Source organism: Enterococcus sp. 3G1_DIV0629, from assembly GCF_002141285.1.
Taxonomy (GTDB): domain Bacteria; phylum Bacillota; class Bacilli; order Lactobacillales; family Enterococcaceae; genus Enterococcus_B; species Enterococcus_B lactis.
Genome location: NZ_NGLI01000002.1, coordinates 404,624 through 462,294 on the forward strand (window position 1 = coordinate 404,624; position 57,671 = coordinate 462,294).

Consider the following 57,671-nt stretch of genomic DNA (forward strand, 5'->3'; position numbering starts at 1 on the left):
GAAACAAAAAATAAACCGCTTTTTCGACATTTGTGAATCGTTAGATTTAAATCACTTTTCCAAAAAGTATAAAGATTATTTTGAGCGCCTTACCAATAAGAAATGATTGGCTTACAAATATACAATAGTAGGCGAATTCTTTATATTTTTTTACATTTTATTTCCTCATTGCTAAAAAGTAACGTAATTTTTACATCTCTATTTAAAAAGTTTAAACACTTTTTAAGTGCTAAAATTTCAAATTCTGCTATTTTCTGGGCACTCAGTAAATCCAAAGCAATATACCTGATTCTAAGCTCACTTTTACCTTATTTCTGTTTGAATTACTGTAATTCTTTTTATCTTTTTTCATCGAAAAAGCCCTCTAAAAATATCGTCGCCATCATCTTGAATACTAAGCTTATGAGCGCTAACTCAAAGCGCAAAAAAATGAAACAAAACACTAAACATACAGTTAAAAATTCCAACAAATCAGTGTTAAATTTTTTAACTTCCTAATAGGCCTATCGAGTGGGAATAATCAAAAATAGCCAACAAATTTTGATATGTCAATGTTTGTTGGCTGTTTGTTTTTTCATTATCACACTTTTATCACAGTTACAAAGTTTTTAAAAGATTTCATCAATTACTTTATACGTAATTTTAATTGATTTACTTTTGACAAAACATGTAAATTCCTTCAATAGTACTTCATAAGCGTTTTTTATATGTCCGCTCCTTTAGTATTCTTTGTTTCTTACCAAATATTTCTTGCTAAATATTTAACAGTTCTGGACATGATTCAATATGTGTTCTCAAATAATAAAAAACGAAACTTTTATAGTTAATACTAAATAACAATAATAATTTTAAACAAGGTAAACCATAATAAAAATATATTCGATAACTCTAGTATTATTACCTTAATCAATACAAACATTTTCCGATAGAAAAAATATTCTGAGCTAATTGCTTGACATTTTATTTTTACTATTGACAACTACTTTTGTAAGCGCTATCTTTAATTGAGATAGCTTTATACTAAAAGGAGAAATAAATGAAAAAAATAATTATTAGTACTTTATTAATTTCCGGAACAGCCATTGGAATAGTAGTACCTATTGCTAATGCTACACAGGACTCTTTATACTCTGGTGGGCAAGAAAATGTAGATGCATATACTACTGTAATTGAAACAAAAGATAATAAAAACGATAGTTCATCAAGATATGCTTCAAGTGCCGTTGGTGGTGGCTGGTGGCGTAGAGGTCAGAATGGCAACCGTAATATTTCTGAATACCAACACTATACAAAAGAGGGCCATGCCTCATGCGAGAACGGAAACGGAACGTTTAATAGTGGTGGTTGGAAAGCGCCATATCAATGGAGTAACGCAAGTGTTGGCTGGACTCTTTTTGGTGGAAATAAAGCATATTATAACTTTCGTTAATTAAAACACAAAAAATCACAGTATGAAGCTATCTGTTTAAGTAATTATCAAAGGAGATATTATGAAAAAATATGTTTACATAGGAATAATTGCCCAATTAATATTAACTGTTTTTATTTTCCTTTCAGTTATTGACCAATTAGAGTTAAATAAATTACTTTATAAAGATAAAGAAAAGATTACTATTCTAGTCGAATCTAATTCAATGTTAAGAGAACCTCAGCAACAAGCTGATTTTATTATTGAAACAGCAAACAACAATCAAATTGAAATCTTTAAATATATATTTTCTAGTGACTCCGATTTAAAAATATATACAAATCAAACAATGAAGAATGGATTTACTACTCTAGGGAATCCAAATGAAAGCAGTACAGATACTTTAAAATCTAGAAAAGATTTCGTTTGGACAAATTCAAAAATTGACCTAGAGCTAAAAAAGTTCGCCGACATTCCTGAAACAGGGATTTCAGGCGTCTATTATATTCAGGGAAACACTCAAAAACAGATCCACGCGTTTCTCAGAGATATCAATAAACTAGGAACTATACAAACCGATAACAATGATAGTTACAACCTAAATGTCCGCAAAGAGTTTTTCGACAAATATTTATTGATTTTAGTATGGTTTCTATTATTGGTGGTTAATTTAGCAATATTGATCCAATTTCTTATTAAACAAACTAAAAAAATCACTCTATTTAAACTATTTGGCTGGAGTATCCAAGATACTTTAAGTTCTTTTACAATTCCTATCATACGTGTACTTTTATTGAGTTTATCTACCGTCAGCCTTATTGTTGTCCCATACTTTTTTATCCGTTATAAAGGAATGCCATTTATAATTTCCTTTTTCTCTTTATCATTATTGACCACTCTTTTACTAATTACGCTGTATTCTATCTGTATTTATCTATCTATTAAACTCATTTATCGCTCGAATCATCCCAATAATTTAAAAGGCAACAATTACAGCAGTTTTGGGATAGCCTTTAATCTATTCTGTAAATTAGCAGTTGCAACAACCATTATTATTTTAGGTACTTCATTATTAAAAGAGCAACAGGTATTGGTTCAGCACCAAAATCAAAATGTCTATTGGGAGAAAACAAAGAATATCTATGCCACACAATTAAGATTTATCACGAATGATCCAGATGAATATCGTCCTTACGAGAAAAATTTGAAAAAATTTTTTAACGAGGCAACAAATAAAAAAGGATTATTCCTAATAAACTCATCCAATTATGAAAAACTATCAAATGGAAAACCGCTCTATGAAATGAATACTCATAGTGATATTGAACAATTGACTTCTCCTGCTGGAAAATCGATCATTATCAATAAAAACTATTTCGCGCACAACCCGATCATAGATACTCAAGGAAAATCTCCTATAGATAAAATAATCTATTCACCTAACCATTTGAATCTATTAGTGCCTGACTTCTTGAATAAATTTGAAAAAGAAATTGAATCGCAATATCTGGAATATTTTTCTTTTTTGAGGCGAGCTACGAGCGCGTCTTCAGAACCGATAAATGCAAAAATAAACATCATATATGTGAAAAGTCATCAAAAATATTTTACGTATAATCCTCACATTGATAAAAAAGACTTTACTATAGTTGACCCAATCTCTATAGTAGATACAGGAAATCTAGATGCTAGTTTTTACGCAGCCTGGTTGACGACATCTTCTTTTGTTCAAACAGAAAAAAAGGATGGATTTAATTATTTATTACCGACCATTATCAAAACAAATACTTTACCAAGCATCCAGAATACTATTTCAATTTACAATTTCCGAGCTGAAGAATTGAATACAAAGAAAACATTGATTTACACTATAAGCATTCTATTGATTTGTTTAACTGTAATCCAAATTTTTAATGTTTTTTCATCCTACCAATTAATCGTAGAAAAATATAGATATAGCTTGCATATTAAGAGACTTTTTGGATACTCTTTTATAAAACTCTTTACTCCAATAGTCATGCCAATTATCTTATTAGATATCATTCTTGTATCAGTATTATTCATCCTTTATAGAAACCAATATATTATTTTTATAATTACTTGCTGGAGCATTTTAGAATTACTTATCACTTTATTAACCATGTATTACTTAAGCACTTCTATTAACAAGCCAAGCATAGAAAAAAAAGGAGTTTAGAGATGATAGAGATAAAAAACATTGGTATTTCATATGGAAAAAATAAAATTTTTGAACAATTTTCCTTAACGATTAAAGATGGTGACTTTTTATGTATTTATGGAAAAAGCGGGAGTGGCAAAACAACTTTATTAAACTTGTTAGGCTTGCTGGAAAAACCTGATAGTGGAAAAATCATATTTGAAGGTATAGAAAATCCTAGTGCTAAAGAAGTTCATTTACTACAAAAAGATAAGATTGGCTATATCTTTCAAAATTTCGGTTTAATAAACGATGAAAGTGTCGAAAGTAATCTACTTATAGCATTAAAAAACCAAAAAATGAATAAAAAAGTGAAAAGAGAAATGATGTTAAACAGTTTATTCGAAGTAGGTCTATCCAATGTTTTAGAGAAAAAGATTTATGAATTAAGCGGCGGAGAACAGCAGCGTATTGCGTTAGCTAGATTAATTTTAAAAAAACCTTTTTATATTTTTGCAGATGAACCTACAGGTAATCTTGATGAAAAAAATGCTGAATTAGTCTTTCGCATCATAAAAAAATTTAATGTCGAACATCATGCTACCGTTGTTTTTGTGACTCATGACAAAAAGTTTATAAACTTTACTAAAGATACGTTAGATTTAACTGTCCTAGATAAGCAAGAAAAAATTTTAACACATTAATACGTAGAAATAAGTAAATAAAATGATAATACTCTATAAAATCCATCGTATTCTAAACATATTATAATATGTTGCAAACCTTTAGATTAGCGAAATAATTCTATACGCTATCTTTTTATTTTCGAGTGGGAATAAACAAAAATAATTGAAAATAGAACTGTGACAAAAATCGTGTCGCAGTTCCTTTTTCCGAATAAACGGTGTTCCAGAAGTAGCTTCTTCGGAAATAAGCCGAAATTACACAAAAATTTGAGAAGCAATTTTCGTCAATTCCTTCTTATTTCTTGAAGCTGACCACTTCTGTCACAACCTCATTTTTTTATTAAGTTTCCTTCTTCTTACCTTTTTCCACTATTTCGTTTCACATCTTTGATGATTTTCAACGCACGTTTTCGTGTTTTGATATTTGGGCTTTTCAAACGACGATATGCACTTGAGATATCTGTTTTTTCCATATAGACGACCCACTTTCTTCTTTGATTATAGTCATGTTCAAAATACAAATCGAAATAATTACGATTTGTATTTTGAATGGTATCAAATGTTAAAAAGAAAGTCAACCTGCTAAAACGAGGCTATGGCAAAAGTCGTGTCACAATCCCTTTTTCCGAATGAATAGTGTTCCAAAATGTGCTTCTTCGGAAATAAGTTTTATTATTACATATGATCTACCAATTATTCTTCCCACATTCACATCTGTTCGTTTCCGATTGTCTTAAACAATTCAGCAACTTCTTTTTGCGAACAGTCGTAAAAACGAAAAATTTTTTGTAACATCTCGTAACTGGGACGCGATAGACCTGTTTCCCATTTGGAAAGCGTTTGTCTTGTGATACCTAATTGTCGTGCAACGAAATCTTGTGTATAACTTCGGTCTTTTCTTTTTTTTGTCAGCCATCGAGCAAATACCATCCAAGCATCCTCCTCGTTGTTAACCCGCATCCATTTCCTTCAATATCAACTATATTAGAAACATTTGTAATTGAAAAGAGTCTATAATGATTGGGATCTTAAAAAAGAAATGGTGTATCCTAGTTCTTTGTTTCTCTTTCTCTTGTAAACAGTTCTGAAATCTCTTTAGCTGAGCATCCATACAAACAAATCAATTTATAGAGCATCTCATAACTTGGATATGACCGGCCATTTTCCCAATTGGACAAACCTTGTCTTGTAATATGTAACTGAAGTGACACCCATTTTTGAGTATACCCTTTTTCCCTTCTCTTCTCACGCAACCATTGATGGATCTCCATCCCTCGCTCCTTTCATTTAAGTATTCTCTCCCATATTAACTATAACGGAAAATTTAGGAATTGAATATATGGCGCAATGATTTGTGTCTTACATTTGATTGCTAGTTAGAATACACTGTAATTGTTGAAATATAAAAAATAAAAGGAGTGTTAGAGAATGAAAAAATCGGTAATAGGTGGAATAATATTAGGAATGTTTTTTATGAGTAATGGTGTTCAAGCTACTGAAATAAGTAAAATTGATCGATTGCTTGAATTACAACCAGGATTATCACAATCGGAATTATTAGTTAGTATTGATGAGACTGCAAGAACTATGAATATTAGTAGAGAAGAAGTTATTGAAATATCTCTATCGGAATTAGAAAGCGCTATCGAAGATACAGAGAAAGAAATGCGGCAATTACGCGGCGGAAGTTCAGGAAATAAGAAACTAGGAACTGCTCTTAATAAAGGCGATATTTTCTATACTCCTTCTTCTACTTTAGGTATTCCACATGGTCATGTAGGTATTTATTATGCATTTAACAGAATTGTTGAATCTATTCCAGAAACTGGTGTTAGAAACATTAGTTATGTCGGTAGAAATGTAGAGCCAAATGCCGTGATGCAATCTGTTTCCACTACTCAAGCAAAAAGAAATGCGGCAGCTAATTGGGCAAATTCCAGAGTAGGTATTGATGGCTATTCTTATAATTTCGCTACGAATCGGCAAACAGCACATACTGGTGCAAAAAATTGTTCTAAACTGGTGTGGAGCGCCTATCTCTTAAATGCAGGAATTGATATCGATAGAAACGGAGGTACTGGTGTCTATCCGTTAGATATCCGAGACTCGAATTTGACTCGAACATATCAGACAATTAGATAACGAGGAGTAGAAATGAAAATCAGACATCTATTTTATTTTATTGGATTGCTTTTATTATCAGGATGTTCTACTTCAGGAAAAAATCTTTCAGGTGATTATGATTATTATCTCTATTTTTCGAATACAATGGACAAGTTTGTAACATCTGGCAGATTCGTTGGTATCGGAAAGAAGGATCAAGTGATTTTAAAAACAGAAGGACTGGAACTAGGCACTTTCGTACAACATGATCAAAAAGTCTTTTTATCTGATCGAACGCATGACTTTGTTTATACACCTCATTCAGGAAAAATCGAAAAGGAAAAGCGCCAAACAAAAGAACATACAGGAATAGACAGCGTCATATTGGACGGGAAGCTGATTACTTTGTTCAATCATGGCTATCCAGATACCGATGACATCCTTTATCAAAACAATCTTTATTTTAATAATGACTATACGATTATCAACGGGCATATTTTTTCGACTGGAAACGATGAGCAGTCTCTCTATATTTTACGTGACGAAGAAATAGGAAAATTATTTGTTGATAGACTCTATCTTTCTGAAGATACGCTTATCAGTGAGAACCTTGGTTCGTTCCCCAATATAGAAGGGAGTGAATATCTGATAGGTTATCGGCTAAATGTTCATGAAAACCACTTATACGGAGTGGCTTTTGATTTTGCTAATAATCGGCGAGCTGGATTATTTAGCTATTCGCTGAAAGATTCATCGTATACATTTAAAGAAACAGACCGAGAAATAATACTGGAAGATATAGGATTCAGTTTTTCAAAAGGAAGTTTTATTTATAAAGATCAGCTTGTTTACTTTTCAAGTAACGGCACGATCTACTTTATTGATCTTGAGACTGCAGAAACTACTAAAAAACTCCCGACAAACATGGATCTTAGTGGTGTATTTATTGTCTCCGTGATTGATGATGAACACGTAGCGATTGCTACCCATGATCATGATAACAATCTAATCATCTGGGAACTCGATCTAAGTAACTTGTCTCTTACGGAAAAGCGACGTGTAGAACCTTCACTATGGAGAAAACAAGAATATCTGTACGACTTTCAAGTAAAACGTTGATTATCTCAAAAAAGTTTATCCATCCGCCAACATAAACAAAAATTTATGATAAAATAAATATAAAAATTTTTTGCGAAAAAGATTGGTGGGCGTTGGAATGGAAACAAATGATTTGCGTATGGTAGAAGAGAATTTTCAATTTGATATACGGGTATCTGGAATTTTATGGAATGAGGAAACAGATGCTATTCTTTTGAGCATGGAAAACGATAAACGGGGCATCCAAGTGTTGCCTGGCGGAGCGGTCAAACGTTTTGAGACAAGTCGACAAGCCGTTGTTCGCGAAATGCTGGAGGAAACTGGTTATGAAACAGAAATCGTCCGTTTGCTTGCCCTTATTGAAAGTACCTTTTCAATTGAAGAAAACACAGATAAAACCTATCAGCAAATCAATTTCGTCTATCTTTTGAAACGTGTAGCTCACTCGGATAGACATAAAATCGTTGCATCAGAAGAAAAAGTGCGACCAGTTTGGAAACACAGAAAAGATGTAAAAAACGTGAAACCAACTATATTAAACGAAATCATTGAGGAATTCCCTACTTCTGTCCGCTTTGAAGTATCATTCGATTAATTGAGGTTATGAAAAAGCCGCTCAGTTTTGAGTATTAAGAAAAAGGTTGTGAAAATGACTTTTTCACAACCTTTTTTAGCATATATATTTCTATTTGTCCTTCTATTCTAGTTTTTGTCGAACAACCGTTAAATAATGTTGCAAACCAACCGTCATTACCCACGCAACACCTAAACCGATGAAACTTCCTATGATGATTCCTAAAAAACGATATTCGATCAAAGACATCAGATAGGCCCCGCGAATAAGTGTAGATAGCATCAACGCCATGGGATTAAGAAAAATATTAGCAACTGCGTAATTTCTAGCAACTAGAAATTGTGCGATTCCGTAAAGAAACGTAATCAGAAAAATCGTCTGCAGTTGCGTGAACGGCACAAATGACAAGACTGCTGATACACATAACCCACCCATCGATCCAATCAGATATTGGACTTGTCGATGCTTCATCGCATCCAAATTTTCCGCAAGCAAAATCGATGCACATGACAAAGTCAACCAATAAGGATTATGCAGATTCAAGCCATGACTAACATAAACGGACAGAAACAAGGCGGCACTGTAGAAAACAGAATCAATGATCACCAAAGGCTCTTCATGAAACCTTTCTTTTAGAGTCGCTTTTTCAATTGTCTGCTCAGGCCGTGAATCCAGTAGTTTTGTAATCACTGCCGCAATCAGGGCAAAAACGACACCCATAAAAAAATAAAGCGAGACGATTGGTAATTGAGCGATTGGCAGCTGCATACTCGTTCCCATGGCAGAAAGCATCGCAAAAAACAAGCCACCTGGTTTAGAGATATGGAATAATCGCAACACGAATCTGCTGGAAAAAGCAACCAAAGCTACAGCAAATGGTTCAAGCCATAAAACATAAGTCGACAAAATCCCTAGAACGAAAGCAAACAAAAGTCCACAACCGATCAAAAACATACGTTTCAGCAAAGATTTCATCGGTATGTTTTGATAATAGAAAAAAGTAAAGATCCCTAATGATGAAAAACTTGAAATCAAAAAGTCATGATTTATGTAACCTAACCATAATACGATAAAGATAAGTAGCATCAGGTTCATGATACGAAAAGGATTATCTTGTATTTTATTGAAACGAAAATAAGTCTTGAACAATCTATCCCTCCTTCCTAGTGATTTGAAAAGAAGCTGAATCAAAATGAAATGCCAGTCCCGTTTGTCAGCATTACCTAGTATAACAACTATTTCTTGATTTTTCATAAAATTAGTATCAAGAAGAAAAAGGCTTGGAAAAGTCAAAACAAAGAACGAACATTCCGAGTCGTACTAACAAAAAAAGATAGCAAGTTTTCTAAGCAACTCGCTACCTTATCTTTTTTTATTAAAAACCGAATGAATCGTATCTAAGAGCGTACATTCTTCTCTTTTATGCACTGGATTTTTCTCCTGTCCTTTGTCTCATATCAAGAAGCTGGTGCATAGTCTCTAAATCATTCATCGCGCCGGTAAATAAGGGCCAAGCATCCACCCCATCTTGTTTCTTTCTAGGAATAATATGGAAATGAAGGTGAGAGACATGTTCTTCTACTGTCTCATCTTCTGCTTTGATCAAATTGACGCCATCAAAACCGCAATTTTCGACACAATGAAGAGAAACCGCTCGAATGACGTTCATCAATTCGATAAATAGTTCTTGCTCGCAATCAATTAAATTGACCCGATGTTTTTTGACTAGAGCGATCATATGACCATCGACATCTCCTGCGTTATCTAAAAATACAAGAATATTTTCACTCTCAACTATTTTTCTTCGGTGCAATCTTCCATTCACTATTTTACAAAATAAACAATCCTCCAATTCATCCACCCCTTTGTGGACTAAGAAGGGGTAAGACTTCTCTGTCTTCCCCCTGCTTTTACCAAAATATCGATTAACTATCATGTTTGATCACCTGACTTTCGGTGTCCAGTCAAACTGCAGATCTCACAATTTTCGATACGCTTCTAATTCCTTTTGATTCCCGTATACAAAATGCCCGGGGCGTACTTCCTCGAAAACCGGACCGTCTTTTGTATAATCGTGTATGCTAGGATCATACACATGTAATTTTCTTTTCCTTGCTAAAATAGGATCTGGTATGGGCACAGCTGAAAGCAATGCCTTTGTATATGGATGAAGCGGATGGTTGAATAACTCTTCCGTTTCAGCTAGTTCTAAAATATGTCCTTGTCTGATCACAGCGATCCTATCTGAAATAAAACGTACGACTGATAGATCATGAGCGACAAAAAGGTATGTCACTTCTCGTTTTTTTTGTGCATCTTTCAGTAAGTTCAACACTTGCGCACGGATCGAAACATCTAAAGCAGAGATTGGTTCGTCCGCTACGACTAATTCAGGTTCCATCACTAATGCACGAGCGATCCCGATCCGTTGTCTTTGACCGCCGGAAAATTCGTGAGGATAGCGGTACATATGCTCTGGAAGTAGTCCGACTTCTTTGATGATTTTCGCCACCTTTTCCAAACGTTCTTCTTCCGAGTGAAACAGGTTAAAATTATAGAGGCCTTCTGAGATAATATATTCTACTGTTGCCCGTTCGTTCAACGATGCGGATGGGTCTTGGAATATCATTTGGATCTTACGGATTTTTTCTGCTTGTTCTTTTTTCGACAAGGGACCATTGATCTTTTTCCCTTCAAAGAGAATATCCCCTTTGCTTGTCGGATTTAACCCAATGATTGCTCTGCCAATCGTCGTTTTGCCTGAACCAGATTCTCCTACGAGAGAGAACGTTTCTCCTTTATAAATATCAAAGTTGGCGTCTTGGACAGCTACGAACTTGCTTTTTCCTTCTCCAAAAGTGATTTCTAAATCTTTTACAGTTAACAAAGTTTTTTTATCAGCTGACAACTTGCTTCCCCCCGTCTTGTCCTTCACTATCCAATTCTGCAGCCAAAGCAATCATTTTTTCATGAAGATTTTCGATTTGTTTTGGTTTAAGTACTTTCGGTGCACGAGGATCCAGCAGCCAAGTCTTCGCAAAATGGGTTTCGGATACTTGGAACATAGGCGGTTCACTAGTAAAATCGACCTTCATCGCATAGGCGCTGCGAGGCGCAAAAGCATCTCCTTGGATATCTTTATATAAAGAAGGTGGTGTTCCTGGTACAGAGTAAAGCACATCTCCTTTTTGTGCTAATTGTGGTAAAGAAGAAAGCAAGCTCCATGTATAGGGATGTTTTGGATCATAAAAAATTTCTTCAACTGTTCCGCTTTCGATGATCTGTCCAGCATACATAACGGCTACTTTGTCTGCTATAGCCGCGACAACGCCCAAATCATGGGTGATAAAAATCGTTGTGAATTGATATTCTTCCTGAAGCTCTTTGATTAGTTCCAAGATTTGTGCCTGGATCGTTACATCCAAAGCGGTTGTCGGTTCATCACAAATCAAGATTTTAGGTCGGCAAGCCAATGCAATAGCAATGACGATCCGTTGTCTCATCCCACCAGAGTATTGGAAAGGATATTCATCATATCTTTTTGCCGCATTAGGGATTCCTGTTTTTTCCATCAATTCGACAGCTAAGCGTTTCGCTTCTTTCGCTGATTTCTTCTGGTGTTTGATGATGACTTCTGAGATTTGTGAGCCAATTGTTTTGATAGGATTCAGTGAAGTCATAGGATCTTGGAAGATCGTCGCGATTTCTTTTCCCCGAATATCTTCCCATTCTTCATCCTTTTTCAATTCGCTTAATATCTTGTCTTTATAGCGGATCGTTCCTGAAGTGATATTGCCGTTTTGTTCCAGCATCCCGGTGAATGTTTTTGTCAGAACTGATTTTCCCGATCCTGATTCACCAACGATGGCTAATGTTTCTTTTTCTTTTAGCTCTAATGAGACATTTCTGATCGCTTTTAATTCACGGTGACGAACATGGAAGCTGACCGAGATGTTTTCTACTGATAAAATTGTTTGATTCTCCATTGTTTGCCTCCTAAATATGTGTTCTTGGATCTGCCGCATCTGCAAGAGTTTGTCCTACGATGTATAAAGAAACAGAAACTAACGCCAGTACAGTCACAGGAATCCAGAAAAGATAAGGGTAATTGCTCATGTTATTCGTATATTTTGCGATTAATCGTCCGAGGGAAGGAACATCACTGCTTAATCCAACGCCTAAGAATGAAAGAAAGGTTTCATATGAAATAAACGAAGGTAGCGCTCTAGATACATCTGTCACGATGATAGAAATCAAATAAGGCAGGATATTACGAAAAATCATCCGCAAGGTCGGTGTTCCTAGTGTTTTTGAGGCTAAATTATACTCGCGGTCGCGGATGATCATGACTTGTACCCGAATAAAGTAAGCTACGCTCAGCCAGCTCGTCACACACATCGCAAAAATCAAATTCCAAAATCCGGAACCAAACGTATACGAGAGGACGATGACGATCAATAAAGTTGGCACATTCGAGATGATGTTGTAAATTTCCAACATGAAACGGTCAATTGCTTTAGATGTTCCCCAAATCGCCCCTACTACTACACCAATAACTGTAGTGATCAATGTAGCAATGACACTGATGGAAATTGATGTTTTCGCCCCTGCCCAAACTGCATCGAATAAGGACATGCCGTTAGCATCTGTACCAAACCAAAATTTTGCACTTGGTGGATTATAGCGTTTCGTAAAATCATTGATATCTTTTACATCCATAAATTTGTATCCGCTGAATAATGGCTGGATAAAGCTCATCAATAAGACAGCCAGCATCAGTATCAGCATAAAAATCGCAACTTTGTTTGAAAAGAATTTACGCATGACCGAACGCCAATACGAATACTTCGGCGTATCAATCTTTTCTGAAGCTAACGAATTCGTTTCTACAAAAATGAATTCGTTCATTTGTTCTGTTTTCACATTTTCCAAGCTATTTTCCTCCTGACGATAGTTTGATTCGCGGATCGACTAATGCCATCGCAATGTCCCCGGCTAAGATTGAAAATACGGATACTGTGGTAAAGACAAAAACGATTGCGATAACTAATGGATTGTTATGGGTAATGATCGCATCAGGTAGCATTTTCCCCATACCTGGTGCAGCAAACACTGTTTCTGTGATCGTCGCCCCAGCAATCGCTCCGATGATACTTCCTGGAATCCCATTGACGATTGGGATAGCTGCATTTTTGAAAATGTGTTTTCTAGCAATTTCTTTCGCATTCAAACCTTTTGCTTTCGCAAATTTAACATAATCGGAAGACTGTTGGTCGATCATGTAACGTCTCAGCCAAATAACGATTCCAGAAACAGACAATAGTCCTAGAATCACTGTCGGTAATATATAGGAACGAATATCTTGTGCGCCCAATGCTGGGAAAGAATCTGGCAAAGAAAACCAGCTGCTTCCAATAAATCGGAAGAAATAGATAAAGGCTAGACTTGGCACGGAGATCAGCACCGTTACGATAGCGATCCCTGCTTTATCTGGTATCTTTCCTTTGTAACGAGCCATCAACATCGCAGCAGGTATGCCGATTGCATAAGCAATAACAACAGCGATGGCTCCCATACGAAATGATGTACCGATCATCGATGGGTCTTGGTAATTCGTATCTGTGATGACATAATTATCAGAAAAATATTTTTTATCTCGTGAAGAGATGTTTTTTGTTTTCTGATATTGACGGAGATAGATATTAGCAGAAGAGCGCGCTGTAAAATCATCATTAAATGTTGTCTCTGTACTTTCTGTTTTCCCTTGTCCTCCTGAGATGATGCTTGTTACCGCTTGTCCGGCAAATGTCGGATATGAAGTGCCTAGATTCAAATGAACGATATTTTGATGGATATAAGGAAATTGTCCATTGAAATAGATTTGGTATTTATATTGTGTTCCTGAACCAACAAGTGCCCAACCGACCAACTCATCGTTTTCGATACGCAGAGAATGTTTTAAGTTAGAATTGCTGGCATCTTTTACTTTCCATGGGTGATCGATTTGGATCATATTCGCATAGAAATTCACTACGCGTTTTACTAATGGAATATCTTTTGTCGCATAATATTCTTTGCTGATTGGAAATTGTTTGAGCGTCCAACCATTTTTCTTCGCCCAATCTTGGTATTTTTCTTCTAACTGCTCAGAAGAGGCTTTTTCTGATGAACTGTTTCCTACTTCTTTTTTCAGTTCTTTCGTCGTGTGGTATTCGATATAACCCATCTTGCTGAAGGCTGTATTTTCATAATCTGCCAGTTCATCTGGTTTTGCCTTTAATTTTCCGTAATTCACATCATTTTGAAATATCGTTTTTCTCGGAACAAGTGAATAGATCACCGCATAGGTTAAGGTAGTTACAAGAAAAATACTAAGTATAGAGCGCAGGACCCTAAATAAAAGGTATCTTTTCACAATTTTCCCTCTCTTTCATCATATAAGTAAAAAAGGCTACAATAGAAATTGAAAGCCTTTTTTACTATTCATTCAGCTAAATTACTTAGAACTTGTTGTTTCTGCTTCTTTCGCAGTTTCTTCTTTTTTCGTTTCCCAAGCTTTCTTCGCTTTGTCGTATTGATCTGTTGTGACGATATCGCTTTGTACTTCTATATATTTCAGTTTATTTGTAGCAATACCTGTCCAAGCAAATGGCTTGCTAAATGGAACAACATTTGTGACGCGAGGCGTACCGCCGTATGCATAGATTGGTACTTGCAAAGCATTATCCAACAACCAAGCTTCTGCATCTGCATAAGCGGTGTAACGAGCATCTAAATCATCAGTGATAGCAGCGGCTTTATCCAATAAAGCATCATATTCAGATAAGTTGATTGCTTTTTTCGCAGCAGCTGAAGGATCTGTTCCTTGTACTATGGCAGAAGCTTCCAGTCCAAGTGTATGGATCATATCCCCTTTGCGTGAATCATAGATATTCAAGTAAGAAGATGGATCAGTGTAGTCTGGACCCCAGCCAGAGGCATTTGTAATATCAAAGTCGCCAGCTTGTCCGGTCGTTGCTTGATAAGTAGCAGCTAAATATTTATTATCGTTTAATAATTGTATATCGACTACTACATTATCCGAACCTAAAGAATCTTCCACTGATTTTTTCAAAGATTTTGCCATATTGACACTAACCTCAGAAGTTTCCTCAACCGGCATATCTAAATGAATAGGGAATTGGACACCTTTTGCTTCTAGTTCTGTTTTTGCTTTTTCTACGTAATCTTTGGCTTTGTCTGCGTTATAATACCCATCCTGTCCATCAGATAAGTCTACATCGCCAAAAGCATCTGAATCCAATGCTTTTAATTTGCTTGCTACTGTGTCGCCGTAAGGTTGATCGTTGATCTCTACAAAGTCGGCTGGAATCATTGTATTACGTAATGCTTTATTAGCCCCTTCTTCTCCTACGTTTTGTGCGTTATAGCTTTTCTTATCAAATCCGAATAGAACAGCTAAACGGAAATTACGGTCTAAAATAGCATTGTGTGTATCTTCTTTTTCTTTGTCTGTTGTTTTTGAAGTTGCATCAAATGTACCTCGGTTAAAGTTGAAGGTTAAATTATATGTTGATGCATCTGTTTCAGACCAAGTCACGCCATCAGGATAAGCTTTCGTTACGTCTTTATATCCTGGTGAATTTGGATAAACACGAGCAAGAGATAATTCTCCATTTTCGTAAGATTTAAATAACCCATCGGGATCACTTCCATCATTATAGGTCCATTTTACTGTGTCTAAATGGACATTTTTAGGATCCCAATACGATTCGTTCTTCGTATATTCGATGACTGATTTAGCTGTGTTGTTTGCAAGGATGAATGGTCCATTATAAAGGATGGAGTCTGGTGTTGGTTTACCGAAATCTTTCCCTTTTGATTTTAGGAACTCTTCATTGATTGGATATAAGATACCGTAAGTCGTTTTTGAATTCCAGAATGGTTCAGGTTTATTCAATGTGTATTGCAACGTATAGTCATCTACTGCTTTTACTCCAACAGTAGAAAAATCATCCGTTTTACCATCTATATAATCAGATAAGCCTTTGATACTATCTGCCACGATATATAACGTTTCTGACTGTACATCTACCGCGTGTTTCAACCCAGTAACAAAGTCATTTGCTGTCACATCAGCCCCATACTCATTTCCTTCACTATCCACCCAAGGAACATCTTTGCGAAGATGATACGTATAAGTCAACCCATCATCACTAACTTCCCATGACTTAGCCATATCGCCTTTCAGGTTCCCGTATTGGTCATTTTCCAAAAGACCTTCCACAAAGTTAGTATAGTGGTCACTATTCGTTTTACGGGATGAGAATGTGTAATCTAGCGTTTCAAGATCTGTTATATATATATTGCTATACTCTGATACAAGGTCACTTTTCTTTGAAGAGTTAGACGACCCCTTTGCATTACTCCCGCATGCTCCCAGCATAACGGCACTTACTAGAAGCAAAGCTAAAACTTTTTTCATATAATGTATATCCCCCTCTTATTTATACTGCTTTCACCCTTTTCAACCCCTATTAACCAGATAATTGCGCAACATGTTTAATTAATAAATCACCTGAAATAATTAAAAGATAATGAAAGTTATTGAAATAATACATTTGGCATTAGGCAATGTCAAGGTAATTCAGCAAAATAATTCGAATTATCTGAAATTTATATATATAACTACATATGCAATTATCTAACTTTTTATTTTTATCACCAAGAAAATAAAAAAATAAATATCATTAATGTAATAAGCGTAAAACGAATGAATTCGAAGAAAAAAGCGTTGAATGACTTATCTTTTCATAATTTTTTCATGTATAGCATATTCCTTTTTTATACGAAAAATAATATATATATGCATATAGTTTATATAATTATTAAAAATAATCTTTGAGAGGAAAAAGTGAACGAATAAAAATTACTTAAGTTATATATTTGAATGTTTTCTCATTTTAAACTCATTTAAAAGAAACCGGATTCCCAACAAAAAAAAGCTTCTAATTTTCGTAAGATAACTACGTTGGTCCTTAAACTTCATACTTTTTTATGATTTTTCAGCGGTTTTCGATGGTATACTTTTTAAATGGAGGAGATGTCTATGCGGTATGTATCAAAATTTTTATTAGGGATTTATTTATTCTTTCTATTATGGTTGATTTTATTCAAGCTATCATTTAATCTTCCACAATTTCTCACTTATTCTTACAGCAATGTCAATCTCGTCCCTTTTTCTACTTTTTCTTTTGAAAATACGACGGTTTTGCGCGAAACCACTTATAACTTGATTGTCTTTTTTCCTTTTGGGGTGCTTTTGAATGTCAATTTCAAAGGGCTTTCCTTTTCTAAAAAATTAGGGATTATTTTCCTTGTAAGCTTCTTCGCAGAGTTTATTCAATTCCTATTCGGTATTGGCGTAGCGGATATCACTGATGTAATTACTAATACAACAGGAGGTCTGATTGGATTATGGTTCTATCAGCTTTTAAACAAACACCTATCGACAAATAAGTTGGATCGCCTAGCCGTTATTTCGGGGTACATTTTATTGTTATTTCTAATCGTAGCTTTTTTATTTTTGACACGCACTATCCGTCTTCGATAAAATCGTTCATAAAAAGGACCGTCACAGATACATTCCAGTGTGTATCTATGACAGTCCTTTTTTATTCAATTATTGATTCTCAAAAAAATCGATTTTCACCTCTGCTATTTGGAGTATACATCTTACACATTGAAGCAGTCAGGGTATGTTTCCCTTTGTTGTTTATCAAAAAATAGTAAGGGAACGGTTATGTCTATTTTCAGATTAATTATATTAATGAAATGTCCTTTTCCTTGAAAAACAAGTATTACCATAAGCCGTTCATAATTTAAGTACACATTTGAATCAAAAATGATTATTTTTTTAGCTTACATGCTTTAAATCTTAGCATTTTCCTATTCGATACTTAAATCAATTGAGAAATCTTCGTTCTTCTTTATACCCCGTATAGGTATATTGATTTATTGCAAAAAGCTTGTCCTATAAATAATTTTTCTTCTCTTCTATCATTTTTCTCTCTTATGAAGGTATCTTTTTCCTTGATTTCTGCCAGTAGATTTTACCTGATCCTACTTTTTGAAGGCATTTCAAAGGAAAAAGCAGCAGTTTTTAGAAGTAGCAGAGAAATCAAAACAAGTGCATCGTTATTTTTTTAACTATAAAATAACACTTAAAATATAGCTGGTTCGTTATTTTTCACTCTTTCAAATTCACTTTTTTAAAACCATCTGAACTCTCGTTAATATTTATTCATTTCTATTGTATATCCCCTGACAAAAGAAATCTATCTGTCTCCTTTAACTAGTCTATTGTTTTTTAGCTATCATAAAGTTATCCACTGTGGAAAAACTAATGATTTATATTTCAATACACTTTTCTAAAAATAAAAATTTTCCCCAAATAAAAACATGTTTACAACAGAATCATACTGCTGTAAACATGTTTTTATTAAATTGATAGAATGTTAGCTTACATAAAGATGTTTATTTTTTTATTGCTGCGAATAATGTCAAAAATACCGTGACACTAACTACTGTCCAAGTCAAATGACCTTGATCCAAATAAATAAGCATCGTGACAAAACTAGTAATCAGTCCTACATGAAGTCTTTTTTGATCCATCTGCATCCCTCTTTGAATACTAGTATCACTCGGATATTTGATCGTTTGATTATTTTTTCTATATTTTTCTCTTAAATTTTAAACACAGATCATTTTACCGATATTGTGATTCAATGGTACGGCTTGGGATGATCCAAGCAGCCAGAATCACGATGTTTGCGATCAGCACGGCTACTGGCGCTACTAAATAGCCTAAGACAATTCCTAAGACATTCAAGCCAATCGATAAATACGATTTCTTGTAATCATTCAGCATCGCCTTCAATGCTTTCTCGTGGCCCTTATTTGCTTTGACAAGTTCTTTTGCCAAGATATAATACGCAATGTTAGCGGTTAAGGTAACAAAACCATAAGTCATTTCTGGAGCCAGACTATTGATGTACTCACTGATCCATGAAGTGGCAAATGGAAAAAGTGAAAGCGCAAAAATAAAGAAACTGTTCGCCCATAAGACCCGTCCATTTATCTTATGTACAACTTGAAATAAATGATGATGATTGTTCCAATAAATCGCTAAGATGATGAAACTGACAATATAGATAAAAAATCGGTAACCTAATGCAGCGAGCGCCTCCCACGTATCTCCGTTAGGTTCATGAAGTTCTAAAACTAAAATAGTCATGATAATGGCGATTACAGCATCTGTAAATGCTTCAAGACGATTTTTAGGCATGATATTCTCCTCCTTTTCCGCTCTATTTTAGATGATAAACAAGGGAAAAAGCAATTGTTTGATCATTTAAGCAGATGAAGTAAAAATCAGTCTGCAGTTGGAGGTGTTTTTAGAGAATCCCTGTTATACTTTTTCTATAGTAAAGAATGAACAAGAGGAGGGTTTTGTATGCGTCAAAAAAATATGTTCTTAAATATCTTCATGGTTCTTTTAGTGTTGATTGCCGCTAGCTTTGTCATCAGTCTTTTTGTTAGTGTCGTAAGTGGCCTTTTATGGTTTGCGGTCAAAGTTTTGATTCCGATCGCACTTATCATCTGGCTCGTTCGCTGGATCAAAGGCAATACACATAGAAAAAACTATTATTAATGAATCACATCATCACTCCATTATGATATAACATACTTAAAAATAGGGTCGCGATATAAATTCGCGACCCTATTTGATATATCATATATGGATTTTCCGAATTATCCTAATGCCACATCCAAGATCATCATAATGATAAATCCGCTCATGACACCAAAAACTGCAAAATGACGTTTGCTGGACAATGTCTGCTGTGCTTCGGGAATCAATTCTTCCACCACGACATAAATCATCGCTCCTGCAGCAAAAGCAAGTGCATAAGGAAGCAGCAGCTCCACTTTCGTTACTAGTAGTGCGCCAATCACCCCAGCGATTGGTTCAACAATTCCAGAAGCTTGTCCGTAAACAAAGGCCTTTTTACGGCTCAGACCTTCTTGTCGCAATGGGATTGATACAGCTGCTCCTTCTGGGAAGTTTTGGATACCAATACCTAGCGCCACCGAAACAGCGGCTAATATAGCGGCTGTCGGATTATCCGCAGTTGCTGCTGCACCGAATGCTACCCCTACGGCTAAACCTTCAGGAATGTTATGCAATGTAATAGAAAAAACAAGCAAGATTGTCCGCTTTAGATGGGTAGGCAATCCTTCTGCTTCATGTTGCGGTCCAAAATGCATATGGGGCAGTGTTTTATCTGCCATATATAAAAACACCCCACCTAAACCAAATCCAATACTTACAACTAACCAAGCAATATCTCCATTTTCTTCTGCTTTTGTAATCGCTGGATCGAGCAAGGACCAAAAACTTGCAGCAATCATGACACCAGAAGCAAATCCTAACATCAAATTTAGCACTTCTTTTTTGATTTCTTTAAAGAAAAAAACCAATCCGGCACCAAGAGCTGTCATAAAATAAGTAAAAGCTGTCCCAGCAAGTGCTTGCTGCCAAGGATCAAGCCTCAATAGCCATTCAACCATGCCATTCCCCTCTCTTGAATCTATTTATGTACTACTCTAGCATATTCCCAAAAACATGACTACATTTTTGTGAAAAGACGAATTAGTTGGGATTTTCGATAAAAAGTTCTATACTCTAGATACCAAAAATTTATGGATCATCATTGCTAAAGGAGTGAAACACCATGTCAAAAATCAATGCAGGAGTCGCAATGGTAAAAGTTCTTGAAAGCTGGGGCATCGACCATATTTATGGCATTCCCGGAGGATCTTTCAATTCGATTATGGATGCGCTATATCACGAAAAAAGCGAAATCAAATATATTCAAGTCCGTCATGAAGAAGTCGGTGCACTAGCAGCCGCCGCAGATGCAAAATTAACCGGGAAAGTCGGCGCTGTCTTCGGCTCTGCAGGACCTGGTGCGACACATTTGATCAATGGTTTGTATGATGCACAGATGGACCATGTGCCTCTAGTAGCGTTCTTAGGACAAGTTGCTTCTACATCCATGAACTATAACTCTTTCCAAGAATTAAATGAAAACCCTATTTTCGCAGATGTCAGCGTATACAATCGTACAGTCATGACGCCCCAAAGTCTTCCACATGTCGTAGATGAAGCCATTAAAGCCGCCTATGAGCATAAAGGCGTGGCTATCGTGACTATCCCTGTTGATCTTGGTTTTGAAGAAATTGACGAACAACCTTTCTCCACCGCTCACACTCATAAAACAAGTGTGATATTACCAGAAGAAAAAGATTTGCTGGTTGCTTTGCCTTATCTTGAAAAAGCAAAAAAACCAGTTCTTTATGTTGGTCAAGGAACGCGAAACGGATTTCCGCAAATCAAAGAATTCTCAGAACATTTTTCAGTTCCTATTGTCGCTTCCGTTCTAGCAAAAGGAATTATTCCTGATGATTATGAAAACTTTCTTGGTTTTGCTGGACGTGTCGCTACTAAACCCGGAAATGAAGCATTGGCAGAAGCCGATCTGATCTTATTTGTCGGTAGCGACTTCCCATTTGGACGTGCGTTTTTTAATCCAACTGCTGAATTTATCCAAATCGATATTGATGCGTCAAAATTCGGACGGCGCCATGAAACATCGCTGTCGATTCTCGGTGATGCAAACACAGCTTTGCAAAGACTGGTCGAATTGGGTGATACTCGTCCTGCTGATAGCTGGTACCTAGCAAATCAGGAAAATAAAGAAAAATGGGTAAATTGGTTGAAATCTTTTGAAGATCGTGAGGAAGAACCGATTCGACCAGAGGCTGTTTATAAAGAAATCAATCGGATTGCTGAAGACGATGCGATTTTCGTCACAGATGTCGGTAACACGACTATCCATTCTATTCGCTTATTAAATATGAACGGTAAACAAAAACATACGACATCTGGATGGTTCGCAACTATGGGTAATGGTGTGCCTGGAGGAATTGCCGCACAACTAAGCTACCCAGAAAAACAAGTATTTACCTTAAGTGGTGATGGCGGATTTGCTATGGTCATGCAAGATATCATTACACAAGTCAAATATCAGCTTCCAATTATCAATGTTGTTTTTTCTAATGATTCTTTTGGTTTCATCGAAGCAGAACAAGAAGATACAGAACAAAAGAAATTCGGTGTATTTTTAGAAGGTGCAGATTTCGGTAAAGTTGGAGAAGCCCTCGGTGCAAAAAGCTTTACAGTCACAGAATACTCGCAACTTCGGTTTGCCTTTGATGCAGCCGCAAAATCAGACCGTCCTGTAGTGATCGATGTGAAAATCAATAACAAGCGCCCATTGCCAGTAGAAGATCTTCATTTAGATCCAAGAAAATATTCTGAAGAAGAAATCCAAGCATTCAAAGAAAAATATGAAGTCCATGATTTGCCAGTATTGAATGAATTATATGAAAAGAGGTTGTGACAACTGCGCTATGTTTCGAGTAATAAGAACGATGGACAGAAAATAGTTCCTCATATTTTCTAGGACGGCGATCTTATTACCGAGAAGCAGCAGGTGGAGCACCGTTTATCAGAGGTTGTGAAAAAGCTGCCCTGCATCAAGTAATAAGAACAGCCAAACAAAAATAGCTCGTCATATTTTTTCGTTTGGTTGGGCTTATTACCGCAGATGCAAGCTTTTGAACACCGTGTATCAAGAGGTTGTGACAACTGCGCTATGTTTCAAGTATTAAGATAAAATTTGTGCATATTGCTTTTCACATTTTTGCATAAATTTGTCTCGACACCTAAAGATTACCTCGTGCATATTTGTCCATGATAAAAAAGCCAGCTACCAATTGCAACAGTCAAACTGTTACCGGAAGCTGGCTTTTTTATTTGTTTGATTTCACTTATCTAAACGCATAGACGATATGTGTGATGCCGAATAACATAAAATAGAACCCAACTAAAAAGCTTAATGTCAACGCAGAAGAAATTGGATTAAACAATAAGAAAATTCCTAATAAAATTCCTAAAATATTGACGATGATCGTAAACCAATAATATCCTTCACTTACTCCTCTTGCCAAGTCAGCAGTAAATAACGCTAAAACTGAATCAGCAATAAACCATACTGCAAAAACAAAAGGCAATGCTGCGACTCCTGCACCAATATTGAATAAGAAAAAGACGCCAACTAGAATATCGATGATCCCGATTATTAAGGGCATCTTTCCTTTATATCCTGTTAGCTCTTTTAATCTGTTACGTACAAACAGTTCAAATATCCCTTTAATAAAGGCAAAAATCGCAAAGACTACTACAATTGCAACTAAATTTCCGACAGGGTCTTGAAATGATAACAATGAGACAAGTACAAATAAAATTCCCAAAATCAATGAGCCCCAGTCAATGGTTCTTTTTTCATCCATTTTCAATCCTTCTTTCATTTCTTTTACAATTTTATAGTACTCCCTCTTATAAATAACGTCAAAAATTATGCTGTTGCAAACTAAAAAATCCGATAGCATCTATTTCTACGCCTCTTTTATGTTTATTTTCTTCATTCTGTTTCACGTGAAACACAAAGAATGTTCGATTGCCTTGAATCTTTTACCTTTCCCCTATATAATTCTATAAGACTTGTCAAAAACTAATAATGATAAAAGTGAGGAAAAAAATTGATTACTGTAAATGATGTGAGTTTGCACTTTTCAGACCGCAAACTATTTGATGATGTGAATATTAAATTTACCCCCGGAAACTGCTATGGCTTGATTGGTGCAAATGGTGCAGGTAAATCAACGTTCCTTAAAGTGTTATCAGGGGATCTGCAGCCTTCCACAGGTTCCGTTACTATGGGACCAGATGAACGGATGGCCGTATTGAAACAGAACCATTACGACTATGAAGACTATACTGTACTTGAAACAGTCATCATGGGACACAAGCGTCTGTATGAAGTGATGAAAGAAAAAGATGCGATTTACATGAAAGAAGATTTCACTGACGAAGATGGTATTCGAGCAGCTGAATTAGAAGGAGAATTTGCTGAGCTTAATGGATGGGAAGCAGAACCAGAAGCAGCTGTTTTACTGCAGGGTCTGAACATCCCTGAAGAATTGCACCATCAGCAAATGAGTGAATTGACTGGCGGACAAAAGGTAAAAGTGTTGTTAGCACAAACACTATTTGGTAAACCTGATGTTCTTTTACTAGACGAACCAACAAACGGTCTGGATATCCAATCGATCAATTGGTTGGAAGAATTTTTGATCAATTTTGAAAATACTGTGATTGTTGTCTCCCATGACCGTCACTTTTTGAACAAAGTATGTACACATATGGCAGATCTGGATTTTGGTAAAATCAAACTTTATGTAGGAAATTATGATTTTTGGTTGGAATCTAGTCAATTAGCGGCTAAACTCCAAGCGAATGCAAATGCCAAAAAAGAAGAACAAATCAAAGAGCTCCAAGAATTCATTGCTCGCTTTAGTGCGAATGCATCAAAATCAAAACAAGCAACTTCACGTAAAAAAATGCTTGAAAAAATTACTTTGGACGATATCCAGCCTTCTTCTAGACGTTACCCATTCGTTGGATTCAAACCTGAACGTGAGATCGGAAACGACTTATTGCAGGTAGAAAATGTAAGTGTAACGATTGATGGAAAGAAAATCTTAGATGATATATCTTTTAATTTAAGTAAAGAAGACAAGGTTGCTTTTGTCGCAGAAAATGATATAACAACAACAACGCTATTCAAAGTTATAATGGGTGAAATTACACCAGATACTGGAACAGTACGTTGGGGAGTAACAACAAGTCATTCTTATTTACCAAAGGATACAACGAAAGAATTCGACACGGATCTAACGATTTTAGACTGGTTGCGCCAATATGCAAGCAAAGAAGAAGATGACAACACCTTCTTAAGAAGTTTCTTAGGAAGAATGCTGTTTTCTGGTGAAGAAGTATTGAAACCAGTGAATGTTTTATCTGGTGGAGAGAAAGTCCGTTGTATGCTCTCAAAAATGATGCTTTCGAAAGCTAACGTACTTGTATTAGACGATCCAACGAACCATTTAGACTTAGAATCAATCACCGCATTGAATGATGGCTTGATGGCATTTACTGGCTCGATCCTGTTTGCCTCTCATGACCACCAATTTATCCAAACATTGGCAAACCGTATCATTGCTGTTTCAGATAAAGGTGTGATTGATCGGGCAGATACGACATATGATGAATTCTTGGAAAACACAGATATTCAAAAACAATTGAACGAGTTATGGGCGTAATGGCCTATTTAGCTTAAAAAACAAAAAAACAGCGACCTCTAAGAGATAGGATGCTCATCTATCTTTTAAGAGTCGCTATTTTTGTTACATTCAAATCCTGGGCTTTTTTACAGAATGAGTTACTGCTTTTATCGACTGATTCCCATCGAAAAAATCGCGATACAGCCATAGCCTGTGTGACTGGCGATCGTTGGTCCTAAGGGATAAAGCTTCACATCTTTCATCTTTATCTGCTCTTCCAAAAGCCGTTTTGCCTTCTCCGCGCTCTCTAGATCCCCAGCGTAAGCCACATAAACGATTTGATCAAGTGGCGCAACGATTGTTTTTACTGTCTCATTGACGATTGTCTGGATCGACTTGTTCCTTCCGCGAACTTTGTCAACATTCGTCAGCCTTCCTTCTTTATCTACCGTAATAATAGGCTTTACACTCAATAGACTGCCCAGAGTAGCACTTGCTTTGGAAATCCTACCGCCTCGTTCTAGATACTTCAAATCGTCTACAGTTACCCATGAATGGACTTTCAAATAATTTTTTTCCAGCCACTCTAGGGTTTCTTCGATACTTTTCCCTTCTTTTTTCAATCTTGCAGCTTCCAATACTAAAAGCCCTTCCCCGATACTTGCAGCTTTTGTATCAAAAACATAGATCTCAGGATCTTCATATTCTTCCTTCAGTAATTCAACAGCTTGAAGCGCACTGCTGTAAGAGCCGCTTAATCCACTGGAAAAAGCCACATATAAGACAGGAATCTGTTTTTCCGCATAAGAACGGAAAAATTCTAAATATCGGCCAACATTGATTTGTGATGTCGTAGGCATCGCACCATTTTTCAGCTGATTCATGTAGCGGTCATAATTGAATGTCTTTCCGAGATCATCTACTAACTCTTGATCATTCAATTGGAGATTCATTGATAAAAAATCAATTTTTTCTTCTGCTAATACATGGTATGGCAGATCACAACAAGAATCTGTTACAATTTGATACACATTTTTCAACCCCTTCTCGTTACATTTTACCCTTATCGTCTATTATAGCAAATCTCTTGCGCTAGACACACTTTTACCGGTTTATTTTCGCAAGTTCTAATCAAAATAAGAGGTTGTGACAGAAGTGGTCAGCTTCAAGAAATAAGAAGGAATTTACGAAAATTGCTTCTCAAATTTTTGTGAAATTTCGGCTTATTTCCGTAGAAGCTACTTCTGGAACACCGTGTAGGAGGTTGTGAAAAAGCTGCTCTGCATCAAGCAGTAAGAACAATCAGATAAAAATAGCACTCCATATTTTTCATCTGATTGGGCTTAGTGCCGTAGATGCAAGCTTTTGAACACCGTTTAAGGAAGAGGTTGTAAAATCAGCGGTTTGCCCTGAGTATTAGAGAAACAAACGGAAAAATAGCTCCTCATATTTTGCCGTTTTTTGAGCTAATACCGAAGGTCAGCTGATTGAACACCGTTTACCAAGAGGTTGTGAGCCTGCCGGTTAACTCTGAGTCACAAGGAGCAATTTCAAAAAACAGCTTCTCATGTTTGTTGAATATTGTGACTTGTGACCGAGGAGTTGGCAGGAGAACACCGTTTATTCGAAAAAAGGAACTGTGACACGGTTTTTGTCACAGTCCCTTATTCTGAATAAACAGTGTTCAAGAGACAGCCTATCGGCAATAAGGCTAAACGTCTCTTTCACTACCTCTTCAAGTGGTTATTATCGTATAGATAAACACTTCGACTCGCTCTGGTAAGAACGTCCTGATTCAGTCGTCGTTTTTATCCTTAGATTTGCGCCCAGACGCTTTCTAAGATGTTTGTTTGTGTTCTATCAGGTCCGACAGAAAATGTTGAGATACGTACACCAACAAGCTCTGAGATACGACGTACATAGTTACGTGCGTTTTCTGGCAGTTCTGCAAGTGTTTTGCATCCTGTAATGTCTTCTGACCAGCCTGGCAATTCTTCATAGATTGGTTTGCAGCGGTTCAACTCTTTCAAGCTTGCTGGATAGTGGTAGATTAGTTCGCCATCTAATTCATAAGCCGTGCAAATTTTTACGGTTTCCAATCCACTTAATACATCGATTGAGTTTAAAGATAGGTTGGTAATACCTGAAACCCGTTTAGAATGGCGCATAACTACAGAATCAAACCAGCCGACACGACGAGGACGTCCAGTTGTCGTACCGTATTCTCGTCCTACTTCGCGGATTTGTTCACCTGTTTCATCAAATAGTTCAGTTGGAAATGGTCCATCACCGACACGTGAAGTATAGGCTTTGCAGACGCCGACGACTTTATTGATTTTTGAAGGTCCTACACCGCTTCCGATTGTAACACCACCGGCTACTGGATTAGAAGAAGTAACAAAAGGATAGGTTCCTTGGTCGATATCCAACATGACTCCTTGTGCCCCTTCAAACAACACGCGTTTACCTGCATCTAAGGCGTCATTCAAGATAACCGAAGTATCTGTGACGTATTGTTTGATTTGTTGACCATATTCATAATATTCTTCAAAAATATCGTCAAAATCAAGTGGTTCTGAATCGAACATTTTTACAAATTGACGGTTTTTGTCATCTAGATTCAAACGAAGACGTTCTTCAAAAATTTCTTTATCCAATAAGTCTGCGATACGGATACCTACACGAGCGGCTTTATCCATATAAGCTGGTCCGATTCCTTTGATCGTTGTACCGATTTTGTTTTCACCTTTCGCATCTTCTTGTAATTGGTCCAATTTGATATGATAAGGCAAGATTACGTGTGCGCGGTCAGAAATACGCAGATTACTTGTTTCTACACCTTTTTCATGTAAATAAGCTAATTCTTTGACCAATGATTTAGGATTGACTACGACGCCATTTCCAATCACACTGATTTTGTCTTTATAAAAAATCCCAGAAGGAATCAAATGCAGTTTATAAGTCACACCGTTGAATTTGATTGTGTGCCCTGCATTGTCGCCACCTTGGTACCGTGCAATCACTTCAGCATTTTCACTGAGAAAGTCTGTGATTTTTCCTTTCCCTTCATCGCCCCATTGCGTACCTACTACTACTACAGATGACATGTGAACACCTCGTTCTATATTATTTAATCCTGAACCATTGTATCAATAATAGATACATATTTCAAATAAAATCGAATGATTTTTATTTTTATTTTATAAAAACGCTTAAAAAACGAACTTTTATCGTTTTAGAATGATTGTTAAAAAAAAGGATAGGACATCATCCGTCCTATCCTTTTGGGAATTTTGTTTAATTAAGTACTCTAGTCACTCTTGCAGTTACTCGTCGCATCTTATACGAGTGCTCTTGGTCATTGCGCAAGGCTGAACGCTGCTTTCACAACCTCTTCTTTAAAATTCTTCTCTTGGCGAAAGCGACGAAAATTTATTGTATTCTTTGATAAACAGCAGTTCAACTGTTCCTCGCGCACCACTTCGGTTCTTCTCGATGATGACTTCGATGACGTTGTCATTTTTTGGCTCATTTCCATCATCGTCATCTCCGCCTTCTCTTTCATAATAATCATCCCGATACAAGAAGGCTACGATGTCCGCATCTTGTTCGATTGATCCGGATTCACGAATATCACTTAGTACTGGACGTTTGTCTTGTCGCTGTTCTACTCCACGAGACAACTGCGAAAGAGCAATGACAGGTACTTTCAGTTCTTTTGCCAGTTTTTTCAGTTGGCGGGAGATATCTGATACTTCTTGTTGACGGTTCTCTTTACCGTTACCTTCAATCAACTGCAAATAATCGATCAATATCAAGCCCAGGTTGCCTTTTTCTTGCGCTAGTTTCCGACATTTCGCGCGGATCTCAGAGATCTTGATCCCTGGTGTATCGTCGATGAAAATATTTGCTCGAGAAAGACTTCCCATCGCAACGATCAGATTCGACCATTCTTCTTCCGAAAGCTGACCTGTACGCAAATGGCTGGCTTCAATCGAACCTTCTGCACAAAGCATCCGATTTACAAGAGATTCCGCCCCCATTTCCAGACTGAATATCGCAACAGAACGATCTGTTTTGGTTCCTACATTTTGAGCAATATTCAATGCGAAAGCAGTTTTACCTACCGCCGGACGAGCAGCCAGAATGATTAGTTCTTCGGGCTGGAAACCTGCTGTCATTTTGTCCAGACCTTGATAGCCAGTTGGTAGGCCTGTGATTTCTTCATTATTTTGAGCTAGTCGATCGATATTTTCAATCGTTGAGTTCAGTACTTCAGCAATGGATAAAAAGCCGCTTCGATTTCTTTTTTCCGAAACCTCCAAGATACTGCGTTCTGCATCATCTAAGATCGTCTGAACTTCTTCTCCTTGCTCGAATCCTTTTGTAACGATCCCTGTTGCTGTCTGAATCAATGTACGCAATAATGATTTTTCTTCAACGATTTTCGCATAGTAGACGATATTTGCTGCTGTCGGAACTGCTAAAGCCAAATCTGATAGGTAACTTAAACCACCGGCATCTTCTAACAAATTTGCTTGTTCTAGCCGGTCTTTAACAGTAACAACGTCAATCGCTTCATTACGATCGTTCAACTCGATCATTGTCTCAAAAATAATTTGATGGCCGCGACGATAAAAGTCTTTTGGCTCTATGTACTCCATGGCATCAATGATCGTTTCTGCATCAAGAAAAACAGAGCCTAGAACCGCTTGTTCAGCTTCAATATTTTGCGGTGGGATTCGATCCTGCCACACTTCATTCATACGTATCGCTCCTTGTCTTCAATTGCTTCATTTTACAAGAAAATGATGGAAAAGTCATCATTCGCATCGAAAGTATCATAAAAAAATAGCTCTCTTTTATTATACTCGTTTTCTTCATGCTATTTTACTGTTCTCAAAAAAGAAACCGAAATCAATCTGAAATCGATATGCAGCTTGTGCTTTTGTTGTTGCAGCTGCTTTTCTCAGATAAATTTCGGTTTGTCTTTTCTCCTTCTGGTTATTCTTACCAGCTGAACATCACTATCAAGACTTGTTATTCTTGTACGACATGAACTTTGATCGTAGCCGTCACCTCATGATGCAACTTCACAGGTACGTTTGTGTAACCTAGTGAACGGATTGGGTTTTCTAGTTCGATTTTTCGTTTATCTAATTTGATTTTGTATTGTTTGTTTAGCCCTTCAGCAATTTGTTTTGAAGGAATCGATCCAAACAAACGGCTGTCTTCCCCTGCTTTTGCTTTTAACTCGACTACCGTATCTTCTTTTTCCAAGAATTCTTTTAATTTTTTAGCTTCTTCCAAGATTTCAGCTTCATGTTTTTCTTGGGCTTTCTTCTGTCCAGCTAACTGACTGATGCTACTTTTCGTTGCTTCTTTTGCCAAGTTATTTTTGATTAGATAATTTTGTGCATAACCTGCTGGAACTTCTTTGATGTCCCCTTTTTTACCTTTTCCTTTTACGTCTTGTAAAAAAATTACTTTCATTTGGATTACTCCTTATCATATATTTGATTCATATTTTCTTTGATTGCAGCAAAAAGCTTCTGTTTTGTTTCTTCAACTGTCGTATTTTCCAGTTGAGTAGCTGCATTTGTGAAGTGTCCTCCACCACCTAAGGATTCCATGATGATTTGGACATTGATCGTACCGGTACTTCTGGCACTGATTCCAATCAATCCATCTGTCCGCTTCGTAATGACGAAAGCTGCGTTGATATTGATCATCGAAAGCAGTGTATCTGCTGTTTTTGCCGCTATGACACTATTATACTCTTTTTCATCTGTTCCTGCCGCCACAACAATATCAGAATTCACATACTCGCTTCCAGCAATCAAATGACTGATTTCCAAGTATGTCGCTAAGTCCGAGCTCAATAAATATTGTACTAATGATGCGTCTGCTCCACAAGACCTTAAATAGCTGGCAACATCAAAAGTTCGTGCAGTTGTACGAACATTGAAACTATTCGTATCTACAACCATCCCTGCAAGTAATAGTGTAGCCTCAAAGCGATCTAAGCGATTCGTTTTGCTGCTTTGGTATTGGATCAGCTCAGAAACTAGCTCTGAAGCGGAAGAGGCTGAAGATTCGATATAAGTCAGCAAAGGCTTGCTTGGAAACTCTTCCCCTCGGCGGTGATGATCAATGATCACGATCTTATCAAATTGCTCATATAGGCTCTGAGAGACCGATAGAGAAGGTTTATGATAATCCACCATCACGAGGAGGTCTTCATCTTTTTTCAGCTCTATGGCGCGTTCTGGAGAGATCAATTGCATTTCTAATTCTGGATGTTTATGGATTTCTTCGAGACAACGTTCTACATCTGGAATGATTTCGTTCTCGTTGATAACGATATAAGCCTTTTTCTGGTTGAAGCGTGCAAGACAACTGACACCAAAAGCAGAGCCTAAAGCATCCATATCCGGAAATTTGTGTCCCATGATGAACACATCGCCTGTTTCATCAAAAATCCGGCGCAAAGCGGTACTCATCGCTCGAGAACGGACACGCGTGCGTTTGACATTCTTAGCTGATTTACCGCCATAATAAACAGGTTTCGCACCTTCTTTTACCTCTTTCACGACAACTTGGTCGCCTCCGCGAACTAGAGCAACATCTAAATTGTTCTGAGCTTCTCCACCGATTTCATCGAGGGATCTTGCGCCATAAGCAATCCCCATACTCAAGGTGATAGGCGAGCTCTGTTTTTCAGCTTCTGCTCGAAAGCGATCCAACAAATCAAATTTTTTATCCATCATCTTTTTCAAATCGATCATCTGCGCGACGAAGAAAAACCGTTCTGCGTTGATTCTTTTGAAAAAGACATGGTATTCATTCATCCAGTCAGAAACAAGTGTAGTGACGAAAGAGTTCAAATAAGAAATCTCTTTGTCATCCAATTTATCAATAGCATCTGCATAGTTATCAATAGATAAAATACCGATCACTGGCTGACTGTTCGCCTGATGAAGTTTCAATAACTGGTTTTGGGTGATATCATTAAAATAAACGACACCCTTTACTGTATCCATATCAAACTGAAATGTTTTATCTGCTAGATAGACTTGGTTTTTCTTTTTTTCTTTTGCAGTAAAAAAAGTATCTAACAATTCTTCCTCTGTTAATCCACTTTGATCTTTGACTTTCAATGCTAAAGGATTGAGCCATTCGATTTTTTGGCTTGATGGCTGATAAGCAATCACTCCTACAGGCATGACTTCTGAGACATAAGCCAGATTTGTTTCGGCTACGGTCGAAGCTTGCTGAATTTTTTCACGTTTATTTAAAGTAAGCCAGCGTTTCATTTTCAACCAATAGCGAACGCCCCATAAATTCATCAAAAGAATGACCGAAGCGCTAACAAAACGAAATGGTAAAATTAAGACTACCAATACTTCGATTAGTATAAACAGAATAAGGAAGAGAGGTTTTGGGGATAAATGATTGTTTTTATTTTCCATAATTTTCCTCCCATATATGACTAACTTGATTTTACCATAACTTTCGTCATTCAAGCGACTAAACGTATATCGGTTATTTTTACAGAAAAAAAAGAATTGAATAGCTGATCAAAAGGATCAGTCATTCAATTCCTCGGATTTATTAGTCTTCGCTAACGAAAGGTAGCAAGCCCATGATACGTGCGCGTTTGATTGCAACAGTAATTTTACGTTGGTTTTTAGCGCCTGTACCAGTTACACGACGTGGCAAGATTTTACCGCGTTCTGAAATAAATCTTTTTAGTAATTCAATATCTTTATAATCGATATATTCAATATGGTTAGCAGCAATGTAGTCTACTTTACGACGTTTACGTCCGCCTCTTCTTTGTTGTGCCATTCTATTTCCCTCCTATCAAATTCGTTTAGAATGGTAAATCATCATCTGAAATGTCGATCGTTGAACTTGATCCGAATGGGTCAGAAGTATCACGGTCGAAATCAGGCATACCGTTGGATGATTGAGATGTTTGATTAGAGTTATTGTTTCCGCCAAATCCGCCAGCTGATTGACCAGAACTTTGGAATCCGCCGCTTTGTTGGCGATTTTCAGATGCAGAACGACTTTCCAGCAATTGGAAGTTGTCAGCTACTACTTCTGTCACGTATACACGTTGTCCTTGCTGATTATCATAAGAACGAGTTTGGATACGTCCAGTAACACCTAAAAGTGTTCCTTTACGAGCATAGTTTGCTAAAGTTTCTGCTGATTTGCGCCAAATCACACAGTTGATAAAATCAGCCTCGCGATTGCCGCTTTGGTTTGTAAAATTACGATTCACAGCCAAAGTAAATGTTGCGACTGCCGTACCACTTGCTGTGTAACGCAAATCTGGATCTTTCGTCAGACGTCCAACTAATACAACATTATTAATCAAAATAGTCATCTCCTCTCATCGTTTTTCTATTGTTTCACATGAAACAACAATTAAGCTTCTTCTTTAACAATCATGTGACGAATGATGTCGTCGTTGATTTTAGCAAGACGGTCAAATTCATTGACAGCATTTGCTGATGATGGAGAAGATACTTTAACGATGTGATAGATACCTTCACGGTAACCGTTCATTTCATAAGCGAAACGGCGTTTTTCCCAATCTTTTGATTCGATAACTTCTGCTCCGTTATCTTTCAAGATTGCATCGAAACGTTCGATTAAAGCAGTTTTTGCTTCTTCATCAATGTTTGGACGAATAATGTACATGATTTCATATTTCGTGTTTTCCATTGATATTCACCTCCCTGTGGACTTTCGGCTCTTAGGTTCCTAAGAGCAAGGAGAGTTATCTAATTAATTAGACTACTCACAAGCTTTGATTATACACTCTATTTTGGTCAAAAGCAATACAGAATAAACAGTTTCAAATATTTTAAGAGAAATTCAATTAATCAAAAAAGCGAGCAAGGGAACTGTGACAAAAGTCTTGTCGCAGTTCCCTTTTTTCGAATAAACGGTGTTCTCTTGCCAACTCCTCGGTCACAAGTCACAATATTCAACAAACATGAGAAGCTGTTTTTTGAAATTGCTCCTTGTGACTCAGAGTGAAACGGCAGGCTCACAACCTCTTGGTAAACGGTGTTCAATCAGCTGACCTTCGGTATTAGCTCAAAAAACGGCAAAATATGAGGAGCTATTTTTCCGTTTGTTTCTCTAATACTCAGGACAAACCGCTGATTTTACAACCTCTTCCTTAAACGGTGTTCAAAAGCTTGCATCTACGGCACTAAGCCCAATCAGATGAAAAATATGGAGTGCTATTTTTATCTGATTGTTCTTACTGCTTGATGCAGAGCAGCTTTTTCACAACCTCCTACACGGTGTTCCAGAAGTAACTTCTTCGGAAATAAGCCGAAATTTCACAAAAATTTGAAAAGCAATTTTCGTAAATTCCTTCTTATTTCTTGAAGTTGCCCACTTCGGTCACAACCTCTTTGCTAACTTAAACACTTCATCTTTATGATTATTCTTCTGTTGCTTGCTCTTCAACTGTTTGTTCTACCGCTTCTGGCTCGACTGCTGCCATTGTGACGACTTTCGTGTCAGCTTCCATCTTCATCAAACGTACACCCAATGTTGAACGTCCAGTTTGAGAAACAGTCGATACGTTGAAACGGATAATCACACCTTTATCTGTAATCAGCATGATGTCTTCATCTCCAGAAACAGTGGTCAATCCGGCTAGTGGACCATTTTTTTCAGTGATATTCGCCGTTTTGATTCCTTTACCTCCACGGCCTTTCACTGGATATTCCGATACTTTGGTCCGTTTTCCGTAACCTTTTTCTGTAATCACTAGTACTTCTTGGTCTTCCTTCATCAGGGCTGCCCCAACGACGTAATCTTCCTCACGCAGGCGTATCCCTCTGACACCGGAAGCTGTACGTCCCATATCGCGGACTGCTTCTTCTTTGAAGGTCACAGAGTAGCCGTTATGTGTGCCAATGATGATATTTGACTGTCCATCTGTCAATAGAACATTGACTAATTCGTCATCTTCTTTCAAACCAATTGCAATCAGACCATTGCTTCGGATGTTAGCGAAAGCAGTGACAGACGTACGTTTAACTGTACCTTGACGCGTCGTAAAGAAGAGATAGTGGCCTTCTTCTGCTTCTCCCGTCACCGCAATAATTGCTTGGATGCTTTCACTCGAGTCGATACCCAGCAAATTGATGATTGGGATTCCTTTGGCTGTACGTCCGTATTCTGGAATTTCGTATCCTTTTGCCCGATACACTTTTCCGTTATTCGTAAAGAATAACAATGTATCATGGGTAGAACAAGAAACTAGATTCTTGACGAAGTCGTCATTGTGGATACCCATTCCTTGGACACCACGCCCGCCTCTTCGTTGAGCTCTGAATTCATTATTTGCCAAACGTTTGATATAACCATTGTTTGTCAATGTAATAACGATTTCTTCTTCTTCGATCAAATCTTCATCTTCTAGACTTAAGACCTCACCGACTAGTAATTCTGTGCGTCGTTTATCACCAAATCGTTGATTCAAGTCTGCTAATTCATTCTTGATGATTTCTGTGACACGTTCGGGTCTTGCCAGAATGTCAGTCAAATCTTCAATCAGTTTCAATAGTTCTTGATATTCATTTTCGATTTTTTCCCGTTCCAAACCGGTCAATCGACGCAAACGCATATCTAAGATAGCTTGAGATTGGCGATCGGATAAATCGAACCGTTCGATCATTGTTGCTTTTGCTTCGTCATCTGATTTAGACCCGCGGATAATCGCAATGATTTCATCGATATGATCCAAAGCAATACGCAAACCTTCTAAGATGTGTGCTCTTGCTTCTGCTTTTTCTTTTTCAAAGACCGTCCGTCGTGTGATGACTTCGCGTTGATGTTCGATATAGTTTTCAAGGATTTGTTTCAAACTTAAAACTTTCGGCACGCCTTTTTCGATTGCCAACATATTGAATCCAAATGAATTCTGCAAGGATGTCAATTTGTATAAGTTATTCAAAATAACTGATGCGCTAGCGTCACGACGAATGTCAATGACAATTCGCATGCCTTCACGGGAAGATTCATCCCGCAAATCCGTGATTCCTTCGATACGCTTGTCTCTGTGCAACTCAGAAATCCGTTCAATCAATTTTGCTTTATTGACCATATAAGGTAATTCCGTCACGAGGATCCGTTCTTTGCCATTTGGCATCTCAGTGATCTCAACTTTTGCACGTACGGTAATAGAACCTTTACCTGTTTCATACGCTCTTCGGATTCCTGATTTTCCCATGACTAAACCACCTGTTGGAAAATCTGGTCCAGGTAATACTTCCATCAATTCATTGGTCGTCACATCAGGATTATCCATCAGCAAATCGATAGCCGCTACTACCTCAGACAAATTATGAGGCGGGATATTCGTTGCCATACCAACGGCGATCCCCGTCGTTCCGTTCACCAAAAGATTAGGGAAGCGAGCAGGTAATACAACGGGTTCTTTTTCTGTGTCATCATAGTTGCTTTGGAAATCAACAGTATTCTTATTGATATCACGCAGCATTTCTGTAGCGATTTTACTCATCCGTGCTTCGGTATAACGCATAGCAGCGGCACCGTCACCGTCAACAGAACCAAAGTTTCCATGACCATCCACTAGCATATAACGGTAGCTAAATGGCTGCGCCATCCGTACCATTGACTCATAGATTGCACTATCCCCATGAGGATGGTATTTACCCATGACATCTCCGACGATTCTGGCAGATTTTTTATGGGCTTTATCCGGTGTCACACCTAATTCGTTCATGCCGTATAAAATACGGCGATGAACGGGTTTCAGACCATCTCTGACATCAGGCAGTGCACGTGCGACAATAACACTCATCGCATAATCGATGAAGGAGTCTTTCATTTCGCTGGTTAGATTGACATCATGGATGTTTTCTCTGATTTCTTCACTCATTCTTTTTCCTCCTTCATGATTAAATATCTAAGTTCTTCACGTAATGTGCATTTTCCTCAATGAATGCACGACGAGGCTCTACTCGATCCCCCATCAACATTTCAAATATCTGGTCTGCCGCAATAGCATCGTCCACGCTGACGCGGGCCATCATTCGATTACTTGGGTCCATAGTTGTTTCCCATAGTTGATGATCATCCATTTCTCCAAGTCCTTTATACCGCTGAACACTTGGTTTTGGTGAGGCAGGAAGTGAAGCAACGACTTGTTTCAATTCTTCTTCTGCATTCTTTCCTGGTTGTACATACGTGATATTCTTCCCTTGTTTTACCCCGTATAAAGGTGGCTGAGCAATATAGACATAACCAGCTTCAACAATTGGACGCATGTAACGGTAAAAAAGAGTCAGCAGCAATGTACGGATATGCGCACCATCGACATCGGCATCAGTCATGATCACTAATTTATGATAACGAGCTTTCGATACATCGAAATCTTCTCCAAACCCTGTACCCATAGCAGTAAATAAAGACCGGATCTCTTCATTTGCCAAGATCTTATCCATGCTTGCTTTTTCAACATTCAAGATTTTCCCACGAATAGGCAAGATGGCTTGAAATTCTCGATTACGACCTTGCTTAGCTGATCCGCCGGCCGAATCTCCTTCGACGATGAACAATTCGCATTTTTCAGGATCGTTGCTAGAGCAGTCTGCTAATTTTCCTGGCAGATTACTGATCTCTAAAGCACCTTTACGTCTCGTTACTTCACGCGCACGTTTCGCTGCTAGACGAGCTCTGGAAGCTAATAATCCTTTTTCAACGATTTGACGGCCCACACTTGGGTTTTCCAGCAAGAATTTCATGAAATGCTCGCTAAATAACCGATCAGTGACTGTCCGTACTTCGGAATTGCCCAATTTTGTTTTTGTTTGTCCTTCGAATTGAGGGTCAGGATGCTTGATAGAAATAACAGCTGTCAATCCTTCTCGCACGTCTTCACCAGTCAAGTTGTCATCATTTTCTTTCATCAGCTTTTGTTTTCGGGCATAATCATTGATCACACGAGTTAAAGCAGTCTTGAATCCTGATTCATGTGTTCCGCCTTCATACGTATGGATATTGTTGGCAAAACTCATGATATTGGAATGGTAGCCGTCTGTATATTGCATAGAGACTTCAACTGCGATATCTTGCTGCTCACCTTCCAAATATACAGGTTCTGGGAAAATCACGGTTTTGTTTGCATTCAAGTATTCGACATAACTTTTGATCCCGCCATCGTAATGGTATTCATTGATGACTGGTTCTTCTTCTCGTTTGTCCTCAATCGAGATATGCATTCCGCGGTTCAAGAAAGCTAGTTCACGGATACGGGTAGCCAATTTTGAAAAATCAAACTCAGTTGTCTCTGTAAAAATTTCAGGATCTGGCGTAAAATGAACCGTTGTTCCATGGCGATCCGTTTGTTCAATGATCTTTAAGTCGTCCACTACAGCTCCACGACGATACTCTTGATAGTACACATTTCCTTCTTTGTATACTTTGACATCAAGTTGCGTAGAAAGTGCGTTTACGACGGAAGATCCTACTCCATGAAGTCCACCGGAAACTTTGTATCCGCCACCGCCGAATTTTCCTCCAGCATGTAAAACAGTAAAGACCGTTTCAACTGCAGGACGTCCGGTTTTTGCTTGGATATCCACGGGTATCCCCCGTCCATCGTCAATAACAGTGATACTATTGTCTTTTTCTATAATCACATGGATTTTCGTTGCAAAACCTGCTAATACTTCATCGATCGAATTATCGACGATTTCCCAAACAAGGTGATGCAGACCTTCAGAACTAGTCGAACCGATATACATACCAGGTCGTTTACGAACGGCTTCAAGTCCTTCAAGTACTTGAATCTGACTGGCATCATATTCTTTAGCGCGTTCTACTAAACTTCTTTCTTCTGTCATTCAGTTTCTTCTCCTTTTAGTTTCCCTTGTCGAACATAAAAAATCTCAGGTTCAACAGTCATTTTATTTTTTACATGGTCAAGTGTCGTCGTTGTTAAGAACGTTTGAACTTTTCCTTCAATTGTTTCCAGCAGATGGAGCTGACGATTATCATCCAGCTCGCTCATCACATCATCTAATAAGAGGATCGGATACTCCCCTGTCTCTTCTTTAATCAAATCAATTTCTGCTAATTTGACACTTAGAGCAGTCGTTCTTTGCTGTCCTTGCGATCCATAAGTCTGCACGTTTTTCTGATTAATAAAAAAGGAAAGATCGTCACGATGAGGACCAACTGTCGTCGTTCCCCGAAAAAGGTCTTTCTTTTTGTTTTGATTCAAAAGTGCGAGAAATTGTTCTTGGATTTGTTCTTGCGTATGTGTTTCTAAAGAATCGACTGCGGTGAGATACTCGATTTCCAGCTGCTCTTTGTGATGTGTGATTTGCTGATGTAAAGAATTAGCCCAAAACTCCAATCGCTTGATGAACTGTGCTCTTGCTTTCAATACTTTGCTGCCAAACGCTGCTAGTTGTTCGGACAAAATATCCAAATAAAGCAAATCAGTTTGTTTTTTTTCATTCAATTGCTTCAAATACTGGTTTCTTTGCTTCAAAATCGCTTGGTATTGGACAAGATCATAAAGATAAATTGGATTGATCTGACCTAATTCCATATCTAAAAATTTCCGCCTGATCTGCGGGCTGCCTTTTACTAACGAAAGATCCTCTGGTGCAAATAAAATGACATTCATTTGTCCCACGTAAGTACTTAACTTTTTTTGTTCGATATGGTTGATCTTGGTTTTTCGGCCTTTTTTAGATAATAAGATTTCTAATGGGAGAGTGGATGAACCTTTTGTGATCTCTCCTTGGATCATTGCCTGATCGTCATTCCAACCAATCAATTCCTGCTCACTACTTGTCCGATGGCTTCGCGTCATAGCCAATACATAGATACTTTCCAAAAGATTCGTTTTTCCCTGCGCATTTTCACCTAAAAAAATGACCAGATTCTTGGAAAATTCGATGTTCAGCTCTTCGTAATTTCGATAATTTTTTAAATACAGCTTATTCAGCCTCATTATCGTCGTTTCCTTTTTTTACCATAAAAAAAGTTCCTACTTCTGGAACTTCAACCATCATACCGGGATAAAGCTTGCGTCCACGACGATTTTCCGGCTCGCCATCGACTAACACAGTGTTTTCTGCCAAATACCATTTTGCTTGTCCGCCACTACCGATAACGGTGGCTTCTTTCAGCATTTGACCCAACGTCATGAATTCCGTATTTAGAATGACTTGTTGTTTCAATGTCCATCCCTCATTTTCATTATTAAAAGTATACTCTATTATACCTTTTTTTCCGCAATAAAACAAATTTATCCATATATTTTTCCATATAAGACGATTTAATCTAAAAAAGGTGATTTAAACAAAAATAAACAGAAAGCCTTAAAAGAGATTTTAGGGCCTTCTGTTTAAATTTTATTTTTTCTAATTCTTTTCAATTAAATTTTCAATATCTATGAAAATCTTTGTTAATTTGTACGTACAGGAGTAATCAATTGGATAAATTGAACGCCATCTTCCGTTGGTTCCAACGTGAATGGTCGAATAGCGGAAATAAATTTTACTTTGATACTCATATCTCCAAATGCACGCAACGCTGCTTTCATATAATCCGGATTGAAAGAAATCTCCAATGGATCGCCACTGCTTGCTGTATAGCTCAAGCTTTCTTCTACTTTCCCGATTTCTGGAGAATTTCCGTATAAAACAACCGCATCTGGACGAATGGATAGACGAACGATATTGTTGCGACCTTCATGAGAAAGTAAAGAAGCACGTTCGATTGCCGCTAGAAAACTAGGAACAGAAAATTCGACCTCTGTATTAAAGCTTGATGGGATCAAACGATTGGTATCAGGATAGTTTCCTTCTAACAAGCGGGAATAGAAATACATTGTTTCCGTTTTGAACAAGACTTGGTTTTCCATAATGCTGATTTCGACGATTTCTTCTTCATTTGTCAGCGAGCGAGACAATTCGATCAAACTTTTCCCAGGAATAACAATATCAAAATGATCAGCCGTTTGTTCTACTGGGATCACCCGTTGACTTAGACGGTGAGAGTCAGTAGCTACAGCCAATAAAGAATGATCAGATAAAATAAAATGCACACCGGTCAAGATCGGACGACTCTCATGCTGCGACACAGCAAAAACTGTTTCGTTGATTAGTTTAGTCAATACGTGTACTGGTAATTTCATCTGGTTATGACTTTCGACAACAGGAAGATGAGGATAATTATCTGCATCTAATCCATTCACGATAAAATTCGCTTTTCCAGAAGTGATCGCTACTTGTTTATTTTCTAATACTTCTAAAGTAAATGTTTCTTCAGGAAGTCTTCGAATGATTTCGCTAAAGAAACGAGCTTGTAAAACAATTGATCCGGTAGATTCGATTTGCATATTTGCTTTTTCGTTTTCAACAGACAAAAAAGTTTCAATTGATATATCAGCGTTGCTCCCCGTCAAAGTCAAACCTTCTTGTGTCAGTGTGATTTTTACACCTGTCAAAATAGGGATAGTGGTTTTGCTTGAAATAGCTCGTTGAACAGTTTGCAATTCCTGCATAAAGCTAGCTCGGTTTAAAGTAACTTTCATGATGTATCTCCTTTGAATGTTTGTTTATTTATTATTAGTTAAAAAGAATAATAAAAGTAATAGGGCATGTTGATTCTGTGGAAAACTCAAAAAACGTAAGAGAGAAACGAAAAAACAGCTGTGGAAAAAGTGTGTATAACTTTTGCTTGTTTTTTTCTTTTATCCACATGCTATTTTCAGTTGGTAGAATCGACAAATTAATTTAGTAAAAAGTTTTTGATTTCTGATACTTCATTTTGCATGCTGACACTAGAATCCATCAGCTGCTGGATTTTCTCATGGGCATGAATAACCGTTGTATGATCCTTGCCGCCGAATTCAGCTCCAATTTTCGGTAAAGAATTATCTGTGAGCTCACGTGCCAAGTACATAGCGATTTGTCTAGGAACAACAATAGATTTGACGCGTTTCTTTCCTTTGAGATCTTTCAATTGGATGTGATAATACTTTGCCACTTCTTCTTGGATCTGCAAAATCGACAATTGAGGATGTCCTTTTCCTGATTTTAACGTTTTCAGCGCATCTGCAGCTAGACTAGTCGAAATATCTTCACTATTCATTGCAGCAAAAGCCTGTACTCGAACAAGTGCCCCTTCTAATTCACGAATATTAGAATCAATTTGTCCTGCGATATAGCTCAGCGTGTCATCTGGGATCTCTAGACGTTCAGCTGCCGCTTTTTTACGCAAAATCGCTGTTCTTGTTTCAAGATCCGGTGGCGTAATATCAACAGATAGCCCCCATGCAAAGCGAGAAACAAGGCGTTCTTGTAGTTTCGGAATCTCGTTTGGCAACCGATCACTGGTTAGAACGATTTGTTTACCTTCATTGTACAAGGCATTGAAAGTATGGAAAAACTCCTCTTGCGTAGCTTCTTTTTCTGCGAAAAATTGAATATCATCTACTAATAGTAAATCAACATTTCGATATTCTTGACGGAATTCTTCTGCTGTTTTGTTTTGGATCGAATTGATGAAATCATTAGCAAAAGTTTCACTGCTTACATATTTTACTTTGGCATTAGGCTGACTTTGTAGCATTTGATGACCGATTGCATGCATCAAGTGAGTCTTACCAAGTCCTACGCCTCCATAAAAGAAGAGCGGGTTATAAATAGAACCTGGATCTTCTGCTACAACGAGCGCTGCTGCATGAGCCATCTGGTTTCCTTTACCAATGACAAACGTATCAAAGGTATATTTAGGATTCAGCATGGCTTTTTTTAGCGGACTAGGTGCCGCAACTTTTGGATTTTTTTCTTCTACAACTTCTTCTTGCTCTGCTTCTTCGCCAGTAATAAAGCGAGGGATAATCTCATTTCCTGATAACATATAACCGACTTCAACGATTTTTGTTGCCAGGTTTTTTTCCCAATATTCTTTATGAATCTTGCTAGGAACCTCAACAACGAGCTGGTTTTGTTCAAGAGTTCGAGGGTTCGCTGTTTCAATCCATGTATTATAGCTAGCAGGCGATAAATCCTTTTGGTATGTTGCTTTTAATTCATTCCATAAAGCATCGAGGGATACCATATAAGGCCTCCTCCTTCATTAAAAAGTGAATAACTAGTACTAATTTAGCATTTTTTTCAATAGTTTTCCACAGAAACCGAAGAAAAAAATTTTTTAATTACAATTATCCACATAATCGACAAATAAAAAAAAGAGAAAAACACAGCTGTCAAAAAAAGTTTTCCACACCACTAATGCACAGGTGGACAACTTGTAAAAACCACTAGATTTCCTCCTATACCTGTGGATAACAAATGTATATTTATCAATAGTTTAGGGACGAAATGCACAGGAAAATGCTTGGTTGTGGATTACTTTTTTTACACGTGTGTTTTCTGTGTAAAAGTGCCTCGTTATTATTTGTGGATAATTCCTGTGCATAACTTTTTCCACATGGGATTCCCATAGAAAAAAATAATCTTGTGGATAAGTTTTGACAATCGATCTTCTATTTTATATTGACAAAATCACTACTTTGTCGTTATACTATCAAAGTATGTCTGTGTTTATAAAATAGATAAGAACATTTTGGAGGTGGAATATATGAAAAGAACATACCAACCAAATAAACGTAAACGTCAAAAAGTTCACGGATTCCGTAAACGTATGAGTACTAAAAATGGACGTCGTGTGTTAGCTAGCCGTCGTCGTAAAGGAAGAAAAGTTCTTTCAGCTTAGGCCACTGGGGTTTCAGTGGTTTTTTTTATACTCTTTTTTAGGGAAATGATGAAAGGACAATCGTAATTATGGTATGATTATGAGCGTAAGTGAGAGATAGAAAAGGAAAGAAAACTAATGAGAAAAGCGTATCGAGTAAAAAAAGAACGAGAGTTTCAAGCCGTGTTTCATACGGGAGATTCTTTTGCTAACCGCAAATTCGTCGTTTACCGTTTGAAAAAACCGGGACAGCCTCATTTTCGAGTTGGTTTATCTGTAGGAAAAAAGGTCGGCAACGCGGTAAGCCGCAATGAAGTCAAACGAAAAATCCGAGCAGCAGTTTATTCTATAAAAGAAGAGATTGATCCGGAGTTGGATTTTATTGTGATTGCTAGACCAAGTGTGAAGGGGCTGACTTATGATGAGGTTCGCTCCAATTTAGTCCACGTCTTAAAACTTGCAAAAATAATCGACAGAGAGGAAAAGAGTAAGTGAAGAAATACAAACGTTTACTTTTGATGGCCGGTATCGTTAGTTTGGTCATCGTCTTATCCGGTTGCGGAACTGGGGAAGTCAGCGCACAAAGTACAGGAATTTGGGATCGTTATATTGTTTATTACTTTGCTGAGGCAATCAAGGCGTTGTCATTTGGTAATGCAGGAATAGGGATCATTTTATTTACATTAATCATCCGTGTGATCTTGTTGCCGCTGATGCATTTCCAAACAAAGAGCATGCGTAAGACACAAGAATTACAACCGAAATTAAAAGCACTGCAACAACAATATAGTTCAAGAGACCCAGAAACACAAAGTAAATTAAGAGAAGAGCAACAGCGTTTATATGCGGAAAATGGAGTCAATCCATATGCTGGTTGTCTTCCTTTATTGGTACAAATGCCAATCTTGATGGCGTTATGGCAATCTATTTCCCGTGTACCTGAGTTGAAACAAGGCCATTTCTTATGGTTGAACTTAGGGAACGCGGATCCAACATTTATCTTGCCGATTCTAGCAGCAATCTTTACTTTTGCAAGTACGTATTTATCTAGCATGAGTCAAATTGAATCGAATGCATCAATGAAGATCATGAATTTCGTGATGCCTGTAATGATTTTAGTGATGGGTGTCAATTTAGCCAGCGGTCTTTCATTATACTGGGTGGTTTCCAATGCCTTCCAAGTTGTACAAACGCTGCTGATCAACAATCCTTTCAAAATTCGAAAAGAACGGGAAGAAGAAGCACGTAAAATCCGCGAAAGAGAACGTGCGTTGAAGAAAGCAATGAGTCCTAAGAAAAAACGGAAATAATAGGGGAGGGAATGCTAATGCCGATTTATGAAGCTGCAACAATAGATGAAGCTGTCCAACTAGGTCTAGCTGATTTGGGTTTGGCCAAAGACCAAGTTGAAATCGAAATACTGGAAGAAGGAAAAAAAGGTTTCCTAGGAATGGGCCGAAAAAATGCACGGCTTTCGATCCAGCCAAGTATCAGTGAAAAAATTTCTGAAACAGTAGAACAGACGGTAGAAGAGATTTTAGAAGAAGAACCAACAGCTGAGATCGAGGTAGTCAACGAAACGATTCTTGAAGAAAAAACAGAAGAAGTAAGTGAGCTAGGTGATGAAGCAGCTTTAACGGAATTGGCAGTCTATCTTACTGAAATTTCAAAACAGCTTGATGCTCCAGCTCTTGTCAAAATGGAAAGAGAATCCAATAATATGGTCGTTTTCCATTTAGAAACACAAAAGCAAGGGTTACTGATTGGGAAACATGGAAAAACGCTGAATGCATTGCAATATCTGGCACAAGTCTTCATCCATCGTTTAGCAAGAAATAAGCTATCTGTAGTGGTCAATGTAGGCAATTATCGTGAAAAGCGTCAAGAGATCATTCAGCGTTTAGCTGATCGCACGGCTGAAAAAGTAAAACGGACAGGACAGCCTGTTTTCTTAGAACCAATGCCTGCCTTTGAACGTAAACAAATCCATGCTGCATTAAGTAAAGATGAACATGTAAAAACACATTCGGAAGGTGAGGAACCTTATCGTTACTTAGTAGTTGAACCTGCTAAAAAATATTATTGATTCCATTACTTTTTGAATAAATCACGTTGACAAAGTTTTTCAAACCAAGTATATTTTACTAGAAATCATTCTTATCAGAGTATACGATGAAGTAGTCACTAACTTTGATAGAAAAAAGCGGAACGAAACTGTTTTCAGTTTTGCTCCGCTTTTTTTGTGCCTATTTCATTTAACCAATCGTCGTTTGGATAAATTGGATCACTGTCCCATAAGCAAAAAGTTCCAGAAAATACTTTCCATCCCTATTTCTTTGCTGATACTCAAAATGACAGTTGATCACCGCGTTGGCACCATATTCAAGAACCTTCATCTTTAATTTCCTCTTCGTTGTCAAGAAAAGATCCTCTTTGGGAAAAGCTGGGTCAAACAAATCTGCTTCTAAGCATTCCACAACAAAAACGATATCGCGGACGATATATTTTTGATTGATATTTCCTGTAGATAAAACAACATCGTTGATCCGAGGATCACTTTCTTCTTTCAATGCATCAGAGTTGAACTGGCTCACTCCTTTTCTCCTTTCAAAAACAAATATTTTAGATAGCGCTCCCATTCTAGTTTACCGTTTTTATGAGGAAAGAAAAAGCATGAATAGAAGAGAAACAATTATTTCTTTATTTTGAAAAAGCTAGAAAATGTACAGAAACCACAGATGTTATAATTAACTGGGTATTTCGTAGTCTTAAAAGTTGTTTTAATTAATGATGGAAGGAAAGGTATATAGAATGAGTACATTGACTGAAAAACAAGTAGCAGATTTGATCCAATCAGCCAATCGGAAGCGAAATCGTTATTTAAAAAGTGATATCTATGCGCGGGATATGTGCAGTCTTCTTTTGCAAAATTGGAATATGCGCGACAATGATACTTTTTTAATAGAAAAGCCTCGTACAACTCCAACCATTGAATTTATGGCAATTTATCAGCAAATTCTCGATATTCATCCTGAAGAATTTGAAGGACGCGACATCAAAAAAATCAAAGAATCCATTCAAAAAAGTATTTACGGTTCTATCCATACCGAGTTGTTCAGTAACTATATCAATGAATTGAAAAATAATAATCAAGACAGCTTTTTAGTAGTACCCGTTTCATTTTACTTTCCAAGTTATCAATCTGCCGATTTAACAGGAAAATATGACGCTACAGTTATTATACAAAAACAAAACAATCAGATAAACGTGCAGATTTATGATAGAGTGCAAATAAGAGCGATTCGTCCAGATAAACATGCGAAGAAAAGAAGTGTTCATAAAAATTCATGGGTAAAGGAAGAACTAGCAAAATTAACTCCTATATACAGATATAGATATGAACTGAATGATGTCCAATCACTGGTTGACGTTTTACGTGTAGGAAGGAATCATCACAATTGGCGGGAAAAAGCAGATCCTTTTCCCAAATATAAGAAGAATTATTATATTTACAATAAATTAAGTAAGTGTGCAAAAATAGAAGGATATACCTCTCATGTAGGAACGATTCAATATGTAAAAAGTAACAGTGAAATCAAAAATATGAATGCGGCATTAAAATATGTGCTGGGAACAAAAACAGAAATTATGATCGACGGTAAAAAATTCTTTCAAACGAAATATAAAACGTTGACTACTGAACGATTAAATCACACAATAAATGAGCTGATGTTCACACATTTGAAAAAAATAGGCTATGGGCAAGCGACAGAAAATTTCATTAGAAATGCTTTTGAAGTCTATAAAGAAGCCAAAAGTCAGCGATCAACTCTTGATGTGATTGATAAAATAGCACATAAATCAGAATGGGGAGGAATCAATAAGAATAATCATTGGACTATCCCCACTGAAATTAGAAAATCCATCGACCATACGCTTTGTTTTTCTTATGGACTGCCTTCTAGCGAAAATAAACAGAAAAGTTGTTATCATTTAACGCCTGTTGAAATTTGCTCTGTCAAAATAAAGTGTACGGAATCTAGGCAACAACAACTACACAATATTATCCGAAGAATATCAGCTCCCTCGTTTAGTACGGTGGTTGAACGACAAAGAAGACAACAAGAACGTGGTGTTATAAGAGAAGTTTGATAAATAGGTCATTTTTCTTTTTAAAAGAAATGTTAAGATAGCGCTATTATATTTATTTAGTCTCCCTTTTTTGAAGAAAGATAAATTCTTGCTCCTACAGTATTGTTCATTTGGTAGAGAGAAAAGAAAGGAACGTTTAAAGATGGATCTTTTAGATGCAGCACAAGTAGAAAAGTTGATTCAATCGGCGGATAAAAAAAGAGAAAAGTACATAAATAGCGAAAAATATGTGTCAGAAATGTGCAGTGTGCTTTTACAAAATTGGAACATGATCGGAAATGATATTTTTTTTAAGACGAAACCCAGTACAAGCCCGACAATTGAATTTATGACCGTTTACCAACAAATTCTCAATGTTTACCCAGATGAATTCGAAGGTCGGGACATCAACAAAATCAAAGAATCCATTCAAAAAAGTATTTATGGTTCAATCCATACAAAATTATTTAAAAATTACATCAATGAGCTAGAGAATAATCATAAAGATAGTTTTTTAGTTGTACCAGTTTCGATGTTTTATAAAGAAAAATGGTATTCATGGTTCAAAAATGGTCATGGCGTCACTTTCATCATAAAAAAAGAGCAAGATCGTCTGAACGTAGAAGTTTATGATAAAGCACAAATAAGAATGCACTATCCTGATAAAAGGGCATTGAAAAAAAAGATTCAAGAAAAGCTGTGGTTCGATCAAGAGACCCTGAAAATCACCTCAATTTATGTCTATGAAGGAGTAGAGAAGAAAGGATTGGAAGAAGTGCTTAGGATAGGAAGGCAGCACCTTACCTTTAAAGAAAAAATCAATCCATTCGCTACAGCTAAAAGAACTTATCACATTTTAAACAAACTAAGTAACTGCACAGAAAAAGAATATAGTACGGCTCATATTGCTACCACTCAGTATGTTCAAGGAAACTGTGAAATAAATAATATGAATGCTTCTTTAAAATATATTTTGGGAACCAGAAAAGAAGTCACTATCCACGACAGAAACTTTTGGCAAACGAAATACAAAACGTTATCGACAGAAAAATTCAATTATGTAATGAATGAACTAATGATCATGCACTTGGAAAAATCGGGATATGGTAAAGAAGAAGTGAGAAATTTTATTTCAAAAGCCTATAATCATTATTTGGATAGAAAAAAAGAGCGAGAACAGCTTCCACTGGAGAATAAAAAAGTCTATAAAGTATTTTGGGGTGATAAATATAACAATGCAATTTGGACAATCCCATTTGTTCCTCGGAAAGAAGTAGTCCCTGAATCCCGTCACATAACAGGATCGGAAATCAAAGCGATAAGAAGCAGGTGTGATCGATTTGATCAAAAAAAAGTAGCCACACTGCGTAAAAACATTATTGATTCCAATTCAAAAATAAATCAAAGAGCACAAAGAGACATCCAAAGTCAATTAAATGTAAGGTAATGGAATCAGGTGAGGTACAACTTCATATAACTTGTTTTAAACACTTGATTCCTTATGGCAAGTGTGATAACCTATGACCAGAATTTAATCAAGAACAAGCAGTCAAAGTGCGAAGTTCACCGTTTATTATGCATAAAGGGTGGAGTGGGCACTTTTTTTGTGCGCAAAATGAAAAAGGAAGTGAAAAAATGGCTGAAATTACTTTAGAATTTGATACGATTGCGGCAATTTCTACCCCGCCTGGAGAAGGGGCAATCAGTATCGTTCGTTTAAGTGGCGATCAAGCTGTGCAACTAGCAGATAAAGTTTATCATTCTGGGAATAAACGACTATCAGAAGTACCAAGCCATACGATTCATTATGGACATATCGTTGATCCTAAGAGCGATCAGCTAGTCGATGAAGTCATGGTCTCTGTGATGAGAGCACCAAAGACATTTACGCGGGAAGATGTAGTAGAAATCAATTGTCACGGCGGGATCGTCGTAGTCAATCAAATTTTGCAGTTATTGTTAAGAGAAGGGGCAAGATTAGCTGAGCCAGGCGAATTCACAAAACGGGCATTCTTGAATGGTCGTGTTGATCTTTCACAGGCAGAAGCTGTGATGGATTTGATTCGGGCAAAAACAGACAAAGCAATGGGGTTAGCCCTTAATCAGTTAGACGGCAATCTGTCTGCTTTGATCCGCTCATTGAGACAAGAGATTTTAGAGACATTAGCACAAGTAGAAGTAAATATTGATTATCCGGAATATGACGACGTCGAAGAATTGACTACGAAGTTATTGCTTGAAAAAGCACAGATGATCCAACAAAGAATCCAAGCACTGCTTGCTACGTCCAAGCAAGGAAAGGTTCTGCGGGAAGGGTTAAGTACGGCGATCATCGGTCGGCCCAATGTCGGCAAATCAAGTTTGTTGAACCATTTGTTAAGAGAAGAAAAAGCCATCGTTACGGACATTGCAGGAACGACTCGAGATGTAATCGAAGAGTATGTCAATGTTCGGGGGGTACCGCTCAAGTTAATCGATACAGCTGGAATTCGGGAAACAGAAGATGTGGTGGAACGTATCGGGGTCGAAAGAAGCCGTAAAGCATTAGCAGAAGCAGACTTGATCTTACTTGTTCTAAACCAAAGCGAACCACTGACAGCAGAAGATGAACAATTACTGGAAGCGACAAGTGGATTGAAACGGATCATTCTTCTAAATAAAACAGATTTGCCAGCACAGTTGGAACAAGAAAAATTGAACAAATGGATCGAAAATGAACCAGTTTTTTCAATTTCCGTAGCTAAAAACGACGGACTAGATCGTTTGGAATCAGCTATTTCTGATTTATTCTTCAGCGGAGAAACAGGAGAAAGAGACGCTACTTATGTTTCCAATACCCGCCATATCGCATTGTTAGAAAAAGCTTCCCTGTCACTTGAAGAAGTCATTGCAGGTATTGATGCAGGAATGCCTGTGGATCTCGTTCAAATCGATATGACGCGTTGCTGGGACTATCTAGGAGAAGTGGTTGGCGACAGTGTACAAGATGAATTGATCACTCAATTATTCAGTCAATTTTGTTTAGGAAAATAAAAGGAGGAACAAACGATTGAAACATTATGAAGCAGATGCGTATGACGTAATCGTTGTCGGCGCAGGACATGCCGGTTCAGAAGCTGCACTTGCTGCTGCACGTATGGGCTCAAAAACGTTATTACTGACAATAAATTTGGATATGGTAGCATTCATGCCATGTAATCCTTCTGTAGGCGGACCAGCTAAAGGCGTTGTTGTTCGAGAAATCGATGCGCTAGGTGGAGAAATGGGTAAGAATATCGACAAAACTTATATCCAAATGCGTATGTTGAACACAGGAAAAGGTCCAGCTGTCCGAGCATTGCGAGCACAAGCAGACAAACATGCTTATTCAACAGAAATGAAACATACGATCGAAAAAGAACCAAATCTGACGCTAAGACAAGGAATCGTCGAAGAACTGATCGTCGAAGATGGTGTTTGTCATGGTGTAGTGACTTCCACAGGAGCGAGCTATCGGGCAAAAGCAGTTGTTATTACAGCCGGAACAGCACTTCGCGGAGAAATCATTATCGGTGAATTGAAATATTCATCAGGTCCGAATAACTCTCAACCTTCTATTGGACTAGCGAATCATCTAAAAGAACTTGGCTTTGCTATCGAACGGTTCAAAACAGGAACACCGCCTCGAGTAAAATCAAGTACGATCGATTATTCTGTTACAGAAGAACAACCTGGTGACAAAGAGCCGAATCATTTTAGTTTCGGCACACCAGATAGTGCCTATAAACTAGATCAGGAATCTTGCTGGCTGACCTATACAGGTGAGACGACTCACCAAATCATTCGAGACAACTTACATCGTGCCCCAATGTTTACAGGGATCGTTGAAGGGGTAGGTGCTCGCTATTGTCCATCCATCGAAGATAAGATCGTGCGTTTTGCAGACAAACCACGTCATCAACTATTTTTGGAACCAGAAGGCTTAAATACGGAAGAAGTCTATGTTCAAGGGTTATCCACTTCGTTACCAGAAGATGTCCAAGTCGACATGCTTCATTCCATCGCCGGTTTGGAAAAAGTAGAAATGATGCGTACAGGATATGCTATCGAATATGACGTAGTAGAACCACACCAACTCCGTCCGACATTAGAAACTAAAGTCGTTGAAAATCTTTATACAGCTGGACAAACAAATGGTACAAGCGGGTATGAAGAAGCGGCTGGACAGGGGCTGATTGCCGGTATCAATGCAGCTTTGAAAGTTCAAGGAAAAGAGCCTTTAGTGATCAAACGAAGTGATGGTTACATCGGTGTCATGATCGATGATTTGGTGACAAAAGGAACGAACGAACCTTACCGTTTGCTGACTTCACGTGCTGAATACCGTCTGCTTTTACGTCATGATAATGCAGATTTGCGATTGACAGAAATGGGTCACCGTGTGGGCTTAGTAAAAGAAGACCAATACAAGGCTTATTTAAAGAAAAAAGAAGCAGTTGAACAAGAAATCAAACGTTTAATGAATGTACGGATCAAACCAACAGAAGAAGTTCAAGCCTTTTTAGCGACGATTAATGCGGCACCTCTAAAAGATGGCGTACTAGCAAGCGACTTTTTAAGACGCCCTGAGATTACTTATGCAGATCTTCTACGGTTTATTCCAGAGAATGAAGAATTAACACGAAAAGAAATCGAACAAGTAGAAATCCAAATCAAATATGAAGGCTACATCAAAAAAGCCATGGAAAAAGTAGAAAAATTAAAACGCATGGAAGCGAAAAAGATTCCAGAAAACATCGACTACGCAGCAATCAACGGATTAGCAACAGAAGCAAAACAAAAATTGCAGAAAATCCAACCAGAAACGATTGCCCAAGCTAGCCGGATCAGCGGAGTAAATCCTGCAGATCTAAGCATCTTAATGGTCTATATCGAACAAGGGAAGATTGCGAAAGTCAGTGAACCAGCGTAATACGTAATAATAAATAGAAGAGAGAACCAGTTTTTGCAGAAATTGCTCAAAGCTAGTTCTCTCTTCTATGTATATTTTATGAGTGTCATAATAGAAAGAAAAAATCTATCGGCTTTTCTTACTTTTCAAATTTTTAAGAATCCATATGGAAGGATTGCATGTCTTGGAATTTTGCGTTAAAGTAGGGAGAGAATCTGTGAAACAATTGCTGTTTCACAATGAAAGGAATAATTATGATACCAGAAGAATTTCGCCAATCTTTGGCAGAAAAAGGGATAGAGCTTACCAATCATCAAATGGAACAATTTGCTATCTATTATCGGACATTAGTCGAATGGAACGAAAAAATGAATCTTACAGCCATTACGGATGAAAAAGACGTATACCTGAAGCATTTTTACGATTCACTTACGTTAGCATTTGAAGTAGACTTTACGCAACCTTTATCTTTATGCGATGTCGGTTCAGGGGCAGGGTTTCCTAGCATACCTTTAAAAATTGCCTTTCCCGAATTGCAGATAACGATTGTTGATTCTCTGAATAAACGAATAACTTTCTTGTCTGAACTAACTCGATTATTAGGAATCGATGCTTCTTTATATCATGACCGGGCAGAAACATTTGGACAAAATCCTCAATTTCGTGCATCATTTGACCTTGTCACTGCTCGTGCAGTTGCTCGTTTGAATGTGTTAGCAGAATTATGTTTGCCCTTGGCTAAACAAGAAGGCTATTTTTATGCATTGAAAGCAGCAAAAAGTGAAGAGGAACTGACAGAAGCAAAACAAGCGATTGCTTTATTAGGTGGTAAATTCCTCAAAGAAGAGGCAGTTACCTTGCCGAATGTCTCTGACCAACGGCATATTATCGTCATTCAAAAAAAGAAAATAACCCCAAAGAAATACCCAAGAAAGCCCGGTCTGCCTAATAAGCAGCCAATCAAATAGGAGGAGAAGAGATGGCACAAATAATATCTGTTGCGAACCAAAAAGGTGGCGTCGGCAAAACAACGACGACGGTAAATCTAGGTGCTTGTCTTGCCAGCCTTGGCAAAAAAGTATTGCTAGTGGATATGGATGCACAAGGAAATGCTACCAGTGGTGTCGGGATCAGAAAACCCGATGTGACAAAAGACATCTATGACGTTCTAGTCAATGAATTGCCAATTGATGAGGCGACGTTGATCACTGAACATGAAAATTTGAGTATTGTGCCTGCGACTCTCCAATTAGCAGGAGCAGAGATCGAATTGACATCAATGATGGCAAGAGAATCAAGATTAAAAGGATCTTTAGCAGAAGTCAGCAGCCAGTATGATTATATTTTGATCGACTGTCCGCCTTCTCTTGGCCATTTGACAATCAATTCATTTACAGCAAGTGATTCGATTTTGATACCTGTTCAGTGTGAATATTACGCATTGGAAGGATTAAGCCAATTACTGAATACGGTTCGTTTAGTCCAAAAGCACTTCAATCCAGAATTGGAAATAGAAGGTGTCTTGCTGACCATGTATGATGCACGAACAAATCTGGGAAATGAAGTCGTAGAAGAAGTACGCAAATACTTCCGCGAAAAAGTCTATGAAACAATCATCCCAAGAAATATTCGTTTATCAGAAGCACCTAGTCATGGAAAACCGATCATCGACTACGATCCACGTTCTCGGGGAGCTGAAGTCTACCAAGCATTGGCAAAGGAAGTGGTAAGTCGTGAAGAAAAGTAAAGGATTAGGTCGAGGAATCGATGCATTGTTTCAAGATTTAGAAAACTTAGAGACGGTGGATGTAAAAGATGATACCGTGGTCCAGTTGCCATTGAATGAGCTGCGTCCAAATCCGTATCAGCCTCGTAAGACATTTGAAGAAGTATCTTTGCAAGAACTAGCTAATTCTATTGAACAATCAGGCGTCTTCCAACCAATCATCGTACGCCGTTCTGCAGTAAAAGGATATGAGATCATCGCAGGGGAAAGACGTTTTCGAGCGTCCAAACTAGCTGAAAAAGAAACGATCCCTGCTATCGTCAGAGACTTTGACGAAGAAGCAATGATGCAAGTAGCCGTGTTGGAAAACCTGCAACGGGAAGATCTGAATCCATTAGAAGAAGCAGAAGCGTATGAAATGCTGATGAAAAATCTGAAACTGACACAAGCAGAAGTGGCTAGTCGTTTAGGAAAGAGCAGACCTTATATCGCCAATTATTTGCGCTTGCTTTCTTTACCAGATCTTGTTAAGGAAATGGTGCAAGATCAACGTTTATCTATGGGACAAGCTCGTACGCTGTTAGGCTTGAAAAACAAATCATTGATCTTGAAATTAGCCAATCGTGCAGTAACTGAAAATTTAACTGTCCGCCAACTGGAACAGATCGTTTCTGAGTTAAATCAAAACGATGGAAAAGAAAAGAAAAAAATCCCAAGGCTAGCAAAGGAAAAACCATATTATATCCGAGAAAGCGAAGATCGTTTGATGGATAAATTCGGTACGAGCGTAGCTATCCAAGAAAAAAACGGGAAAGGTAAGATCGAGATCGAATACCTTTCTCAAAAAGATTTGACACGAATTCTTGATATCTTGAATATTCAATTTGATGAAGAATAAACAAAAAGGAGGCTATTTTTATGTACGACTTGCACGATATCGTTGAAATGAAAAAACCTCACGCTTGCCAGACGAACCGTTGGGAAGTCATTCGAATGGGCGCAGATATCAAAATCAGATGTATGAATTGCGGACATATCGTCATGATGACCCGTCGAGATTTTGAAAAGAAATTAAAAAAAGTAATTGAAAAAAATGCAGAGAAAGAGTGAATAAATTTATGGCATTGACTGCTGGAATTGTTGGGTTGCCCAACGTAGGAAAATCAACTTTGTTTAATGCGATCACAAAAGCAGGAGCAGAAGCAGCAAACTATCCCTTTGCGACGATCGACCCTAACGTAGGGATGGTAGAAGTACCTGACTGGCGTTTGCAACGCTTAACAGAACTTGTACATCCGAAAAAAACTGTTCCGACGACTTTTGAATTTACAGATATTGCTGGGATCGTAAAAGGCGCAAGTAAAGGAGAAGGTTTGGGGAATCAATTCTTAAGCCATATCCGCCAAGTAGATGCTATTTGTCACGTCGTCCGCTGTTTTGATGATGATAATATCACTCACGTAGAAGGACGCGTCGATCCACTAGAAGATATTGATACAATCAACTTGGAACTAGTGTTAGCAGACTTGGAATCGATCAACAAACGCTATACTCGTGTAGCAAAAGTTGCTAAAACCAAAGATAAAGATGCAGTGGCAGAGCTAGCTGTATTGGACAAAATCAAACCTGTACTGGAAGAAGGAAAATCTGCTCGAACGATCGAATTCACAGAAGAAGAACAAAAAATCGTTAAATCACTATTCTTATTGACGACAAAACCGATTCTTTACGTAGCAAATGTGTCAGAAGATGATGTGGCAGATGCAGATGCGAATCATTATGTACAAGAAGTACGCAACTTTGCGGCAGAAGAAAATGCAGAAGTGATCGTGGTCAGTGCTCGTGCAGAAGAAGAAATCGCAGAATTAGATGAAGAAGACAAAGCGGAATTTCTAGAAGCTTTAGGAATCGAAGAATCAGGTTTGGATCAGTTGATCCGTGCCGCCTACGATTTGTTAGGCTTAGCTACTTACTTTACTGCTGGGGAACAAGAAGTACGTGCTTGGACATTCAAAAAAGGAATCAAAGCGCCACAAGCAGCAGGAATCATCCATTCAGATTTCGAACGCGGATTTATCCGTGCGGAAACTGTCTCTTTTGAAGACTTGGATCATTATGGAAACATGCATGCAGCAAAAGAAGCTGGGCGTGTTCGATTAGAAGGAAAAGATTATGTCGTACAAGATGGCGATGTAATGTTATTCCGCTTTAATGTGTAAAAGGGCTATCAAACTAGCTGTAGAATATGGTAGAATGTCTTTTGTGACGACCGTTGAGAAAAGGAACGGCTAAGGAGGACTATTAGATAATGGAACCAGAACAATTACGAGAAATCGTAAAAGAAAACAATAGTTTAGAAACAAAATTAACCAAAAGAAATCAACAGTACATTTTTGATTTGAAAAAATCTTTAGAAGCAGCGAATTTGTCTGAAGAAGAAAAAGTAAAAGCCCTTCATGACATTCTGCCTACTTTAGTTGCAGAACAAAAAGGCGGAAAAACAGCTCGCCAATTGTTCGGGACAGTCTCTGAAAGAACGGAAGCAATCATCAACAAACCAGCAGAAGTACAAAATACATCGACCCCTTTATTGATGTGGTTGGATAATACATTACTACTGCTTGGTCTATTAAGTATCATGATCGCGATTACCGGATTGTTTTCACGTGGAACAACGCCAGCTTATGGATTCTCTACACTCGTTCTAGGTTCTGCAATCGGTGGCTGGGTCTTTTATATGATGTACAAGTACATCTAT

Annotated in this window: 54 protein-coding genes (2 of these 54 running past the window's edge); 25 read left to right on the forward strand and 29 right to left on the reverse strand. The window is 37.6% G+C overall.

What is annotated here, in order from left to right; genetic code table 11:
* The 4 genes from A5816_RS10755 to A5816_RS10770 form a co-directional block, all read left to right on the forward strand.
* On the forward strand, nucleotides 1–106 hold the final stretch of the coding sequence (locus A5816_RS10755; RefSeq protein WP_086311311.1) for a helix-turn-helix domain-containing protein. 731 nt of this gene lie to the left of the window's left edge; only the last 106 of its 837 coding nucleotides appear in the window; its start codon lies beyond the left edge, outside the window; its stop codon occupies nucleotides 104–106.
* 930 nt (nucleotides 107–1,036) lie between these two features.
* Nucleotides 1,037–1,429 carry a bacteriocin gene (locus A5816_RS10760; protein WP_002309853.1) on the forward strand — a complete coding sequence of 131 codons (393 nt, stop codon included), beginning with the start codon at nucleotides 1,037–1,039 and terminating at the stop codon, nucleotides 1,427–1,429.
* A gap of 61 nt (nucleotides 1,430–1,490) precedes the next feature.
* On the forward strand, nucleotides 1,491–3,605 hold the full coding sequence (locus A5816_RS10765; RefSeq protein ID WP_086311312.1) for an ABC transporter permease: 2,115 nt from the start codon (nucleotides 1,491–1,493) through the stop codon (nucleotides 3,603–3,605).
* Nucleotides 3,606–3,607: 2 nt separating this feature from the next.
* On the forward strand, nucleotides 3,608–4,270 hold the full coding sequence (locus A5816_RS10770; protein WP_086311313.1) for an ATP-binding cassette domain-containing protein: 663 nt from the start codon (nucleotides 3,608–3,610) through the stop codon (nucleotides 4,268–4,270).
* 338 nt (nucleotides 4,271–4,608) lie between these two features.
* On the opposite strand, the gene A5816_RS10780 is transcribed toward A5816_RS10770, so the two are convergent.
* From A5816_RS10780 to A5816_RS10790, 3 genes are all read right to left on the reverse strand, one after another.
* Complete coding sequence (locus tag A5816_RS10780) at nucleotides 4,609–4,725, reverse strand: putative metal homeostasis protein (RefSeq protein WP_002288644.1); 117 nt, start codon at nucleotides 4,723–4,725, stop codon at nucleotides 4,609–4,611.
* A 235-nt stretch (nucleotides 4,726–4,960) separates the two neighbouring features.
* On the reverse strand, nucleotides 4,961–5,212 hold the full coding sequence (locus A5816_RS10785; protein ID WP_086311314.1) for a helix-turn-helix domain-containing protein: 252 nt from the start codon (nucleotides 5,210–5,212) through the stop codon (nucleotides 4,961–4,963).
* Between the two features lie 89 nt (nucleotides 5,213–5,301).
* Nucleotides 5,302–5,523, reverse strand: coding sequence for a helix-turn-helix domain-containing protein (locus A5816_RS10790; RefSeq protein ID WP_002309857.1), 222 nt, complete (start codon nucleotides 5,521–5,523; stop codon nucleotides 5,302–5,304).
* Between the two features lie 157 nt (nucleotides 5,524–5,680).
* On the opposite strand from A5816_RS10790, the gene A5816_RS10795 reads away from it, so the two are divergent.
* From A5816_RS10795 to A5816_RS10805, 3 genes are all read left to right on the forward strand, one after another.
* A complete protein-coding gene (locus A5816_RS10795; RefSeq protein WP_086311315.1) occupies nucleotides 5,681–6,394 on the forward strand; it encodes a hypothetical protein in 714 nt (237 codons plus the stop codon).
* A gap of 12 nt (nucleotides 6,395–6,406) precedes the next feature.
* Nucleotides 6,407–7,474: a hypothetical protein gene (locus A5816_RS10800; RefSeq protein ID WP_086311316.1), complete on the forward strand. Its 1,068-nt coding sequence runs from the start codon at nucleotides 6,407–6,409 to the stop codon at nucleotides 7,472–7,474.
* A 97-nt stretch (nucleotides 7,475–7,571) separates the two neighbouring features.
* On the forward strand, nucleotides 7,572–8,048 hold the full coding sequence (locus A5816_RS10805; protein WP_086311317.1) for an NUDIX domain-containing protein: 477 nt from the start codon (nucleotides 7,572–7,574) through the stop codon (nucleotides 8,046–8,048).
* A gap of 102 nt (nucleotides 8,049–8,150) precedes the next feature.
* Here the strand turns inward: A5816_RS10805 and A5816_RS10810 are convergent, their stop codons facing one another.
* From A5816_RS10810 to A5816_RS10840, 7 genes are all read right to left on the reverse strand, one after another.
* Entirely contained in the window at nucleotides 8,151–9,176 is a 1,026-nt protein-coding gene (locus A5816_RS10810; RefSeq protein ID WP_002341113.1) for an FUSC family protein, read from the reverse strand.
* Between the two features lie 271 nt (nucleotides 9,177–9,447).
* The gene (locus A5816_RS10815; RefSeq protein WP_002336611.1) at nucleotides 9,448–9,879 is read right to left on the reverse strand and encodes an HIT domain-containing protein; all 432 of its coding nucleotides are present in this window, start codon (nucleotides 9,877–9,879) and stop codon (nucleotides 9,448–9,450) included.
* Nucleotides 9,880–10,005: 126 nt separating this feature from the next.
* On the reverse strand, nucleotides 10,006–10,935 hold the full coding sequence (locus A5816_RS10820) for an ATP-binding cassette domain-containing protein (RefSeq protein WP_002292658.1): 930 nt from the start codon (nucleotides 10,933–10,935) through the stop codon (nucleotides 10,006–10,008).
* Nucleotides 10,925–12,013 carry an ABC transporter ATP-binding protein gene (locus A5816_RS10825; RefSeq protein WP_086311318.1) on the reverse strand — a complete coding sequence of 363 codons (1,089 nt, stop codon included), beginning with the start codon at nucleotides 12,011–12,013 and terminating at the stop codon, nucleotides 10,925–10,927. Before A5816_RS10825 ends, A5816_RS10820 begins: the two co-directional genes overlap by 11 nt.
* 10 nt (nucleotides 12,014–12,023) lie before the next feature.
* Nucleotides 12,024–12,935 carry an oligopeptide ABC transporter permease OppC gene (gene oppC, locus A5816_RS10830; RefSeq protein ID WP_047928056.1) on the reverse strand — a complete coding sequence of 304 codons (912 nt, stop codon included), beginning with the start codon at nucleotides 12,933–12,935 and terminating at the stop codon, nucleotides 12,024–12,026.
* A gap of 25 nt (nucleotides 12,936–12,960) precedes the next feature.
* On the reverse strand, nucleotides 12,961–14,442 hold the full coding sequence (locus A5816_RS10835) for an ABC transporter permease (RefSeq protein ID WP_086311319.1): 1,482 nt from the start codon (nucleotides 14,440–14,442) through the stop codon (nucleotides 12,961–12,963).
* A gap of 81 nt (nucleotides 14,443–14,523) precedes the next feature.
* On the reverse strand, nucleotides 14,524–16,512 hold the full coding sequence (locus A5816_RS10840; RefSeq protein ID WP_086311320.1) for a peptide ABC transporter substrate-binding protein: 1,989 nt from the start codon (nucleotides 16,510–16,512) through the stop codon (nucleotides 14,524–14,526).
* A 624-nt stretch (nucleotides 16,513–17,136) separates the two neighbouring features.
* On the opposite strand from A5816_RS10840, the gene A5816_RS10845 reads away from it, so the two are divergent.
* The gene (locus A5816_RS10845; protein WP_086311321.1) at nucleotides 17,137–17,640 is read left to right on the forward strand and encodes a VanZ family protein; all 504 of its coding nucleotides are present in this window, start codon (nucleotides 17,137–17,139) and stop codon (nucleotides 17,638–17,640) included.
* Between the two features lie 923 nt (nucleotides 17,641–18,563).
* Here A5816_RS10845 and A5816_RS16320 read toward each other — a convergent pair.
* Together A5816_RS16320 and A5816_RS10850 are read right to left on the reverse strand one after the other, a co-directional pair.
* Nucleotides 18,564–18,701: a hypothetical protein gene (locus tag A5816_RS16320; RefSeq protein ID WP_002320647.1), complete on the reverse strand. Its 138-nt coding sequence runs from the start codon at nucleotides 18,699–18,701 to the stop codon at nucleotides 18,564–18,566.
* A 94-nt stretch (nucleotides 18,702–18,795) separates the two neighbouring features.
* Nucleotides 18,796–19,374: a TMEM175 family protein gene (locus tag A5816_RS10850; protein ID WP_010731698.1), complete on the reverse strand. Its 579-nt coding sequence runs from the start codon at nucleotides 19,372–19,374 to the stop codon at nucleotides 18,796–18,798.
* Nucleotides 19,375–19,542: 168 nt separating this feature from the next.
* Here A5816_RS10850 and A5816_RS10855 point away from each other — a divergent pair, with 168 nt between their 5' ends.
* Entirely contained in the window at nucleotides 19,543–19,740 is a 198-nt protein-coding gene (locus tag A5816_RS10855; RefSeq protein ID WP_002309889.1) for a hypothetical protein, read from the forward strand.
* A gap of 101 nt (nucleotides 19,741–19,841) precedes the next feature.
* On the opposite strand, the gene A5816_RS10860 is transcribed toward A5816_RS10855, so the two are convergent.
* Entirely contained in the window at nucleotides 19,842–20,660 is an 819-nt protein-coding gene (locus A5816_RS10860) for a ZIP family metal transporter (protein WP_086311322.1), read from the reverse strand.
* 164 nt (nucleotides 20,661–20,824) lie between these two features.
* Between A5816_RS10860 and spxB the strand changes: the two genes are divergently transcribed.
* Nucleotides 20,825–22,555: a pyruvate oxidase gene (gene spxB, locus A5816_RS10865; RefSeq protein ID WP_086311323.1), complete on the forward strand. Its 1,731-nt coding sequence runs from the start codon at nucleotides 20,825–20,827 to the stop codon at nucleotides 22,553–22,555.
* A 430-nt stretch (nucleotides 22,556–22,985) separates the two neighbouring features.
* Here the strand turns inward: spxB and A5816_RS10875 are convergent, their stop codons facing one another.
* Nucleotides 22,986–23,507 (reverse strand): HdeD family acid-resistance protein, encoded by a 522-nt coding sequence (locus tag A5816_RS10875; protein WP_002309892.1) that lies wholly within the window; start codon nucleotides 23,505–23,507, stop codon nucleotides 22,986–22,988.
* A 249-nt stretch (nucleotides 23,508–23,756) separates the two neighbouring features.
* On the opposite strand from A5816_RS10875, the gene A5816_RS10880 reads away from it, so the two are divergent.
* Nucleotides 23,757–25,379: an ABC-F family ATP-binding cassette domain-containing protein gene (locus A5816_RS10880; RefSeq protein WP_002309893.1), complete on the forward strand. Its 1,623-nt coding sequence runs from the start codon at nucleotides 23,757–23,759 to the stop codon at nucleotides 25,377–25,379.
* 128 nt (nucleotides 25,380–25,507) lie between these two features.
* Here the strand turns inward: A5816_RS10880 and A5816_RS10885 are convergent, their stop codons facing one another.
* From A5816_RS10885 to dnaA, 14 genes are all read right to left on the reverse strand, one after another.
* Nucleotides 25,508–26,371: a DegV family protein gene (locus A5816_RS10885; protein ID WP_002316532.1), complete on the reverse strand. Its 864-nt coding sequence runs from the start codon at nucleotides 26,369–26,371 to the stop codon at nucleotides 25,508–25,510.
* 783 nt (nucleotides 26,372–27,154) lie between these two features.
* A complete protein-coding gene (locus tag A5816_RS10890; protein WP_002288375.1) occupies nucleotides 27,155–28,447 on the reverse strand; it encodes an adenylosuccinate synthase in 1,293 nt (430 codons plus the stop codon).
* Nucleotides 28,448–28,738: 291 nt separating this feature from the next.
* Nucleotides 28,739–30,106: a replicative DNA helicase gene (gene dnaB, locus A5816_RS10895; RefSeq protein WP_002288373.1), complete on the reverse strand. Its 1,368-nt coding sequence runs from the start codon at nucleotides 30,104–30,106 to the stop codon at nucleotides 28,739–28,741.
* 274 nt (nucleotides 30,107–30,380) lie between these two features.
* On the reverse strand, nucleotides 30,381–30,833 hold the full coding sequence (rplI, locus tag A5816_RS10900; RefSeq protein ID WP_002288372.1) for a 50S ribosomal protein L9: 453 nt from the start codon (nucleotides 30,831–30,833) through the stop codon (nucleotides 30,381–30,383).
* 5 nt (nucleotides 30,834–30,838) lie between these two features.
* Nucleotides 30,839–32,812 carry a DHH family phosphoesterase gene (locus A5816_RS10905; protein ID WP_086311324.1) on the reverse strand — a complete coding sequence of 658 codons (1,974 nt, stop codon included), beginning with the start codon at nucleotides 32,810–32,812 and terminating at the stop codon, nucleotides 30,839–30,841.
* A gap of 142 nt (nucleotides 32,813–32,954) precedes the next feature.
* Nucleotides 32,955–33,191, reverse strand: coding sequence for a 30S ribosomal protein S18 (rpsR, locus tag A5816_RS10910; RefSeq protein WP_002288370.1), 237 nt, complete (start codon nucleotides 33,189–33,191; stop codon nucleotides 32,955–32,957).
* 25 nt (nucleotides 33,192–33,216) lie between these two features.
* The gene (gene ssb / locus A5816_RS10915) at nucleotides 33,217–33,729 is read right to left on the reverse strand and encodes a single-stranded DNA-binding protein (RefSeq protein ID WP_002288368.1); all 513 of its coding nucleotides are present in this window, start codon (nucleotides 33,727–33,729) and stop codon (nucleotides 33,217–33,219) included.
* Between the two features lie 50 nt (nucleotides 33,730–33,779).
* On the reverse strand, nucleotides 33,780–34,079 hold the full coding sequence (rpsF, locus tag A5816_RS10920; protein WP_002288366.1) for a 30S ribosomal protein S6: 300 nt from the start codon (nucleotides 34,077–34,079) through the stop codon (nucleotides 33,780–33,782).
* Between the two features lie 733 nt (nucleotides 34,080–34,812).
* Complete coding sequence (gene gyrA, locus A5816_RS10930) at nucleotides 34,813–37,284, reverse strand: DNA gyrase subunit A (RefSeq protein WP_002309898.1); 2,472 nt, start codon at nucleotides 37,282–37,284, stop codon at nucleotides 34,813–34,815.
* 19 nt (nucleotides 37,285–37,303) lie between these two features.
* Nucleotides 37,304–39,250 carry a DNA topoisomerase (ATP-hydrolyzing) subunit B gene (gyrB, locus tag A5816_RS10935; protein WP_010731693.1) on the reverse strand — a complete coding sequence of 649 codons (1,947 nt, stop codon included), beginning with the start codon at nucleotides 39,248–39,250 and terminating at the stop codon, nucleotides 37,304–37,306.
* Entirely contained in the window at nucleotides 39,247–40,371 is a 1,125-nt protein-coding gene (gene recF, locus A5816_RS10940) for a DNA replication/repair protein RecF (RefSeq protein WP_002293126.1), read from the reverse strand. The genes gyrB and recF overlap by 4 nt, the downstream gene beginning before the upstream one ends.
* On the reverse strand, nucleotides 40,358–40,600 hold the full coding sequence (gene yaaA / locus A5816_RS10945; protein ID WP_002293125.1) for a S4 domain-containing protein YaaA: 243 nt from the start codon (nucleotides 40,598–40,600) through the stop codon (nucleotides 40,358–40,360). Before yaaA ends, recF begins: the two co-directional genes overlap by 14 nt.
* Before the next feature lie 227 nt (nucleotides 40,601–40,827).
* Nucleotides 40,828–41,958, reverse strand: coding sequence for a DNA polymerase III subunit beta (gene dnaN / locus A5816_RS10950; protein ID WP_002293124.1), 1,131 nt, complete (start codon nucleotides 41,956–41,958; stop codon nucleotides 40,828–40,830).
* Nucleotides 41,959–42,155: 197 nt separating this feature from the next.
* A complete protein-coding gene (dnaA, locus tag A5816_RS10955; protein ID WP_086311326.1) occupies nucleotides 42,156–43,490 on the reverse strand; it encodes a chromosomal replication initiator protein DnaA in 1,335 nt (444 codons plus the stop codon).
* A gap of 522 nt (nucleotides 43,491–44,012) precedes the next feature.
* On the opposite strand from dnaA, the gene rpmH reads away from it, so the two are divergent.
* From rpmH to jag, 4 genes are all read left to right on the forward strand, one after another.
* Entirely contained in the window at nucleotides 44,013–44,147 is a 135-nt protein-coding gene (gene rpmH / locus A5816_RS10965) for a 50S ribosomal protein L34 (protein WP_002293121.1), read from the forward strand.
* Between the two features lie 117 nt (nucleotides 44,148–44,264).
* Complete coding sequence (gene rnpA / locus A5816_RS10970) at nucleotides 44,265–44,621, forward strand: ribonuclease P protein component (RefSeq protein ID WP_002293120.1); 357 nt, start codon at nucleotides 44,265–44,267, stop codon at nucleotides 44,619–44,621.
* On the forward strand, nucleotides 44,618–45,436 hold the full coding sequence (locus tag A5816_RS10975) for a YidC/Oxa1 family membrane protein insertase (protein WP_086311327.1): 819 nt from the start codon (nucleotides 44,618–44,620) through the stop codon (nucleotides 45,434–45,436). Before rnpA ends, A5816_RS10975 begins: the two co-directional genes overlap by 4 nt.
* Before the next feature lie 17 nt (nucleotides 45,437–45,453).
* Complete coding sequence (jag, locus tag A5816_RS10980; protein WP_002293118.1) at nucleotides 45,454–46,212, forward strand: RNA-binding cell elongation regulator Jag/EloR; 759 nt, start codon at nucleotides 45,454–45,456, stop codon at nucleotides 46,210–46,212.
* A gap of 169 nt (nucleotides 46,213–46,381) precedes the next feature.
* Here the strand turns inward: jag and A5816_RS10985 are convergent, their stop codons facing one another.
* Nucleotides 46,382–46,765, reverse strand: a complete 384-nt coding sequence (locus A5816_RS10985) for a hypothetical protein (protein ID WP_179189716.1) — start codon at nucleotides 46,763–46,765, stop codon at nucleotides 46,382–46,384.
* 172 nt (nucleotides 46,766–46,937) lie between these two features.
* Here A5816_RS10985 and A5816_RS10990 point away from each other — a divergent pair, with 172 nt between their 5' ends.
* The 10 genes from A5816_RS10990 to A5816_RS11035 all read left to right on the forward strand — a co-directional run.
* A complete protein-coding gene (locus A5816_RS10990) occupies nucleotides 46,938–48,278 on the forward strand; it encodes a hypothetical protein (RefSeq protein WP_086311328.1) in 1,341 nt (446 codons plus the stop codon).
* 142 nt (nucleotides 48,279–48,420) lie between these two features.
* Nucleotides 48,421–49,704 carry a hypothetical protein gene (locus A5816_RS10995; RefSeq protein ID WP_086311329.1) on the forward strand — a complete coding sequence of 428 codons (1,284 nt, stop codon included), beginning with the start codon at nucleotides 48,421–48,423 and terminating at the stop codon, nucleotides 49,702–49,704.
* A 188-nt stretch (nucleotides 49,705–49,892) separates the two neighbouring features.
* A complete protein-coding gene (gene mnmE, locus A5816_RS11000; protein ID WP_002315472.1) occupies nucleotides 49,893–51,290 on the forward strand; it encodes a tRNA uridine-5-carboxymethylaminomethyl(34) synthesis GTPase MnmE in 1,398 nt (465 codons plus the stop codon).
* A 16-nt stretch (nucleotides 51,291–51,306) separates the two neighbouring features.
* Nucleotides 51,307–53,208 carry a tRNA uridine-5-carboxymethylaminomethyl(34) synthesis enzyme MnmG gene (gene mnmG, locus A5816_RS11005; protein ID WP_086311330.1) on the forward strand — a complete coding sequence of 634 codons (1,902 nt, stop codon included), beginning with the start codon at nucleotides 51,307–51,309 and terminating at the stop codon, nucleotides 53,206–53,208.
* A gap of 233 nt (nucleotides 53,209–53,441) precedes the next feature.
* On the forward strand, nucleotides 53,442–54,155 hold the full coding sequence (gene rsmG / locus A5816_RS11010) for a 16S rRNA (guanine(527)-N(7))-methyltransferase RsmG (protein ID WP_086311331.1): 714 nt from the start codon (nucleotides 53,442–53,444) through the stop codon (nucleotides 54,153–54,155).
* A gap of 11 nt (nucleotides 54,156–54,166) precedes the next feature.
* Entirely contained in the window at nucleotides 54,167–54,934 is a 768-nt protein-coding gene (locus A5816_RS11015; protein WP_002293108.1) for a ParA family protein, read from the forward strand.
* Nucleotides 54,921–55,811, forward strand: coding sequence for a ParB/RepB/Spo0J family partition protein (locus tag A5816_RS11020; RefSeq protein ID WP_002293107.1), 891 nt, complete (start codon nucleotides 54,921–54,923; stop codon nucleotides 55,809–55,811). The genes A5816_RS11015 and A5816_RS11020 overlap by 14 nt, the downstream gene beginning before the upstream one ends.
* Nucleotides 55,812–55,831: 20 nt before the next feature.
* Nucleotides 55,832–56,023, forward strand: coding sequence for a DUF951 domain-containing protein (locus A5816_RS11025; RefSeq protein ID WP_002293106.1), 192 nt, complete (start codon nucleotides 55,832–55,834; stop codon nucleotides 56,021–56,023).
* A gap of 8 nt (nucleotides 56,024–56,031) precedes the next feature.
* Nucleotides 56,032–57,132, forward strand: coding sequence for a redox-regulated ATPase YchF (ychF, locus tag A5816_RS11030; protein WP_002293105.1), 1,101 nt, complete (start codon nucleotides 56,032–56,034; stop codon nucleotides 57,130–57,132).
* 89 nt (nucleotides 57,133–57,221) lie between these two features.
* On the forward strand, nucleotides 57,222–57,671 hold the 5' portion of the coding sequence (locus A5816_RS11035; protein WP_002309913.1) for a DUF1129 domain-containing protein. 246 nt of this gene lie beyond the right edge of the window; only the first 450 of its 696 coding nucleotides appear in the window; its start codon is at nucleotides 57,222–57,224; its stop codon lies off the right edge, out of view.

What these genes read in the sequence shown, in the direction of transcription:
- A5816_RS10760 (WP_002309853.1), top strand. Translation starts at nt 1,037, where the DNA reads ATGAAAAAAATAATTATTAGTACTTTATTAATTTCCGGAACAGCCATT.
- A5816_RS10765 (WP_086311312.1), top strand. Translation starts at nt 1,491, where the DNA reads ATGAAAAAATATGTTTACATAGGAATAATTGCCCAATTAATATTAACT.
- A5816_RS10770 (WP_086311313.1), top strand. Translation starts at nt 3,608, where the DNA reads ATGATAGAGATAAAAAACATTGGTATTTCATATGGAAAAAATAAAATT.
- A5816_RS10780 (WP_002288644.1), bottom strand. Translation starts at nt 4,725, where the DNA reads ATGGAAAAAACAGATATCTCAAGTGCATATCGTCGTTTGAAAAGCCCA.
- A5816_RS10785 (WP_086311314.1), bottom strand. Translation starts at nt 5,212, where the DNA reads ATGCGGGTTAACAACGAGGAGGATGCTTGGATGGTATTTGCTCGATGG.
- A5816_RS10790 (WP_002309857.1), bottom strand. Translation starts at nt 5,523, where the DNA reads ATGGAGATCCATCAATGGTTGCGTGAGAAGAGAAGGGAAAAAGGGTAT.
- A5816_RS10795 (WP_086311315.1), top strand. Translation starts at nt 5,681, where the DNA reads ATGAAAAAATCGGTAATAGGTGGAATAATATTAGGAATGTTTTTTATG.
- A5816_RS10800 (WP_086311316.1), top strand. Translation starts at nt 6,407, where the DNA reads ATGAAAATCAGACATCTATTTTATTTTATTGGATTGCTTTTATTATCA.
- A5816_RS10805 (WP_086311317.1), top strand. Translation starts at nt 7,572, where the DNA reads ATGGAAACAAATGATTTGCGTATGGTAGAAGAGAATTTTCAATTTGAT.
- A5816_RS10825 (WP_086311318.1), bottom strand. Translation starts at nt 12,013, where the DNA reads ATGGAGAATCAAACAATTTTATCAGTAGAAAACATCTCGGTCAGCTTC.
- oppC (WP_047928056.1), bottom strand. Translation starts at nt 12,935, where the DNA reads ATGAACGAATTCATTTTTGTAGAAACGAATTCGTTAGCTTCAGAAAAG.
- A5816_RS10840 (WP_086311320.1), bottom strand. Translation starts at nt 16,512, where the DNA reads ATGAAAAAAGTTTTAGCTTTGCTTCTAGTAAGTGCCGTTATGCTGGGA.
- A5816_RS10845 (WP_086311321.1), top strand. Translation starts at nt 17,137, where the DNA reads ATGCGGTATGTATCAAAATTTTTATTAGGGATTTATTTATTCTTTCTA.
- A5816_RS16320 (WP_002320647.1), bottom strand. Translation starts at nt 18,701, where the DNA reads ATGGATCAAAAAAGACTTCATGTAGGACTGATTACTAGTTTTGTCACG.
- A5816_RS10850 (WP_010731698.1), bottom strand. Translation starts at nt 19,374, where the DNA reads ATGCCTAAAAATCGTCTTGAAGCATTTACAGATGCTGTAATCGCCATT.
- A5816_RS10855 (WP_002309889.1), top strand. Translation starts at nt 19,543, where the DNA reads ATGCGTCAAAAAAATATGTTCTTAAATATCTTCATGGTTCTTTTAGTG.
- A5816_RS10860 (WP_086311322.1), bottom strand. Translation starts at nt 20,660, where the DNA reads ATGGTTGAATGGCTATTGAGGCTTGATCCTTGGCAGCAAGCACTTGCT.
- spxB (WP_086311323.1), top strand. Translation starts at nt 20,825, where the DNA reads ATGTCAAAAATCAATGCAGGAGTCGCAATGGTAAAAGTTCTTGAAAGC.
- A5816_RS10875 (WP_002309892.1), bottom strand. Translation starts at nt 23,507, where the DNA reads ATGGATGAAAAAAGAACCATTGACTGGGGCTCATTGATTTTGGGAATT.
- A5816_RS10890 (WP_002288375.1), bottom strand. Translation starts at nt 28,447, where the DNA reads ATGTCATCTGTAGTAGTAGTAGGTACGCAATGGGGCGATGAAGGGAAA.
- dnaB (WP_002288373.1), bottom strand. Translation starts at nt 30,106, where the DNA reads ATGAATGAAGTGTGGCAGGATCGAATCCCACCGCAAAATATTGAAGCT.
- rplI (WP_002288372.1), bottom strand. Translation starts at nt 30,833, where the DNA reads ATGAAAGTAATTTTTTTACAAGACGTAAAAGGAAAAGGTAAAAAAGGG.
- A5816_RS10905 (WP_086311324.1), bottom strand. Translation starts at nt 32,812, where the DNA reads ATGGAAAATAAAAACAATCATTTATCCCCAAAACCTCTCTTCCTTATT.
- rpsR (WP_002288370.1), bottom strand. Translation starts at nt 33,191, where the DNA reads ATGGCACAACAAAGAAGAGGCGGACGTAAACGTCGTAAAGTAGACTAC.
- rpsF (WP_002288366.1), bottom strand. Translation starts at nt 34,079, where the DNA reads ATGGAAAACACGAAATATGAAATCATGTACATTATTCGTCCAAACATT.
- gyrA (WP_002309898.1), bottom strand. Translation starts at nt 37,284, where the DNA reads ATGAGTGAAGAAATCAGAGAAAACATCCATGATGTCAATCTAACCAGC.
- gyrB (WP_010731693.1), bottom strand. Translation starts at nt 39,250, where the DNA reads ATGACAGAAGAAAGAAGTTTAGTAGAACGCGCTAAAGAATATGATGCC.
- recF (WP_002293126.1), bottom strand. Translation starts at nt 40,371, where the DNA reads ATGAGGCTGAATAAGCTGTATTTAAAAAATTATCGAAATTACGAAGAG.
- dnaN (WP_002293124.1), bottom strand. Translation starts at nt 41,958, where the DNA reads ATGAAAGTTACTTTAAACCGAGCTAGCTTTATGCAGGAATTGCAAACT.
- dnaA (WP_086311326.1), bottom strand. Translation starts at nt 43,490, where the DNA reads ATGGTATCCCTCGATGCTTTATGGAATGAATTAAAAGCAACATACCAA.
- rpmH (WP_002293121.1), top strand. Translation starts at nt 44,013, where the DNA reads ATGAAAAGAACATACCAACCAAATAAACGTAAACGTCAAAAAGTTCAC.
- rnpA (WP_002293120.1), top strand. Translation starts at nt 44,265, where the DNA reads ATGAGAAAAGCGTATCGAGTAAAAAAAGAACGAGAGTTTCAAGCCGTG.
- jag (WP_002293118.1), top strand. Translation starts at nt 45,454, where the DNA reads ATGCCGATTTATGAAGCTGCAACAATAGATGAAGCTGTCCAACTAGGT.
- A5816_RS10985 (WP_179189716.1), bottom strand. Translation starts at nt 46,765, where the DNA reads ATGGGAGCGCTATCTAAAATATTTGTTTTTGAAAGGAGAAAAGGAGTG.
- A5816_RS10990 (WP_086311328.1), top strand. Translation starts at nt 46,938, where the DNA reads ATGAGTACATTGACTGAAAAACAAGTAGCAGATTTGATCCAATCAGCC.
- A5816_RS10995 (WP_086311329.1), top strand. Translation starts at nt 48,421, where the DNA reads ATGGATCTTTTAGATGCAGCACAAGTAGAAAAGTTGATTCAATCGGCG.
- mnmE (WP_002315472.1), top strand. Translation starts at nt 49,893, where the DNA reads ATGGCTGAAATTACTTTAGAATTTGATACGATTGCGGCAATTTCTACC.
- rsmG (WP_086311331.1), top strand. Translation starts at nt 53,442, where the DNA reads ATGATACCAGAAGAATTTCGCCAATCTTTGGCAGAAAAAGGGATAGAG.
- A5816_RS11015 (WP_002293108.1), top strand. Translation starts at nt 54,167, where the DNA reads ATGGCACAAATAATATCTGTTGCGAACCAAAAAGGTGGCGTCGGCAAA.
- A5816_RS11025 (WP_002293106.1), top strand. Translation starts at nt 55,832, where the DNA reads ATGTACGACTTGCACGATATCGTTGAAATGAAAAAACCTCACGCTTGC.
- ychF (WP_002293105.1), top strand. Translation starts at nt 56,032, where the DNA reads ATGGCATTGACTGCTGGAATTGTTGGGTTGCCCAACGTAGGAAAATCA.